Annotated in this window: 55 protein-coding genes, 4 tRNA genes, 1 other RNA gene and 1 riboswitch (1 of these 61 only partly in view); of the genes, 18 read left to right on the top strand and 42 right to left on the bottom strand. The window is 59.3% G+C overall.

What is annotated here, in order from left to right; genetic code table 11:
- The 7 genes from ugpA to livK all read right to left on the bottom strand — a co-directional run.
- Positions 1–571 carry the 5' portion of a sn-glycerol-3-phosphate ABC transporter permease UgpA gene (gene ugpA / locus ENGE1_RS17870; protein WP_045289441.1) on the bottom strand. It extends 326 nt beyond the left edge of the window, so the window shows 571 of its 897 coding nt (coding positions 1–571); it begins with the start codon at positions 569–571; its stop codon lies off the left edge, out of view.
- A gap of 53 nt (positions 572–624) precedes the next feature.
- A complete protein-coding gene (gene ugpB, locus ENGE1_RS17865) occupies positions 625–1,941 on the bottom strand; it encodes a sn-glycerol-3-phosphate ABC transporter substrate-binding protein UgpB (protein WP_048254905.1) in 1,317 nt (438 codons plus the stop codon).
- Between the two features lie 223 nt (positions 1,942–2,164).
- Entirely contained in the window at positions 2,165–2,878 is a 714-nt protein-coding gene (gene livF, locus ENGE1_RS17860) for a high-affinity branched-chain amino acid ABC transporter ATP-binding protein LivF (RefSeq protein ID WP_043080971.1), read from the bottom strand.
- Between the two features lies 1 nt (position 2,879).
- The gene (livG, locus tag ENGE1_RS17855) at positions 2,880–3,647 is read right to left on the bottom strand and encodes a high-affinity branched-chain amino acid ABC transporter ATP-binding protein LivG (RefSeq protein WP_048254904.1); all 768 of its coding nucleotides are present in this window, start codon (positions 3,645–3,647) and stop codon (positions 2,880–2,882) included.
- Positions 3,644–4,921 (bottom strand): high-affinity branched-chain amino acid ABC transporter permease LivM, encoded by a 1,278-nt coding sequence (locus tag ENGE1_RS17850; protein WP_043080973.1) that lies wholly within the window; start codon positions 4,919–4,921, stop codon positions 3,644–3,646. Before ENGE1_RS17850 ends, livG begins: the two co-directional genes overlap by 4 nt.
- On the bottom strand, positions 4,918–5,844 hold the full coding sequence (livH, locus tag ENGE1_RS17845) for a high-affinity branched-chain amino acid ABC transporter permease LivH (protein ID WP_045289437.1): 927 nt from the start codon (positions 5,842–5,844) through the stop codon (positions 4,918–4,920). The genes ENGE1_RS17850 and livH overlap by 4 nt, the downstream gene beginning before the upstream one ends.
- Positions 5,845–5,904: 60 nt before the next feature.
- Complete coding sequence (livK, locus tag ENGE1_RS17840; protein WP_043080975.1) at positions 5,905–7,014, bottom strand: high-affinity branched-chain amino acid ABC transporter substrate-binding protein LivK; 1,110 nt, start codon at positions 7,012–7,014, stop codon at positions 5,905–5,907.
- Between the two features lie 421 nt (positions 7,015–7,435).
- Between livK and panM the strand changes: the two genes are divergently transcribed.
- Positions 7,436–7,816 (top strand): aspartate 1-decarboxylase autocleavage activator PanM, encoded by a 381-nt coding sequence (panM, locus tag ENGE1_RS17835; RefSeq protein WP_048254902.1) that lies wholly within the window; start codon positions 7,436–7,438, stop codon positions 7,814–7,816.
- 37 nt (positions 7,817–7,853) lie between these two features.
- Here panM and ENGE1_RS17830 read toward each other — a convergent pair whose 3' ends face one another.
- The 3 genes from ENGE1_RS17830 to ENGE1_RS17820 form a co-directional block, all read right to left on the bottom strand.
- Positions 7,854–8,951: a branched-chain amino acid ABC transporter substrate-binding protein gene (locus ENGE1_RS17830; RefSeq protein ID WP_045289435.1), complete on the bottom strand. Its 1,098-nt coding sequence runs from the start codon at positions 8,949–8,951 to the stop codon at positions 7,854–7,856.
- Positions 8,952–9,166: 215 nt separating this feature from the next.
- Positions 9,167–10,411: an aromatic amino acid transport family protein gene (locus tag ENGE1_RS17825; RefSeq protein WP_048254901.1), complete on the bottom strand. Its 1,245-nt coding sequence runs from the start codon at positions 10,409–10,411 to the stop codon at positions 9,167–9,169.
- A 110-nt stretch (positions 10,412–10,521) separates the two neighbouring features.
- On the bottom strand, positions 10,522–11,787 hold the full coding sequence (locus tag ENGE1_RS17820) for a 4-aminobutyrate--2-oxoglutarate transaminase (protein ID WP_048254900.1): 1,266 nt from the start codon (positions 11,785–11,787) through the stop codon (positions 10,522–10,524).
- 116 nt (positions 11,788–11,903) lie between these two features.
- On the opposite strand from ENGE1_RS17820, the gene pdxR reads away from it, so the two are divergent.
- On the top strand, positions 11,904–13,382 hold the full coding sequence (gene pdxR / locus ENGE1_RS17815; protein ID WP_043080980.1) for a MocR-like pyridoxine biosynthesis transcription factor PdxR: 1,479 nt from the start codon (positions 11,904–11,906) through the stop codon (positions 13,380–13,382).
- 34 nt (positions 13,383–13,416) lie between these two features.
- Here the strand turns inward: pdxR and rpoH are convergent, their stop codons facing one another.
- The 4 genes from rpoH to ftsY form a co-directional block, all read right to left on the bottom strand.
- Positions 13,417–14,271, bottom strand: a complete 855-nt coding sequence (rpoH, locus tag ENGE1_RS17810; RefSeq protein ID WP_043080981.1) for an RNA polymerase sigma factor RpoH — start codon at positions 14,269–14,271, stop codon at positions 13,417–13,419.
- Positions 14,272–14,531: 260 nt separating this feature from the next.
- Entirely contained in the window at positions 14,532–15,587 is a 1,056-nt protein-coding gene (gene ftsX, locus ENGE1_RS17805; protein WP_045289428.1) for a permease-like cell division protein FtsX, read from the bottom strand.
- The gene (gene ftsE, locus ENGE1_RS17800; protein ID WP_043080983.1) at positions 15,580–16,245 is read right to left on the bottom strand and encodes a cell division ATP-binding protein FtsE; all 666 of its coding nucleotides are present in this window, start codon (positions 16,243–16,245) and stop codon (positions 15,580–15,582) included. Before ftsE ends, ftsX begins: the two co-directional genes overlap by 8 nt.
- A gap of 2 nt (positions 16,246–16,247) precedes the next feature.
- A complete protein-coding gene (gene ftsY, locus ENGE1_RS17795; RefSeq protein ID WP_048254899.1) occupies positions 16,248–17,687 on the bottom strand; it encodes a signal recognition particle-docking protein FtsY in 1,440 nt (479 codons plus the stop codon).
- A gap of 143 nt (positions 17,688–17,830) precedes the next feature.
- On the opposite strand from ftsY, the gene rsmD reads away from it, so the two are divergent.
- Together rsmD and ENGE1_RS17785 are read left to right on the top strand one after the other, a co-directional pair.
- Positions 17,831–18,427: a 16S rRNA (guanine(966)-N(2))-methyltransferase gene (rsmD, locus tag ENGE1_RS17790; protein WP_043080985.1), complete on the top strand. Its 597-nt coding sequence runs from the start codon at positions 17,831–17,833 to the stop codon at positions 18,425–18,427.
- The gene (locus tag ENGE1_RS17785) at positions 18,417–18,692 is read left to right on the top strand and encodes a DUF1145 family protein (protein ID WP_043080986.1); all 276 of its coding nucleotides are present in this window, start codon (positions 18,417–18,419) and stop codon (positions 18,690–18,692) included. The genes rsmD and ENGE1_RS17785 overlap by 11 nt, the downstream gene beginning before the upstream one ends.
- Positions 18,693–18,694: 2 nt before the next feature.
- On the opposite strand, the gene ENGE1_RS17780 is transcribed toward ENGE1_RS17785, so the two are convergent.
- On the bottom strand, positions 18,695–19,051 hold the full coding sequence (locus ENGE1_RS17780) for a DUF2500 domain-containing protein (protein WP_048254898.1): 357 nt from the start codon (positions 19,049–19,051) through the stop codon (positions 18,695–18,697).
- Between the two features lie 128 nt (positions 19,052–19,179).
- Here ENGE1_RS17780 and ENGE1_RS17775 point away from each other — a divergent pair, with 128 nt between their 5' ends.
- Both ENGE1_RS17775 and zntA read left to right on the top strand, forming a co-directional pair.
- Positions 19,180–19,806, top strand: coding sequence for a lysoplasmalogenase (locus ENGE1_RS17775; RefSeq protein WP_048254895.1), 627 nt, complete (start codon positions 19,180–19,182; stop codon positions 19,804–19,806).
- Between the two features lie 76 nt (positions 19,807–19,882).
- A complete protein-coding gene (gene zntA / locus ENGE1_RS17770) occupies positions 19,883–22,081 on the top strand; it encodes a Zn(II)/Cd(II)/Pb(II) translocating P-type ATPase ZntA (RefSeq protein WP_048254893.1) in 2,199 nt (732 codons plus the stop codon).
- A 3-nt stretch (positions 22,082–22,084) separates the two neighbouring features.
- Here zntA and tusA read toward each other — a convergent pair whose 3' ends face one another.
- Complete coding sequence (gene tusA / locus ENGE1_RS17765) at positions 22,085–22,330, bottom strand: sulfurtransferase TusA (RefSeq protein WP_043086303.1); 246 nt, start codon at positions 22,328–22,330, stop codon at positions 22,085–22,087.
- Between the two features lie 165 nt (positions 22,331–22,495).
- On the opposite strand from tusA, the gene ENGE1_RS17760 reads away from it, so the two are divergent.
- The gene (locus tag ENGE1_RS17760) at positions 22,496–23,161 is read left to right on the top strand and encodes a 7-cyano-7-deazaguanine/7-aminomethyl-7-deazaguanine transporter (protein ID WP_043080990.1); all 666 of its coding nucleotides are present in this window, start codon (positions 22,496–22,498) and stop codon (positions 23,159–23,161) included.
- Positions 23,162–23,234: 73 nt separating this feature from the next.
- Positions 23,235–23,792: a DcrB family lipoprotein gene (locus ENGE1_RS17755; RefSeq protein WP_043080991.1), complete on the top strand. Its 558-nt coding sequence runs from the start codon at positions 23,235–23,237 to the stop codon at positions 23,790–23,792.
- A gap of 2 nt (positions 23,793–23,794) precedes the next feature.
- Here ENGE1_RS17755 and ENGE1_RS17750 read toward each other — a convergent pair whose 3' ends face one another.
- From ENGE1_RS17750 to nudC, 7 genes are all read right to left on the bottom strand, one after another.
- Positions 23,795–25,015, bottom strand: a complete 1,221-nt coding sequence (locus ENGE1_RS17750; RefSeq protein ID WP_048254891.1) for an MFS transporter — start codon at positions 25,013–25,015, stop codon at positions 23,795–23,797.
- A gap of 74 nt (positions 25,016–25,089) precedes the next feature.
- Entirely contained in the window at positions 25,090–25,788 is a 699-nt protein-coding gene (locus tag ENGE1_RS17745; RefSeq protein ID WP_048254889.1) for a DUF1481 domain-containing protein, read from the bottom strand.
- A 6-nt stretch (positions 25,789–25,794) separates the two neighbouring features.
- Positions 25,795–26,067 (bottom strand): nucleoid-associated protein HU-alpha, encoded by a 273-nt coding sequence (hupA, locus tag ENGE1_RS17740; protein ID WP_002438605.1) that lies wholly within the window; start codon positions 26,065–26,067, stop codon positions 25,795–25,797.
- A gap of 186 nt (positions 26,068–26,253) precedes the next feature.
- Positions 26,254–26,844, bottom strand: coding sequence for a YjaG family protein (locus ENGE1_RS17735; protein WP_043080994.1), 591 nt, complete (start codon positions 26,842–26,844; stop codon positions 26,254–26,256).
- A 41-nt stretch (positions 26,845–26,885) separates the two neighbouring features.
- Positions 26,886–27,557, bottom strand: a complete 672-nt coding sequence (gene nfi / locus ENGE1_RS17730; RefSeq protein ID WP_048254887.1) for a deoxyribonuclease V — start codon at positions 27,555–27,557, stop codon at positions 26,886–26,888.
- A complete protein-coding gene (hemE, locus tag ENGE1_RS17725) occupies positions 27,557–28,621 on the bottom strand; it encodes a uroporphyrinogen decarboxylase (protein ID WP_048254885.1) in 1,065 nt (354 codons plus the stop codon). Before hemE ends, nfi begins: the two co-directional genes overlap by 1 nt.
- A 40-nt stretch (positions 28,622–28,661) precedes the next feature.
- On the bottom strand, positions 28,662–29,435 hold the full coding sequence (gene nudC / locus ENGE1_RS17720) for an NAD(+) diphosphatase (RefSeq protein ID WP_048254883.1): 774 nt from the start codon (positions 29,433–29,435) through the stop codon (positions 28,662–28,664).
- A gap of 91 nt (positions 29,436–29,526) precedes the next feature.
- Here nudC and ENGE1_RS17715 point away from each other — a divergent pair, with 91 nt between their 5' ends.
- The 9 genes from ENGE1_RS17715 to ENGE1_RS17675 all read left to right on the top strand — a co-directional run bounded on the left by ENGE1_RS17715 (position 29,527) and on the right by ENGE1_RS17675 (position 36,419).
- Positions 29,527–30,027: an Rsd/AlgQ family anti-sigma factor gene (locus ENGE1_RS17715; RefSeq protein WP_045289410.1), complete on the top strand. Its 501-nt coding sequence runs from the start codon at positions 29,527–29,529 to the stop codon at positions 30,025–30,027.
- Positions 30,028–30,081: 54 nt separating this feature from the next.
- A riboswitch (TPP riboswitch) is annotated at positions 30,082–30,183 on the top strand.
- Between the two features lie 78 nt (positions 30,184–30,261).
- Positions 30,262–32,157 (top strand): phosphomethylpyrimidine synthase ThiC, encoded by a 1,896-nt coding sequence (thiC, locus tag ENGE1_RS17710; protein WP_048254881.1) that lies wholly within the window; start codon positions 30,262–30,264, stop codon positions 32,155–32,157.
- The gene (gene thiE, locus ENGE1_RS17705; RefSeq protein WP_048254879.1) at positions 32,157–32,792 is read left to right on the top strand and encodes a thiamine phosphate synthase; all 636 of its coding nucleotides are present in this window, start codon (positions 32,157–32,159) and stop codon (positions 32,790–32,792) included. Before thiC ends, thiE begins: the two co-directional genes overlap by 1 nt.
- Positions 32,785–33,540 (top strand): HesA/MoeB/ThiF family protein, encoded by a 756-nt coding sequence (locus ENGE1_RS17700; RefSeq protein WP_048254878.1) that lies wholly within the window; start codon positions 32,785–32,787, stop codon positions 33,538–33,540. Before thiE ends, ENGE1_RS17700 begins: the two co-directional genes overlap by 8 nt.
- Positions 33,524–33,724 carry a sulfur carrier protein ThiS gene (thiS, locus tag ENGE1_RS17695; protein ID WP_048254877.1) on the top strand — a complete coding sequence of 67 codons (201 nt, stop codon included), beginning with the start codon at positions 33,524–33,526 and terminating at the stop codon, positions 33,722–33,724. Before ENGE1_RS17700 ends, thiS begins: the two co-directional genes overlap by 17 nt.
- A 2-nt stretch (positions 33,725–33,726) precedes the next feature.
- Positions 33,727–34,497 carry a thiazole synthase gene (gene thiG, locus ENGE1_RS17690; RefSeq protein ID WP_048254876.1) on the top strand — a complete coding sequence of 257 codons (771 nt, stop codon included), beginning with the start codon at positions 33,727–33,729 and terminating at the stop codon, positions 34,495–34,497.
- Positions 34,494–35,627, top strand: a complete 1,134-nt coding sequence (gene thiH, locus ENGE1_RS17685) for a 2-iminoacetate synthase ThiH (protein WP_048254874.1) — start codon at positions 34,494–34,496, stop codon at positions 35,625–35,627. Before thiG ends, thiH begins: the two co-directional genes overlap by 4 nt.
- A 165-nt stretch (positions 35,628–35,792) precedes the next feature.
- Positions 35,793–36,098, top strand: a complete 306-nt coding sequence (locus ENGE1_RS17680) for a PTS sugar transporter subunit IIB (RefSeq protein WP_043081005.1) — start codon at positions 35,793–35,795, stop codon at positions 36,096–36,098.
- Between the two features lie 3 nt (positions 36,099–36,101).
- On the top strand, positions 36,102–36,419 hold the full coding sequence (locus ENGE1_RS17675; RefSeq protein ID WP_048254872.1) for a PTS lactose/cellobiose transporter subunit IIA: 318 nt from the start codon (positions 36,102–36,104) through the stop codon (positions 36,417–36,419).
- A gap of 136 nt (positions 36,420–36,555) precedes the next feature.
- Here ENGE1_RS17675 and ENGE1_RS17670 read toward each other — a convergent pair whose 3' ends face one another.
- From ENGE1_RS17670 to ENGE1_RS17595, 17 genes are all read right to left on the bottom strand, one after another.
- On the bottom strand, positions 36,556–36,930 hold the full coding sequence (locus tag ENGE1_RS17670; protein ID WP_064360662.1) for a cell envelope integrity TolA C-terminal domain-containing protein: 375 nt from the start codon (positions 36,928–36,930) through the stop codon (positions 36,556–36,558).
- A 210-nt stretch (positions 36,931–37,140) separates the two neighbouring features.
- Complete coding sequence (locus ENGE1_RS17665) at positions 37,141–38,481, bottom strand: anaerobic C4-dicarboxylate transporter (protein WP_048254871.1); 1,341 nt, start codon at positions 38,479–38,481, stop codon at positions 37,141–37,143.
- Between the two features lie 252 nt (positions 38,482–38,733).
- On the bottom strand, positions 38,734–39,048 hold the full coding sequence (locus ENGE1_RS17660) for a DUF1493 family protein (protein WP_043081008.1): 315 nt from the start codon (positions 39,046–39,048) through the stop codon (positions 38,734–38,736).
- Complete coding sequence (locus ENGE1_RS27120; protein ID WP_072062265.1) at positions 39,048–39,509, bottom strand: STM2901 family protein; 462 nt, start codon at positions 39,507–39,509, stop codon at positions 39,048–39,050. Before ENGE1_RS27120 ends, ENGE1_RS17660 begins: the two co-directional genes overlap by 1 nt.
- 181 nt (positions 39,510–39,690) lie before the next feature.
- Positions 39,691–43,911 (bottom strand): DNA-directed RNA polymerase subunit beta', encoded by a 4,221-nt coding sequence (rpoC, locus tag ENGE1_RS17655; protein WP_043081009.1) that lies wholly within the window; start codon positions 43,909–43,911, stop codon positions 39,691–39,693.
- Between the two features lie 76 nt (positions 43,912–43,987).
- Positions 43,988–48,016: a DNA-directed RNA polymerase subunit beta gene (rpoB, locus tag ENGE1_RS17650; protein ID WP_045289400.1), complete on the bottom strand. Its 4,029-nt coding sequence runs from the start codon at positions 48,014–48,016 to the stop codon at positions 43,988–43,990.
- A gap of 324 nt (positions 48,017–48,340) precedes the next feature.
- Complete coding sequence (rplL, locus tag ENGE1_RS17645; RefSeq protein WP_002445276.1) at positions 48,341–48,706, bottom strand: 50S ribosomal protein L7/L12; 366 nt, start codon at positions 48,704–48,706, stop codon at positions 48,341–48,343.
- Between the two features lie 66 nt (positions 48,707–48,772).
- Positions 48,773–49,270: a 50S ribosomal protein L10 gene (rplJ, locus tag ENGE1_RS17640; protein WP_043081011.1), complete on the bottom strand. Its 498-nt coding sequence runs from the start codon at positions 49,268–49,270 to the stop codon at positions 48,773–48,775.
- A gap of 418 nt (positions 49,271–49,688) precedes the next feature.
- Positions 49,689–50,393 carry a 50S ribosomal protein L1 gene (gene rplA / locus ENGE1_RS17635; protein ID WP_043081012.1) on the bottom strand — a complete coding sequence of 235 codons (705 nt, stop codon included), beginning with the start codon at positions 50,391–50,393 and terminating at the stop codon, positions 49,689–49,691.
- 3 nt (positions 50,394–50,396) lie between these two features.
- Positions 50,397–50,825, bottom strand: a complete 429-nt coding sequence (rplK, locus tag ENGE1_RS17630) for a 50S ribosomal protein L11 (RefSeq protein WP_043081013.1) — start codon at positions 50,823–50,825, stop codon at positions 50,397–50,399.
- Positions 50,826–50,969: 144 nt separating this feature from the next.
- Positions 50,970–51,515 (bottom strand): transcription termination/antitermination protein NusG, encoded by a 546-nt coding sequence (nusG, locus tag ENGE1_RS17625; protein ID WP_001287521.1) that lies wholly within the window; start codon positions 51,513–51,515, stop codon positions 50,970–50,972.
- Between the two features lies 1 nt (position 51,516).
- Positions 51,517–51,900: a preprotein translocase subunit SecE gene (secE, locus tag ENGE1_RS17620; protein ID WP_043081014.1), complete on the bottom strand. Its 384-nt coding sequence runs from the start codon at positions 51,898–51,900 to the stop codon at positions 51,517–51,519.
- A gap of 230 nt (positions 51,901–52,130) precedes the next feature.
- Positions 52,131–53,315 (bottom strand): elongation factor Tu, encoded by a 1,185-nt coding sequence (gene tuf / locus ENGE1_RS17615; protein WP_043081015.1) that lies wholly within the window; start codon positions 53,313–53,315, stop codon positions 52,131–52,133.
- A 115-nt stretch (positions 53,316–53,430) separates the two neighbouring features.
- A tRNA-Thr gene (locus tag ENGE1_RS17610) sits at positions 53,431–53,506 on the bottom strand.
- 5 nt (positions 53,507–53,511) lie between these two features.
- Positions 53,512–53,586: transfer RNA gene (locus ENGE1_RS17605), tRNA-Gly, on the bottom strand.
- A gap of 113 nt (positions 53,587–53,699) precedes the next feature.
- Positions 53,700–53,784 (bottom strand) — tRNA-Tyr (locus ENGE1_RS17600).
- 8 nt (positions 53,785–53,792) lie between these two features.
- Positions 53,793–53,868, bottom strand: a tRNA-Thr gene (locus tag ENGE1_RS17595).
- A gap of 332 nt (positions 53,869–54,200) precedes the next feature.
- On the opposite strand from ENGE1_RS17595, the gene coaA reads away from it, so the two are divergent.
- A complete protein-coding gene (coaA, locus tag ENGE1_RS17590; RefSeq protein WP_043081016.1) occupies positions 54,201–55,151 on the top strand; it encodes a type I pantothenate kinase in 951 nt (316 codons plus the stop codon).
- A 72-nt stretch (positions 55,152–55,223) separates the two neighbouring features.
- Here the strand turns inward: coaA and ENGE1_RS28550 are convergent, their stop codons facing one another.
- Positions 55,224–55,370, bottom strand: coding sequence for a hypothetical protein (locus ENGE1_RS28550; RefSeq protein WP_155409083.1), 147 nt, complete (start codon positions 55,368–55,370; stop codon positions 55,224–55,226).
- A gap of 331 nt (positions 55,371–55,701) precedes the next feature.
- Positions 55,702–55,785: non-coding RNA, RtT sRNA (locus ENGE1_RS17585), on the bottom strand; the annotation flags it as partial.

Below are 55,785 nucleotides of genomic sequence, written 5' to 3'. Positions count from 1 at the left end.
GCGACGGCGGGATCGACTGCAGGGCGGCGAAGAAGAACAGGAAGTTATAGCTTATCTGCTTCCACACCGAGGCGAACACCACCAGGAACATCGCCTGGCCGCTGTTCTGGGCGTGGTTCCAGTCGTAGCCCACCTCCGCCAGCCAGTGGGCGATCAGCCCGCGGCCGGGGTTGAAGAGGAAGATCCACAGCACGGCGGCCACCGCCGGCGCCACCGCGTAGGGCAGCAGCAGCAGAGTCTGGTACAGGCGGCTGCCGCGAATGACGTAGTTGACCAGCGCGGCAAAGAACAGCGAGACGGCCAGGCCGCTGAAGGTCACCAGGGCGCTGAACTTGATGGTGGTCCAGAAGGCGTCCAGGTAGTAAGTGTCGTGCAGCAGGCCGCTAAAGTTGTCCAGCCCGACGAACTCGCTGGAGAGGCCGAAGGGATCGACGCTCTGCACCGAGTACCACAGGGCTTCGCCGGCGGGCCAGATAAAGAAAATAACCGTAATGATGAGCTGCGGCGTGACCAGTAGATAGGGCAGCCAGCGCGAGCGGAATACCGGTCTCGATTCGGACGATGATGACATAGGTCGACTCTGGTGTTAAAAACCCTCTCTCCGAAAGAGAGAGGGTAAAGACGTTAAGGTTTGGTGGCTTTCTCAAAGCGCCTCAGCAGCTGGTCCCCGCGCTCAACCGCGCTGTCCAGCGCCTGCTGCGGCGTCTTCTTGCCGGTCCACACCGACTCCAGCTCCTCGTCCACGATGGTGCGGATCTGCGGCATATTGCCCAGCCGCAGCCCTTTGGTGAACGCCAGCGGCGGCTTGTTCAGCATCTGGCGGGTGGCGATATCGGCGCCCGGATTTTTGTCGTAGAAGCCCTGCTGGCGGGTCAGGTCGTAGGCGGCGGTGGTGATCGGCAGATAGCCGGTCTTCTGGTGCCACTCGGCGGCGATTTCCGGTTTAGTCAGGAATTCGAGGAACTTCGCCACGCCGGTATAGGTCTCTTTATCCTTACCGCCCATCACCCACAGGCTGGCGCCGCCGATGATTGCATTCTGCGGCGCGCCCTTAATGTCGGCATCGTAAGGCATCATGCCGACGCCGTAGTTAAATTTGGCGTACTGGCGAATGTCCGCCAGCGAGCCGGAAGAGGCGGTGGTGATGGCGCAGTCGCCGCTGTAGAACTTCTCGGTGGATTCATCCTTGCGGCCGAAGTAGCTGAAGTCGCCCTTCTTGTTCATCGCCTCCAGCAGGGCGATGTGCTTCACCTGCTCCGGCTTATTAAATTCAAGCGTCGCGTCGGTCCCGTCAAAGCCGTTGTTTTTGCTGGCGAACGGCAGACCGTTCCAGGCGCTGAAGTTCTCCAGCTGGATCCAGCCCTGCCAGCCGCTGGCGTAGCCGCACTTCATCCCGGCGGCCTTGAGCTTCGCGGTGTCTGCTGCCAGTTCCTGCCAGGTTTTCGGCGGCTGCTCCGGATCGAGGCCCGCTTTCTTAAACGCGTCTTTGTTGTAGTAGAGCACCGGCGTGGAGCTGTTGAACGGCTGGCTCAGCAGGTGGCCGGTTTTGGCGTCGGTGTAGTAGCCGGAGACGGTCGGCACGAACTGCTTCTCATCGAAGGCAATCCCCGCGTCGCTGAACACCTGATACACCGGCTTGATCGCCTTCGAGGCCATCATGGTGGCGGTGCCCACTTCATACACCTGTAAAATCGCCGGCGCATTGCCGGTGCGGAAGGCGGCGATCCCGGCGGCCAGGTTCTGTTCGTAGTTGCCTTTATATACCGGAACAACTTTGTAATCCGGATTGGCGTCGTTGAAGCGCTGCGCCAGGGAATCAACTTCTTTACCCAGCTCGCCTTCCATAGAGTGCCAGAATGGGATGGTGGTGACGGCCAGCGCCTGGCCTGTAAAGGAGAGCGCCAGCGCAACGCCTAAAGCTGTATGTCGTAACGATATCATCGGTTATCTCTCTTGTTGTTCCGGATGAGCGATTTCACGCATTTTATGTTCGCGGGCTAACATGACATGTTCGAATTACAGAAAAATAACATTTTTGTTACAACAAAAAGATAGTAACGGGTCAGGGCGATGACAAGAGGATGACGATGCGGGGAGGGAGAAATGAGAGGTGCGGCACGGGAAAGGGAGAAACCGGCGGCAGGGCGCCGCCGGTAAAGCAAGATTAACCGCCCAGATAGGCGCTGCGCACCGCCTCATTGGCCAGAAGCCGCGCGCCGGTATCTTCCAGCACCACGCGGCCGTTTTCCAGCACGTAGCCGCGGTCGGCGAGCTTCAGCGCCTGGTTAGCGTTCTGCTCGACGAGGAAGATGGTCATCCCCTCTTTGCGCAGCTGTTCGATGGTGTCGAAGATCTGCTGGATGATGATCGGCGCCAGGCCGAGCGAAGGCTCATCCAGCAGCAGCAGGCGCGGCTGGCTCATCAGCGCGCGGCCGATCGCCAGCATCTGCTGCTCGCCGCCGGACATGGTGCCCGCCCGCTGCACGCGGCGCTCCCACAGGCGCGGGAACAGCTCGTAGACCCACTTAATGCGCGTCTGAAACTGGCTGCGGTCGGCAAAAAAGCCGCCCATCGCCAGGTTTTCGTCGACGGTCATGCGGGAGAAGACGCGGCGGCCCTCCGGCACGATCGCCACCGCCTCGCGCATGATTTTCGCGGTCTGCCAGTCGGTAATATCCTTGTCATCAAACACCACCCGCCCGCTGCTGGCGCGCGGATCGCCGCACAGCGTGCCGAGCAGCGTGGTTTTACCGGCGCCGTTGGCGCCGATCAGGGTAACTATCTCGCCCTGCTTGATGTGCAGGCTCACCTCGTGCAGCGCCTGAATTTTGCCGTAGTGCGCGCTGACCTTGTCAAAAGACAACATTACTTTTTCCATCTTATGCCTCTCCGAGATAGGCGCGAATGACGTCAGGATTGTTGCGGATCTCCTCCGGCGTGCCGTTTGCCAGCGGCGTGCCCTGGTTGACCACGTAGATGCGGTCGGAGATCCCCATTACCAGCTTCATATCGTGCTCGATCAGCAGGATGGTGGTGTTGTGGTGGCTGCGCAGTTCGGCGATCAGCTCGTCCAGCTCCTTGGTTTCCTTCGGGTTGAGACCGGCCGCCGGCTCGTCGAGCATCAGAATTTCCGGCTGAGTCACCATGCAGCGGGCGATCTCCAGCCTGCGCTGGTCGCCGTAGGCGAGGTTGCTGGCCTGCCGGTTGGCGTGCGCCAGCAGGCCGATGCGGTCCAGCCAGGTCGCGGCGCGGTCCAGCGCGTCGCTCTGGGCCTGACGAAACGCCGGGGTTTTCAGCAGCCCGGAGAAGACGCCGGTTTTCAGCTGCTGGTGCTGGGCGACCAGCAGGTTCTCGATCACCGTCATTTCGCGGAACAGCCGCACGTGCTGGAAGGTGCGCACCACGCCCATGCGGGCGATCTGCTGGCCCGACAGGCCCGCAAGCTGCTGATCGCGCAGCTGGATAGTGCCGCCGGTAGGCTTATAGAAGCCGGTCAGGCAGTTGAAGACCGTGGTTTTTCCCGCGCCGTTGGGGCCAATGAGGGAGACGATCTCCTGCGGGTGCAGCTCAAGATTGACGTTATTGACCGCCAGCAGGCCGCCAAAGCGCATCATCAGGCCGTTTACCGATAACAGTGGCTGACTCATGCCTGCTCTCCTTTCGCTTTGCCATTTTTCAGCTTCAGCTGCGGGCGGGTCATCGGCAGCAGCCCCTGCGGGCGCCAGATCATCATCAGCACCATCAGGGCGCCGAGCATCAGCATGCTGTATTCGTTAAAGTCGCGCATCATCTCGCGGGAGACCACCAGCAGAACCGCCGCCAGAATCACGGCGAACTGCGATCCCATGCCGCCCAGCACCACGATAGCCAGCACGAAGGCGGACTCGGCGAAGGTGAAGGACTCCGGGCTGACGAAGCCCTGGCGGGCGGCGAACAACGTGCCGGCAAAGCCGGCAAAGGCGGCGCTGATGGTAAAGGCGGTCAGCTTGATGCGCGTCGGGCTCAGGCCCAGCGAGCGGCAGGCGATTTCGTCTTCGCGCAGCGCTTCCCAGGCGCGGCCCAGCGGCATGCGCAGCAGGCGGTTAATCACGAACAGGGTCAGCACCACCAGCAGCAGCGCCACCAGGTAGAGGAAGATCACCCGGTCGGACGGATCGTACCTGACGTTAAAGAAGTTGCTGAAGGTATCCCAGCCCCCTTCCCGCGCCGAACGGCTGAACTCCAGGCCGAACAGCGTCGGCTTGGGGATCTGGCTGATGCCGTTCGGACCGCCGGTAATTTCGGTGTTGTTGAGCAGCAGGATACGCACGATCTCGCCGAAGCCGAGGGTCACAATCGCCAGATAGTCGCCGCGCAGGCGCAGCACCGGGAAGCCGAGCAGGAAGCCGGCGGCAGCGGCCACCAGCCCCGCCAGCGGCAGGCAGGTCCAGAAACCGAGGCCGTAGTAGTGGTTCAGCAGCGCGAAGGTGTAGGCGCCGATGGCGTAGAAGCCGCCGTAGCCCAGCACCAGCAGGCCGGAGAGCCCGACCACCACGTTAAGGCCGAGACCGAGAATAATGTAGATCATGGTCAGGGTGGCGATATCCACGGTGCCGCGCGAGACCATAAACGGCCACGCCACCGCAATCACCAGCAGGGCGACCAGGAACAGCTTCTGCTTGACCGTCGAGCCGTCGATGGCGGGCAGGATAAACTTCGGTCCGGAGATATTCTTCAGCCCGCGCTGAAAGGCGGGGCGCACCAGCTGGAAGAAGAAAACCACCGCGGTGCCGATAAAGATCCACTCCCAGCGAATGTCCGCCGCGCGGTTGACCACCAGCGTCGTGCCGCTGAGGCTGAGCTGGACGCCCATAAAGACGCCCGCCAGCACGAAGAACATGGCAGCAGAAAACAGCGCCATCGCAAAATGCATCGGTTTCATACTTTCTCTACCTCCGGACGGCCCAGAATGCCGGTCGGCATCACCAGCAGCACCACGATCAGCAGCGCGAAGGAGACCACGTCTTTATATTCGGTACTCAGGTAGGCGGAGGAGAGCGACTCGGCGATGCCGAGAATAAGCCCGCCGATCATCGCCCCCGGAATGCTGCCGATACCGCCAAGCACCGCGGCGGTGAAGGCCTTCATCCCGGCCATGAAGCCGATATAGGGGTTAATCACGCCGTACAGCTGGCCGAGCAGCACGCCCGCCACCGCCGCCATCGCCGCGCCGATCACAAAGGTCAGGGCAATAACGCGGTCGGTGTTGATGCCGAGCAGGCTCGCCATCTTCAGGTCTTCGGCGCAGGCGCGGCAGGCGCGGCCCATCCGCGAATAGCGGATAAACAGCGTCAGGGCCAGCATCGCGACAAAGGTCACCACCCAGATAACCAGCTGCATGGTGGTGATGCTGGCGGAGAAGTTCTCGCCCTGGCCGACCAGCCACTGGCCGTTAAACAGGCTCGGCAGCGCGATATCGCGGGAGCCTTCCGTCAGGCTGACGTAGTTTTGCAGGAAGATAGACATCCCGATGGCGGAGATCAGCGCAATCAGGCGCTTGGAGCTGCGCACCGGCCGGTAGGCCACCCGCTCGATGCTCCAGCCGTAGGCGCTGGCGATAACGATAGCGCCGACAAACCCGGCGGCCACCAGCAGCCAGCTGGTATCGATGCCCATCATCATCAGGGCGGCGATGATCATAAACGACACGTAGCTGCCGATCATGTACACCTCGCCGTGGGCGAAGTTGATCATGCCGATAATGCCGTACACCATGGTATAGCCGATGGCGATCAGCGCGTAGGTGCTGCCCAGCGTGACGCCGTTAAACATCTGCTGGAGAAAATAGAGGAACTGCTCAGACATAAGGTAACCTTTTCAAACCTGCCCGCGTCAGCGGCGCGGGCAGCGGGATAACGTGTCTTCTTACTGCGCAGCGGTGGATGAACCGTCCGCGTGCCACTGGAAGACGCCAAATTCAAATCCCTTCAGATCGCCTTTCTCATCCCAGTTCAGCGGCCCAATCACGGTTTTTGCCCCGTGTTCTTTTAAATCTTTAATTAACGCCAGCGGATCCGCGCTGCCGGTGCGGTCCATGGCGGTCGCCAGCGACTGCACGGCGGCGTAGGTGATCCACACGTAAGGCCCGCTCGGATCTTTTTTCTCTGCCTTCAGCGCATCAACGATGGCTTTGTTGGCCGGATCCTGGTCGTAGCGTTTCGGCATAGTTACCAGCATGCCTTCGGCGGCGGGGCCGGCGATATTGGAGAGGGAGGCATTGCCAACGCCCTCCGGGCCCATAAAGCGGGTTTTCAGGTTAACGGAGCGCGCCTGGCGCAGGATCTGCCCCATTTCCGGGTAGTAGCCGCCGTAGTAAACGAAGTCGATGTTCTCCTTCTTCAGACGCGCTACCAGCGCGGAGAAGTCTTTCTCCCCGGCGGTGATGCCGTCAAAGAACACCACGTTAGCGCCGCCCTGCTTGAGATTATCCATCACCGAGCGGGCCAGCCCCTCGCCGTACTGCTGCTTGTCGTGAATGATAGCGATGCGCTGCGGCTTGACGTGCTCAAGGATATACTTCGCGGCGGTAGGCCCCTGCGAGGAGTCGAGCCCGGCGGTGCGCATAATGTACTGATAGCCGCGCTGGGTCAGCTCCGGGTTGGTCGCCCCCGGCGAGATCATCAGAATGCCTTCGTCTTCATAGATGTCCGAGGCGGGCTGCGTGGAGGAGGAGCAGAGGTGGCCAATCACGTATTTAATGCCGGCGTTAACCACTTTGTTGGCCACGGCGACCGCCTGTTTCGGATCGCAGGCGTCGTCGTATTCGACCGCCACCAGCTTATCGCCCTTAATGCCGCCGGCGGCGTTAATGTCTTTAATGGCCTGACGGGCACCGTTGAATTCCATATCGCCCCACTGCGCTACCGGGCCAGACATCGCGCCGACGACCGCTACCTTGATGTCTTTAGCCACCGCGGCCTGCGACACTGCCAGTGCAATCATGCCCGCGATCAACGTCTTCGCGTTCCGTTTCATGTTGTAAATCCCCATTCGTGATGTCGTGTTGTTAATTTGTAGTTATATGATTAAAAATTGCGCTGTGCTTTTTGTGTACAATGCTATTTTTATCAGTCTCTTTAATGGTTTATAGAGTTTTTTCGCCAAAAACAAGACCAAAGTCTCTATTTTTCAGTCGATTAAGCAAAGATAATATTCTGGATCACGGTGGAGATAAACAAAAAAAAGCACACCTTTCAGCATAAAATAATGGTGCGATAAGCTAAATAGAAGGCCAGATCTCAGGTTAAAATTTTGTTTAATTTCCGTTCCGTGACGTATTGCGCCACTCTTTTACATACCTATAAACAAATCCCCTGTTCCCGGCGATAAAAATAGAAACCGGCGGGCGGCATTCTTCGGTACACTCCGGGCATCTTTTTTGACAAACGGGCTTCATATGAAACTGACGATTATCAGGCTGACGGCGCTCAGCGGGCAGGATCTCATTGACCTGGGTAAAATCTGGCCGCAGTGCGACGCGGCGGGCCTGCGGCTCAATGACGCGCATCGCCTCTACGCCGCGCGCTTTAATGAGCGGCTGCTCGGCGCGGTGCGGGTTACTTTCGAGGGCGATCGGGCCCGGCTAGACGATCTCTGCGTGCGGGAAGTCACCCGCCGCCGCGGCGTGGGGCAATATTTGCTGGAGGAGACGCTGCGGGACAACCCCGGGGTTAGCCGCTGGCGGATGAGCAGAGACGGCGTTGAGGACCTTGCGATCGCGGATGCGTTTATGCGCGCGCTGGGGTTTAGCGCAGCAGGCGATGGCTGGGAAAAATAACAGGTGCCGGGCGGCATACCGCCCGGCATGTGGAAGGTTACTTCGCGTCGGTGGCGGTGCCGTTGGCGTGCCAGGTAAAGACGCCGAACTCAAAGCCCTTCAGGTCGCCCTTGCTGTCCCAGGAGAGCGGGCCCATCACGGTATTGACGGTGTTGCCCTTCAGCCAGTCGGCAATTTTTGCCGGATCGTCAGACTGATTCAGACCCGCGGCCAGCGACTGCAGGGCCGCGTAGGTGGTCCACACGAAGGCGCCGCTCGGATCCTGCTTCTTCGCCTTGATGGCGTCGACAATCGGCTTGTTGGCCGGAACCTGATCGTAGTTCTTCAGCTTAGTGACCAGAATGCCTTCGGACGATTCGCCTGCGATGTTAGACAGGGAGACGTTGGCCACGCCTTCCGGCCCCATAAACTGGGTCTTCAGCCCGGCCGCGCGCGCCTGGCGCAGGATCTGCCCCAGCTCCGGGTGGTAGCCGCCGTAGTACACGAAGTCGATATTCTCTTTCTTCAGGCGCGCCACCAGGGTGGAGAAGTCTTTCTCGCCGGCGGTGATGCCGTCAAAGAACACCACGTTGGCTTTGCCCTTCAGGCCATCCTGCACCGAGCGGGCCAGGCCTTCGCCGTACTGCTGCTTATCGTGAATGATAGCGATGCGCTTCGGCTTCACGGTATTGATGATGTAGTTGGCGGCGGTCGGGCCCTGGTCGGAGTCGAGGCCGGTGGTGCGCAGGATCAGCTTATAGCCGCGGGAGGTCAGCTCCGGGGCGGTTGCCGCCGGGGTGATCATCAGAATACCTTCATCGTCGTAAATATCGGAAGCGGGCTGCGTCGATGAGGAGCAGAGGTGGCCGATAACGTACTTCACGCCGTCGTTCACCACTTTGTTAGCCACCGCCACGGCCTGTTTCGGGTCGCAGGCGTCATCATATTTCACGATCTGCAGCTTCTCGCCCTTGATGCCGCCCTTGGCGTTGATGTCGGCAACGGCCTGCTCGGCGCCGGTGAACTCCTGGTCGCCGTACTGCGCTACCGGACCGGACATGGCGCCCACCACTGCCACTTTAATATCGGCCTGGGCCATTGTGCTGAATGCCAGCGCAATACATCCTGCCAGTAACGCATTACCCTTCATTTTCATCCTGATATTCCCCATTATTATGGTTATTACGTTTGTTGTGATGTTGTTGTGTAGCGCATTATTTCAGTTTACGGTCTACCGCCCGCGCATAAGCAGCACACTCTGCTAAAAACATAACTGATTTTTGTTAACAATGAACGCGAATTTTCGCGATGGGGCGCGCAAAAAAAACCTGCGGCGGGGATCGATCGCCGCAGGGCACACCATAGCAGCCGCTACCATCCCGCGGGCAGATAGCCCAGCAGGGAAGCGATGGCATAGCCGGCGCTGGCAAGATACAACAACACAATGAAGCTCTGGATCAGAGGGTGGGTGATCAGCGCGCTGCAGGTCCAGCGCGGGGTGATATCGCCGCTGCGGCGCGCGCCGCGCAGCATCAGGATCGGCATAATCGACAGGATCACGCCGCTGAATACGCCCGCAAAATAGAGGGCGTTGACGAAGGAGACCATGCCGCTGTAGGCCAGCACGAACGGCGGCAGGGCCACGATAGCCAGCACGCCGAGGCGGCGCAGCGGCTGGGTATCCTCGCCGAGGCGAAATTTGTCGAAGATATTGGTCAGGAAGCTGCCGCCGAGGCCCCAGTAGGAGGTCAGCATCGCGCACAGCGCGAACAGGTTCGCCGAGAAGAAGGCCCACTCGCCGAGCGCCCTGCCCCAGGCAATGGTGGCGACATCAGAGATATTGTCCAGGCCGTTGATAATAATCACCGATAGCGGCACCACCGCCAGCAGCGTAAAGGTCAGGCCCATGCCGACGATAATCGCCTTCGGCAGCTTTTCCGGCTTATCGGCGAAGCCGCGGGCCATCTCCGGCACGATATACTGGGCCGAAAAGCAAAAGGCCACGACGTTGAAAATCGGCACCATGTACTGCCAGTCGCCGTCGAGCAGGTAGCGCACCTGGGTGCTCTCCTGCAGCAGGGTGGCGACCACCAGAACCGAAATCATCACCACCATACCGATGCTGATAAATTTCTCGCCGCGGCCGATGGCCTTCAGCCCCAGCCAGAGCACGCCCGCGGCGGGAATGAAAAACAGCAGGCTGCCAAGCGCGGGCGAAATGCCGAACAGAGAGTGCAGCAGCTTGCCGCTGCCGGTCATGTAGGCGGTCAGCGCGCCGACGCTGTTCACGCACACCGATAAAAACATCATCCACGCGCCGAAGCGGCCCACATAGCGCTGCGACAGGCCGCTGAGCTGAAGATGTTTACGGGTTCGCAGCGTGGATTCCGCGACGTAGAGCATGGTGACCGTGGTCAGGGTACCGACGACCATCAGCCAGAACAGCAGCGGCAGGAAGCCCGCCTTGCTGGAGGCGTAGGCGATGGAGAGCACGCCGGCGCCGATGTTGGTGCCGACGATCATCGCCACGCCTTCGAGGAAGCTCAGGGATTTTGCAGGGACAGCTTCGCGCTCCCGCCCTTTCCAGGCGGGGGCGAAGGTAGAGTTCTCGGACATACAGGTTTCCATATTGGCCGACGGCGAACCGCCGGAGGTCAGAACGGCAATCCGCGGCCTCCCTTTACGTTAAGTTGCGCTTCCCTGCGCCGCGGATTGTCAGGGCGGGATCAGCCCTTCAGTACGCGCGCCAGAATATCCAGCGCTTTGGTGAACTGCGCGTCGGGAATGGTCAGCGGATAGAGGAAGCGAATCACGTTGCCGTAGACGCCGCAGCTCAGCAGCAGCAGCCCTTCCTGCTTCGCTTTGTCCTGCACCTGCTTCATGAACTCCGCCGACGGCTTGCCGGTGGCCGGGTCGTTAAACTCCACCGCCACCATCGACCCCTGGCCGCGAATATCGGCAATCGCCGGGCAGGACTGGCGGGCGTGCTCCAGCACCTCTTTCAGATGCTGGCCCAGCTGGTTGGCGCGCTGGCACAGCTGCTCCTCTTCGATCACGTCCAGCACCGCGTGCGCCGCCGCCACCGCCAGCGGGTTACCGGCGTAGGTGCCGCCGAGACCGCCGGGCGCCGGGGCGTCCATCACCTCGGCGCGGCCGACCACGCCGGAGAGCGGCATCCCGCCGGCCAGGCTCTTGGCCATCGTCATCAGGTCCGGCTTGACGTCATAGTGCTGCATGGCAAACAGCTTGCCGGTGCGGGCAAAGCCGGTCTGCACTTCGTCGGCCACCAGCAGGATGCCGTGGGTATCGCACAGCGCGCGCAGGCCCTGCATAAACGCCGGCGGCGCAACGTTGAAGCCGCCCTCGCCCTGCACCGGCTCCACCACGATAGCCGCCACCTGATCCGGGGCGATATCGGCTTTGAAAATGCGCTCCAGGCTATTCAGCGCCTCGTCGGTGGTGACGCCGTGGGCCGCGTTCGGATAGATACCGTGATAGACCGAACCCGGGAACGGACCGAAGCCAATCTTGTACGGCGCCACTTTGCCGGTCAGCGCCATGGTCATGAAGGTGCGGCCGTGGAAGCCGCCGCCGAAGGTGATGATGCCGGGACGGCGGGTATAGGCGCGGGCAATCTTCACTGCGTTCTCTACGGCTTCGGCGCCGGTGGTGAAGAAGGTGGTTTTCGCCGGGCCGTCGATCGGCGCCAGGTCGTTGATGCGCTCGGCCAGGGTAACGTAGCTCTCGTAGGGAACAATCTGGTAGGCGGTGTGGGTGAAGGCCTTCAGCTGGGCCTCAATGGCCGCAATCACTTTCGGATGGCGGTGGCCGGTGTTGAGCACGGCGATCCCGGCGGCAAAATCAATTACCTCATTGCCTTCGATATCCCACAGCGTGGCGTTTTCCGCCTTCTGCGCATAGTAGTCGCACATCACCCCGACGCCGCGCGGGGTGGCCTGTAAACGGCGCTGGTTCAGTTCTGCATTGTTCACCGTGACTCTCCTGTGTGTTCTTTACGTTTTTGCAACAAGTACGAAACTATGTCGTTTATTTACACAGGTGTTGGCCCTATAATCGAGTGCCAGTTCAGAATATATGAGGGATCCAATTGCGATCGTTAGTGGGCGATTTGCTGCTGGTGCGGGTAGCAAGAGAGCAGGACAAACTGCTGCATAAGCGGCTGTACAACGCGATCCGCCACGCGATTCTTGACGGATCGCTGGCGCCGGAAAGCCGCCTGCCGGCTTCCCGCGATCTTGCCGCCGAACTTCACATTTCAAGAAACACGGTATTAACCGTTTATGAACAACTGCTGGCGGAAGGTTATATCGCCTCCCGCCGGGGCAGCGGCACCTTCGTCGCCCGCAGCGCGCCCGACGATTTTATTGCCTCCTTTTCGCCTGCCTCGCAGACAGATCCGCTGCCGGCGGAAAAGCAGATCTCCGGACGCGGTAATCGCCTGCTGAACCACGTCAGCGCCAGCCCGAAACAGTGGGGCGCCTTTATTCCCGGCGTGCCCGACGTCACCGCCTTTCCCCACCGGCTGTTTAATAAGATCCAGTCGCGCATCCGGCGGCGGCCCGCCCCCGCACACCTCAGCTACGGCTGCAACGGCGGCACGCCGGAGCTTAAGCAGGCGCTGCAGGAGTACCTGCGGGTGGCCCGCGGCGTGCGCTGCGAAACGGCGCAAATACTGATTACGGAGGGTATTCACCAGGCCATCGATCTGGTGACCCGGATGCTGTGCGATGCGGGGGAAAAGGCGTGGGTAGAGGAGCCCTCCTACTGGGGCATTCGCCACGTGCTGCAGATGAACGACGTGCAGCCGGTGCCGGTGCCGGTAGACAGCAACGGAATGGATCCCCCCGAGCAGCCGGACGAACCGCCGCGGCTTATCTTTGTTACGCCCTCCCACCAGTATCCGCTTGGGGCGGTGATGAGCCTGGAGCGCCGCCAGCGCCTGCTGGCCCTGGCGCGCCGCTGCGGCTGCTGGATAGTTGAGGACGACTACGACAGCGAGTTTCGCTTCTCCGGCCAGCCGATACCCGCCCTGCAGGGGCTGGTCGCCGACGCGCCGGTCGTCTATATCGGCACGTTCAGCAAAACGCTCTATCCCGGGCTGAGGCTGGGCTACGTCGTGCTTCCTCCGCCGCTGGCGGCCGACCTGACGGTTGCTCACGCCGAACTGTACCGCGGCGGTCACGCCATCACCCAGCTGACGCTGGCGGAGTTTATTCGCGACGGCCACTACACGGCGCATATCCGCAGAATGCGGCTGCTGTACGGCCGCCGCCGGCAGCGGCTGATGGCGCTGATCGATAGCGTGCCGGGGCTGGAGGCCAGCGAGTTCAGCGATAACGCCGGGCTGCATCTGGTCCTGAAGCTTAACGCCGGCTGCGATGACGTGGCGATCGCCCGCGCCGCCAACGCCCGCAATATTCTGGTGCGGCCGCTGTCGCGCTACTATCTGGGTGAGGACAAGTCCCGGGGGCTGCTGCTGGGGTTTGCGGCGATGCCGGAAGAGGAGATGGAGGGGGCTTTTACTGTACTACTGGCGTGCATAAAATGCGAAAGCCCGACGGATTAACTCGCCGGGCTTCGGTTCCGTGCGCTAGCGCGGATCAGGCTTCAATCGCGATACGCAGTTTCTTCATCGCGTTCTTTTCAAGCTGACGCACGCGCTCTGCGGACACGCCGTAGCGGTCGGCCAGCTCCTGCAGCGTGGACTTGTTATCTTCGTCCAGCCAGCGGGCGCGGATGATGTCCTGACTACGCTCGTCAAGACCCTGCATGGCGTCGGTCAGCTTGTTGGCCGCCTGCTCTTCCCAGTTATCGTCCTCAATGCCGTCGGCAAAGTTTGAGGTCTTATCCTGCAGAAACAGCACCGGCGCCATCGGCTGGCTGTCGCCGTCGTCGTCAGAGGACAGGTCAAAGGTCATGTCCTGGGCCGCCATGCGCGACTCCATTTCACGCACGTCTTTGCTGGATACACCCAGCTCGCGCGCCACCATTTCGACCTCGTCCTGATTAAACCAGCCCAGACGCTGCTTGGTTTTACGCAGGTTAAAGAACAGCTTACGCTGTGCTTTGGTGGTTGCGACCTTCACGATGCGCCAGTTACGCAGCACATACTCGTGAATTTCAGCCTTGATCCAGTGCACGGCGAAAGAGACCAGGCGCACGCCCACTTCCGGATTGAAGCGGCGCACGGCTTTCATCAGGCCGATGTTACCTTCCTGAATCAGATCCGCCTGCGGCAGGCCATAGCCCGAGTAGTTACGAGCAACGTGAACAACAAAGCGCAGGTGAGACAGGATCAGCGTCTTAGCTGCTTCCAGATCGCCCTGGTAATGCAGCTTTTCAGCCAGCGCCCGCTCTTCATCGGCCGATAACATCGGCCATGCGTTTGCAGCCCGGACGTAAGACTCCAGGTTACCAACAGGGGCTAAAGCTAAATTTTGCATTTCTTTGGTCATTCAATTCCTCTCAAATTTCGTCCTGGCCGCGCTGTCCCCGTCAGGCAACACGGCGGCCAGATCTATGAGCAACGAGATTATCATCCACTCTTGTATCAGACAGTGATTTTATCCACAAGTTCAATGCAACGGTGTGAATAAATTGCACACAAAATGTGAAGTCTGATGATAGTTGAGGCAGGGAAAAAGCAGAATGGGAAAGTGCTTTCCCTGCTGGCGCGAGACTCACTGCAGCAGGGAAAGAGTATACCAGAAATTTTTTATTCCGGGGTAAAGTGACGTAAATGTTGCACGGTTGCCAGCCAGGCGGCGATCCAGCCAATCATCGAGCACACCAGCAGCATCAGCAGACATTCGTCAAACCCGAGGCCGGTCAGCTCAAACTGGGTGCCGAAGACTTTCGCCACCTCGGTGACCGCCGAGGAGAGGCGCATCACCAGGATTTCCGAGAGGATCAGCGACAGGAAAGCGCCGGAGAAACCGAGCAGCGCGCCGCCGTAGAGGAACGGGCGCAGGATAAAACCGTCGGTGGCGCCAATCACTTTCTGCACGTTGATGGTATCGCGGCGGGCAAAGATGCTCAGGCGCACGCTGTTGCCGATAACGAGGAACACTGCCGCCACCATCAGCACGCCAATCATCGCCGACACGCGGCCCACCAGCCCGGTGATCGAGGCCAGGCGGGCGAACCAGCTGTCGTCCATCCGCACTTCATCAACGCCCTGAATGCGGGAGATGCGGTCGCGCAGGGTATTGAGCGAATCGGTGCCCTGGAAATCGAGCTTCGGCACCACCACCGCTACCGCCGGCAGCGGATTCTCTTCCAGCATATCCAGCGCGCCGCCGAAACCGGACCAGTTGCGGAACTCGCCCAGCGCCTCATCCCGCGACAGATAGTTGACCTTATCCACGCCCTGCTCGGCCTGCAGTTGGCCGACCACTCTCGCCGCCGCGTCGTCGTCGAGGGTTTTCTCAAGATAGACGGTGATCTGCGGCGACGGATAGTACTGAGAGGCCGCGGTGTTGACGTTCTTGTAGACCATGTAGCAGACGCTCGGCAGCGTCAGGGAGATGGCAATCACCATCACCGTCAGGAAGGTCGCCAGCGGTTTGCTTTTCAGATCCTGCAGCGCGCCGTGGAACGCGTAGCGCACCTGCTCGTTGAAAACGTTGGTTTTGCGGGAGTTTGGCTTCGGCGGCGACTTCTGACGCCGGGGCGCCCCGCCGCCGCTGCCCTTGCCGCTCGCCGTATTGCGCAGCCGGTCAAAGCGGTTGCCGAACCGGCGGATGTGGTTCATCGCCTCGCGTTTATTCACCGTGGCCTCCGTGCAGATGTCCGTCGCTGAGGGTCAGGATGCGGTAGTTGCGGCTGTGGATAAGCCCCATATCATGGGTGGCCATCAGTACCGTCACGCCAACCCGGTTAAATTCTTCAAACAGGCGCAGAATACCTTCCGACAGCGCCTCGTCGAGGTTGCCGGTCGGTTCATCCGCCAGCAGCACCGCCGGCTTATTCACCACCGCCCGGGCGATGCCCACGCGCTGCTGCTCACCGCCGGAGAGCTGAATAGGAAAACTTCTCGCTTTGTCCAGCAGCCCCACCTTATCCAGCGCCGCCGACACGCGGCGGCGGATATCGTCGCCGCTGGCGCCGGCGATGATCAGCGGAATAGCGACGTTGTCGTAGACGGTCCTGTCCATCAGCAGGTGGTGATCCTGAAAAATCATGCCGATCTGGCGACGCAGAAACGGCACTTCGCGGTTTTTCAGACGGCTGATCTCATGACCGCTGAACCAGATCTTTCCGGCGCTCGGACGTTCAATCCCGCAGATAAGCTTCAGCAGGGTACTTTTACCCGCGCCGGAATGGCCGGTCAGAAATGCCATCTCGCCCGGCTGCAGGCGAAAATTAATGCCCTGCAGCGCTTGTCTCCCACCGAGATAGGCTTTGCTGACGTGTTCAAAGCGAATCATTGTTAATCCTCTCGGGCAAAAAGTGCCTCTATAAAATCGTCCGATTTAAATGGACGCAGGTCTTCGATACGTTCCCCGACGCCAATATAGCGGATCGGAATGCCGAACTGATCGGCTACCGAGAAGATCACCCCGCCTTTCGCGGTGCCGTCCAGCTTGGTCAGCGTGATCCCGGTCAGACCAACCGCCTCATGGAACAGCTTCGCCTGGCTAATCGCGTTCTGGCCGGTGCTGGCGTCAATGGTCAGCATCACTTCATGCGGCGCATCTTCATCGAGCTTTTTCATCACCCTGACGATTTTCTTCAGCTCTTCCATCAGGTGCGATTTGTTCTGCAGACGACCCGCCGTATCGGCAATCAGCACGTCAACGTGGCGCGCCTTCGCGGCCTGGATGGCGTCGAAAATCACCGAGGCCGAATCGGCGCCGGTGTGCTGGGCAATCACCGGAATATTATTGCGCTGGCCCCACACCTGCAGCTGTTCAACCGCCGCCGCGCGGAAGGTGTCGCCCGCCGCCAGCATCACCGATTTACCCTGCTGCTCAAACTGGCGCGCCAGTTTGCCGATGGTGGTGGTTTTACCCACGCCGTTGACGCCGACCATCAGAATAACAAACGGCATTTTGCCTTCAATATTCAGCGGCTCATCCACTTTAGCGAGGATTTCGCTCATCTCTTCTTTCAGCAGGCCGTACAGCGCCTCGGCGTCGCGCAGCTGCCTGCGGCTGGCCCCTTCGGTCAGGTTGGCGATGATTTTACGCGTGGTATCAACGCCGACGTCGGCAATCAGCAGCTGCTCTTCCAGCTCTTCAAAGAGATCGTCGTCGATTTTCTTGCCGCGGAAAAGACTGATAAATCCGGAACCGAGATTTTCTTTGGTTTTCAGCAGGCTGCGCTTGAGGCGGGCGAAGAAACCCTCTTTGGTCGGTTTCTCCTGCTCCTGCTGCGTCTCCTGAACGTCGTCTTCCGCCTGCTCTGACTCATCGGCCGCGGCCAGCGCCAGGGCCTCAAGCTCTTCGTCGCTCAGGGCCGGTTCGTCGGCCGTCTCTTCAACGATGTCGGCGTCTTGCAGCGGCGCGGCGGGGATCGCCCCGGCAACAGGTTCAGGCGCAACGATAACCTCCGCTTCCGCGACAGGTTCAGGCTCCACGGTCGGCGCCGGCTCTGCCGCCGCTTTCGGCAGCGCAACGCTCTCCTGCTGGACCACCTCCTGCGTCACCTCGACGACCTCATCGGCAAACGCCTGCGTCTCTTCTTCGCTGTGCGCCGCAGGTTCAGCTTCCGGCTCTGCTATGTGCTCAGCAACCTCCGCAACCGCTGGCTCCGCGGGCGCTTGCCCGTCGTCCGCTAACTGCTCTTCGGCTTCCGGCTGCTGCGGCTCCTGCTCTTTGTTGCCAAAACCCAGCCACGAAAAAAAGCCTTTCTTTTTGTTCTTTGCCATCGGCGACCACACTCTTCGCTGTTGACTCCCGCGACCGCGTTACCGCTATGTACATGGAAGCTAAAAAAATGATGAAATAGTCTATCACTTAACTGAACGCGCATCACCGCTGGAAAAACAATCCAGCCCGGGCTAAATACACCATGAAGAAACCAAATCACAGCGGCAGCGGTCAGATCCGCATTATAGGCGGACAATGGCGGGGGCGTAAGCTGCCGGTGCCGGACAGCCCCGGCCTGCGGCCGACGACCGACCGGGTCCGCGAAACCCTGTTTAACTGGCTGGCGCCGTCGATGGTCGATGCCCGCTGCCTGGACTGCTTTGCCGGCAGCGGCGCGCTGGGCCTGGAGGCGCTGTCGCGCTATGCCGGAAGCGCCACGCTGCTGGAGATGGAGCGCGGCGTCGCCGCCCAGCTGCAGAAGAATCTGGCAACCCTGAAGGCCGCCAGCGGACAGGTGATCAATACGAATACCCTGACGCATCTCGCCCAGCCCGGCACGCCGCATGACGTGGTCTTTATCGATCCGCCCTTTCGCAAAGGGCTGCTGGATGAGACGCTGCGCCTGCTGGAAGCGAACGGCTGGCTGGCCGACGAGGCGCTGATCTACGTGGAGAGCGAAGTGGAAAACGGCCTGCCGCCGGTGCCCGGCCACTGGCATTTATATCGCGAGAAGGTGGCCGGCCAGGTCGCCTATCGCCTTTACCAGCGCGAAGCGCAGGGGGAAAATCATGCTGATTAATCTGGGCCGTCTGCTGATGCTGTTCGTCTGGGCCTTTTTGATACTGAACCTTTTTCATCCCTTCCCGCGGCCGCTGAATATCTTCGTCAACGTGGCGCTGGTATTTATGGTGCTGATGCACGGGATGCAGGCGGCGCTGATGAAATCGACGCTGCCGAAGGACGGCCCGCAGATGACCAAACTCGAAGAGGCGCGCATCGTACTGTTCGGCGTTTTCGAACTGCTGGTGTGGCAGAAGAAGCTCAAGGCGCAGCTGAAAAAGTAGGCTTACTCGCCGGCAAAGTTTACAAACTGGCTCCCCCTGTAGCTCAGCGTGCCCCGGTCGCCCACCGTTAGCCGATGGTACTGCGCCTCGCTGAGCCGAAAGGTCATCGCTGCGCCGCCGGAGAGCGGCCTGAAGCTCGCCTCATAGCGCACCGTACTGCCCGCTGGCGTCGTCATCTGCTGGCGGGATCGCCTGTCGTTAAGCACTTTCTCGCGCTTATTGCTCACCTTAACCCGCGTTTCGAGCTGCGGCGCGGCCCGGTTCTCCGCTCGTTCGCGGCGCTGCTGGACGAAGCGGTACGAAGCGGCAACGGCGATAATCACGACGATGATGAGCAGAAACGGCGGTACTTTACCCACGAAAACCTCAATCAGATTTAGCGGAAATCAGCATACTCTGCGCGCGGCGGCATTGCTATTCTGCTGCCCGCGCCACTACACTGGATGCAGTGTAGTTCGTGAAAAATAACAGATACAGGGACTTAAATATGCTTTGGTCATTTATTGCTGTCTGTCTGTCCGGCTGGCTCTACGTGGATGCCTCCTATCGCGGCCCGGTGTGGCAGCGCTGGGTGTTCAAGCCCGTCACCCTCATCCTGCTGCTGCTGCTCGCCTGGCAGGCGCCGGTGTTTACCGCCGTCAGCTACCTGGTGCTCGCGGGCCTCTGCGCCTCGTTGGTCGGCGATGCGCTGCTGATGCTGCCCAGCCAGCGCCGCCTGTACGCCATCGGCGCCTTCTTCCTCTCGCACCTGCTGTACACTATCTGGTTTGCCAGCCAGATGACGATGTCCTTCTTCTGGCCGCTGCCGCTGGCGCTGCTGATCGTTGGCGCGGCGCTGATCGCCGCCCTGTGGACGCGGCTCGGCGAACTGCGGATGCCGGTATCGACATTCATCGGCATGACGCTGGTGATGGTCTGGCTGGCGGGTGAACTGTGGTTCTTCCGCCCCATCGCCACGGCGCTGTCCGGCTTTCTCGGCGCCGCGCTGCTGCTGATCGGCCACGCGATCTGGCTGTTCAGCCACTACCGCTGCCGCTTCCGCGCCGATACCGCCCTCTCTTCCGGCTGCTACTTCGCCGGGCACTTCCTGATCGTCCGCGCACTTTATCTCTAAATGTCTTGACTCTGGAGTCGACTCCAGAGTGTACGCTTCCGGTTAATGAGAAAATTATCATTAACCGGAAGAGACTATGTCGACCCCTGATAACACCCGCAAACCTACCCCGCAATTCGCCTCGCTGCGCTTTACGCCTGCGGATGAACCGGCGCACGACTGCTGCTGCGACGACGCCTGCACCGCCGCGGAGCCGGTGCCGGAGATTACCGAAGGCACGCGCTACAGCTGGCGCGTTAGCGGCATGGACTGCGCCGCCTGCGCCCGCAAAGTCGAGAACGCGGCCCGCCAGGTAAACGGCGTCAATCACGTACAGGTGCTGTTCGCCTCTGAAAAGCTGGTGGTCGATGCCGGGGCCGACGTGCGTCAGCAGGTTGAGCAGGCGGTAAGCGCCGCAGGCTACAGCCTGCGCGATGAAGACGCGCCGCAGGAGGCGCCGGTCTCCCGCCTCAAAGAGAATCTGCCGATCCTCATTCTGCTGGTGCTGATGGCCCTGAGCTGGGGTCTTGAGCATCTTAATCATCCGGCTGGCCAGGCCGCCTTTGTCATTACCACACTGGTGGCCCTTGTTCCTATTGCCCGCCAGGCGCTGCGCCTGATCAAAAGTGGCAGCTGGTTCGCCATTGAGACGCTGATGAGCGTCGCCGCCATCGGCGCGCTGGTCATTGGCGCCACCGCTGAGGCGGCGATGGTGCTGCTGCTGTTTATGATTGGCGAACGCCTTGAAGGCTGGGCCGCCGGGCGCGCCCGCCAGGGCGTCAGCGCGCTGATGGCCCTCAAGCCCGATACCGCCGTCCGCCTGCAGGACGGCAGACGCGAAACCGTTGCCCAGCGCGACCTGCGCCCCGGCGACGTTATTGAGGTGGCGGCGGGAGGCCGCCTCCCGGCGGACGCAACCCTGGCCTCTGAGTTTGCCAGCTTCGATGAGAGCGCCCTCACCGGCGAATCCGTGCCGGTAGAACGCCGCCGCGGCGAGCGCGTCGCGGCAGGCTCCACCAGCGTCGATCGCCTGGTGCAGCTGACGGTGGTATCAGAGCCGGGCGACAGCGCCATCGACCGCATCCTGCGCCTGATGGAGGAGTCCGAGGAGCGCCGGGCGCCGGTTGAGCGCTTTATCGACCGCTTCAGCCGCATTTACACTCCCGCCATCATGGCGATAGCCCTGCTGGTCGCGGTCATCCCGCCCCTGCTGTTCGGCGGCGCGTGGATGGCGTGGATCTACAAAGGGCTGGCGCTGCTGCTGATCGGCTGTCCGTGCGCGCTGGTGATCTCCACGCCTGCGGCCATCACCTCCGGGCTGGCGGCGGCGGCGCGGCGCGGGGCGCTGATTAAGGGCGGCGCGGCGCTGGAGCGGCTGGGGCAGGTGCGCCAGGTCGCCTTCGACAAAACCGGCACCCTGACGGTCGGCAAACCACAGGTCACCGCCATCGTTGCCCGCAGCGGCGCAGATGAAAATACGCTGCTGGCGCTGGCCGCCTCCGTCGAGCAGGGCTCCAGCCATCCGCTGGCGCAGGCTATCGTTCAGGAGGCGCAGCGGCGCGGCCTGACGCTCCCGCAGGCCAACGGCCAGCGGGCGCTGGCGGGATCGGGCATTGAAGCGATTGTGGACGGTCAGCCGGTGCAGATCTGCGCCGCCAGCAAATTCCCGGCGGCAGGCTACGAGGCGCAGATCGGCGAGCTGGAGAGCGCCGGGCAGACCGTTATCGTCGTCATACAGAACGACGCCCCGCTCGGCCTGCTGGCGCTGCGCGATACGCTGCGGGACGATGCCCGGGAGGCGATAGCCGCCCTGCGCCAGCTCGGGGTGCAGGGTACGATCCTCACCGGCGACAACCCGCGCGCGGCGGCGGCCATCGCCGGCGATCTGGGGCTCGACTATCGGGCCGGGATGCTGCCTGAGGATAAGGTCAACGAGGTGGCGCGCCTGAACGCCATCGCGCCGCTGGCGATGGTCGGTGACGGCATCAACGACGCCCCGGCGATGAAGGCCGCCACCCTCGGCATTGCGATGGGCAGCGGCACCGACGTGGCGCTGGAGGCCGCCGACGCCGCGCTGACCACCAACCGCCTGACCGGCCTGGCCAGGATGATTGACGTGGCCCGCGCCACCCATGCCAACATCCGCCAGAACATCGGCATCGCGCTGGGGCTGAAGGCCATTTTTCTGGTGACGACGCTGCTGGGCATGACGGGACTCTGGCTGGCGGTGATGGCAGACACCGGCGCAACGGTGCTGGTAACGGCGAATGCGCTGCGGCTGCTGCGCCGCCGGTAGCGATCAGCGGCCCTTGCGGATCAGGTAGCGGTACGGCAGTTCGTCGGTCTGCGCCTCAACCAGCTGGTGCTCCATAAAATGGCAAAAGCCGGGAATATCGCGCGTAGTGGCGGGATCGTCGGCGATAATCAACAGCGTCTCCCCCTCCTGCATGGTGCGCACGGTTTTGCGCACCATCATTACCGGCTCCGGGCAGCGGAGCCCGAGGGCATCAAGGGTATGGTCCGGGCTGGAGATACTTTCGGTCATGGTCTTCTCGTCGGCAAAAAAACGGCTGTAGTTTACGCCGCCCCGCCGGCAAAGCAAACCAGGTTAACGATTGCGCGAAAAACAGCCATTGCAAAGCATGCGCAACGCGGTATCATGCGGCGGTTTTATTGGGTTCCCTCACCCCATCATTAAAAAGGTCACACTATGACGCAGTATCCTCAATTACAGCACAAGAAGGTGCTGTTCTGGCTTTCGCTTTTTCATCTGCTGGTGATCACCTCCAGCAACTATCTGGTGCAGCTGCCGGTCGCTATTTTTGGTTTCCACACCACCTGGGGCGCCTTTAGCTTTCCGTTTATTTTCCTGGCAACCGATCTGACGGTGCGGATTTTCGGCGCCCCGCTGGCGCGCAGAATCATCTTTGCGGTGATGGTCCCGGCGCTGGTTATTTCCTACGGCATTTCGTCGCTGTTCTACATGGGCCAGTGGCAGGGCCTGGCGGCGCTGACCCACTTTAATCTGTTCGTCGCCCGCATCGCCGCCGCCAGCTTTATGGCCTATGCGCTGGGGCAGATCCTCGACGTCCACGTCTTTAACCGCCTGCGCCAGAGCCGCCGCTGGTGGCTGGCGCCGACCGCCTCGACGCTGTTCGGCAACATCAGCGATACGCTGGCGTTCTTCTTTATCGCCTTCTGGCGCAGCCCGGATCCGTTTATGGCCGACCACTGGGTGGAGATAGCGCTGGTTGACTACAGTTTTAAGGTGCTTATCAGTATCGTGTTCTTCCTGCCAATGTATGGCGTGCTGCTCAATATGCTGTTGAAAAGGCTGGCGGATAAATCTGAAATCCGCACTTTTCAACCGGGGTAAGAGCGCCCGGAGCGGGTTGTGATAAGATAATGCGATCTGCCGTGAACGGCTGTTTATTGAAAGGAAGAAGTCGATGCGCAATTTGGTGAAATACGTCGGTATTGGCCTGCTGGTAGTAGGACTTGCCGCCTGCGATAACAGCGACAGCAAAACGCCTGCCCAGGGCGCTGCCGCCGAGAGCAACGCCGCCGGCCAGCCCGTCAGCCTGCTGGACGGCAAGCTGAGCTTCGCTCTCCCGGCCGGGATGACCGATCAGAGCGGCAAACTCGGAACTCAGGCCAACAATATGCACGTCTACTCTGACGCCACCGGCCAGAAAGCGGTGATCGTCATCGTCGGCGATAACACCAGTGAAGACCTCGGCCTGCTCGCTTCGCGCCTGGAAGCCCAGCAGCGCGCCCGCGATCCGCAGCTCCAGGTAGTGACCAATAAATCCATTGAGCTGAAGGGCCACAGCCTGCAGCAGCTCGACAGCATCATCTCCGCCAAGGGCCAGACCGCCTACTCCTCCGTGGTGCTGGGTAAAGTGGACGACAAGCTGCTGACCCTGCAGATCACCCTGCCTGCCGACGATCAGCAGAAGGCGCAGACCGAAGCGGAAAACATCATCAATACCATCGTCATCAAGTAATACTACTCAACTGACGATGCGGCCTCCGGCTCTGCAGCCGGGGGCCGTTTTTTCAGGCGCCAGCCGAGCAGCAGCGCCAGCGCCGCCAGCCCCGCCGCCGCCAGATAAATCGACGAGACGCCCGCCCGGGCTATCAGCAGTCCGGCCAGCGGTCCGGTTATTCCCAGCGACATATCCATAAATACCGTGTAGGTCGCCAGCGCCGCTCCCTGGTTGTGCGCCGGCACCGACTTCACCGCCACCACGCCCAGCGCCGGAAAGACCAGCGAGAAACCGGCGCCGGTCAGCAGGGTGCCGATTTTCGCCAACAGCGGCGCGTCGGCAATGCCCACCAGCACCAGCCCCGCCATCTCAATGGCGAAACAGATCATCGCCACGTTGAGGCCGCCGAGGCGGTTAATGCCGTTCGGAAACAGCAGCCGGGTACCGACGAAGGCGACGCTGAACAGCGTCAGGGCAAAGGCGGCGCCGTCCCAGCCCTTAGCCGCATAAAACAGCGTGATAAACGTGGCGATGACGCCAAATCCCGCCGAACCCAGCGCCAGCGCGGCGCCGTAGGGCCAGACTCGCCCCAGGACGGCGCGAAACGACATCACCTTGCCCCGCGCCGCCTTCACCGCCGCGCGCGGCAGGGCGCAGAGGACAGCGGTCAGCGCCACCGCGATAATGGTCCACGCCAGCCCCTGCAGGCCGCCGTACCGGTAGCAGAGCACGCCCAGCGGCGCGCCCAGGGCCATCGCGCCGTAGGTGACGATACCGTTCCAGGAGATCACCCGCCCGATGTGCAGGGAGCCGACCACGCCGACGCCCCACAGCGTGGAGCCGGTGCCCGCGAAGCTCTGGCCGACGCCGAGAATAATCCTTCCCAGACACAGCACGACCAGGCTGGCCAGCGGCCAACCGCTGCCGACGGCGGCCAGCAGGTAACAGATGCCGCTCAGCAAGCAGCCGCACAGCCCGAAGATAACGACTTTCTTCGGCCCCAGCAGATCGGCGTAGCGCCCGGCGTGCGGCCGGCTCAGCAGGGTCGCCAGATACTGGAGACTAATCACCAGCCCTGCCCAGAAGGCGCTGAAGCCCATCACATCGTGCACGTAGCCCGGCAGCACCGCCAGCGGCAGGCCGATAGTCAGGTAGCTGGCGAAATTAAAGATAACCACCGACACAATACGCAGATTGAGGCGCAGCCCGCTGAGGGCCGTACTGGCAAGGGGTTCAGGCATGATATTTACCGGGGGAGTATGACAGTTGTCACATTATTACATCATTGCGTCACTGAATTCACGGCCGAAAAGGATCAGAAATCTTTTTTTGTCGGCTGCCAGCGGCAGAAATCTTCATTGGCGACCAGCAGCAGCTGGGCCCCTTCTGGCGCCTCCAGCCAGGCAATGCTGACGTCCGTTGAGGAGCGGCTCTGGCGGCGTTCGATAAAGGCCAGATCGTCCGCCTCAAGGTCCGGCTTCACGGTCTGACCTTCGCAGGTGGTCACCGTCCGCCCGGCGTGCCAACTCCCCTGGCGCAGCACCACGTGCCCCTGACGCAGGGCATCGCTGGTCTGGCGGATCTGCTGGGCCTTGTAGCGGTAGAGGGCAATCTGATCGGTGGAGAGCTGCTGCTTCTGGCCGTTAGCCTCGCGCTGCATAAAGTTCAGCTCGCCGCGCGCGTCGAAGCGCACCCGCACCTGTTCAGGCGCTTTGCCGTAGACCTTAAGATCGATAAGCGAGAGCGAGTCGCCCTGCCAGCGGTATTCGCTGGTGGTGGTGTTGTCCCCGCGCCACGGGCTGAAGGCGACCAGCAGATGCGTGTCGCTGTCGGCGTCTTTGCGCCAGATGCGCACCGCGCCCTGATTGTCGGCGTAGCCGCTGGAGGTAAACGGAGGAAGCGCGTCGTGGTGGCTGCAGGATGACAGCAAGACGGCGCCCGCCAGCAGCGGCAGGCGGCGCCAGATAGACAAAAGGGGCGAAACCGCCCCTTCGTTAAAACTGTGTCCTGCCACGCGGTCTTACTTAACTGCGTCTTTCAGTGCTTTGCCAGAGACAAACGCTGGCACGTTAGCTGCAGCGATTTTGATCTCTTTACCGGTCTGCGGGTTGCGGCCAGTACGCTCAGCGCGGTGGTTCACTTTGAAGGTACCGAAACCGACCAGTTGAACAGCATCACCTTCTTTCAGAGACTCGGTAATTGCAGCCAGAGTGGATTCCAGAGCTGCTTTAGCCTGGGTTTTAGACAGGTCAGCTTTGTCCGCAATTACATCAATCAGTTGAGTCTTGTTCATATGTTATCCTTACAATGTGTTTATCGCTTGCTAAGCACCGAGTGCGATGGAAATGCCAGAAAAGCACTCTCCTGCATACACGCACCGATAGCCACTTTTTTTCGCCCCCCAAATGTAGACCAGACGGGGGGCAGATGTGAAGCCTCCAGGCATGACAATTCAGACTGAATGTCACGTTTTGCGGTCTTATTGCTGAAAATTTATACCGATATTGCTTTCACCCGCTTCCCGCAGGTCGGCGCGCAGGCCTTTTATCAGCTCTACGTCGCGCTCTTCGCAGTCGGCCAGCAGGCGGAAAATCTCCCACTGGATGTCCCACTCCTGCTCCACGGCGGGGTTTTCTTTCAGCTCTTCATCGCTCATTTCGCGCCCGGCCTGGGACATTTCCAGCATTGCCACGGTGGTAATCGAGGCCTTACTGACCTCCACCGCATGCTCCAGGGTTTCACCGCTGAGGCGCGAGTGCAAAAGTTCGCTCAGGGCCACGCAGGCGTCGATGGCCGGATAAACACCGTACATATCGAAATCATCTGCCGCCGGGATCGCCTCTTCCAGCTTCTCCAGCTGGCTGTCGAAGTTCACCTTCGCGTCTTTTACGGTCAGCGTCTCCCAGACCAGATCGAGGATCCGGCGATAGAGCATGCCGTCGGCGAACTCGGTCTGCTTGCAGAACATGGCGTAGTTGGGATACATGCGCTCGCACAGGCAGGCCATGAAGGTCACATGCTGCCAGCTCTCAAGCTTCTCCAGCCGCAGATGAATCGGGTTTTGTAACATGATGAAGTCTCGAATCGTGAAGTAGCGAAAGTTTACCTGAATCAGGGCTGAATTGCTTGCCAGCGCTGAAACGCCGGACGATTAGAGGCGACCGCATCCGCCCAGCGCGTCGGCTCCGGCAGCCGATAGCCGCGGGTACAGCGCTGCACCCACGCCAGGGCGCTGTCGAGGCTGATGCGGTGGCCGGTGGCGATAAACAGCGGATTGCAGCGCGCCTTGCTGCGCCACACCCACGCCAACTGCTCGCCCTTGTCCATCAGCGGCGCCAGCGCGCCCGGCTCGGGTCCGAGCGGTTCAAACTTGCCGCACAGCCGCTTCTTCGCCACGCCGATGGTCGGGACGTCCACCAGCAGGCTGAAGTGGCTGGCCACCCCGAGCCGCCGGGGATGCGAGATACCGTGGCCGTCGACGAACAGCAGATCGGGCTTGCGCGACAGCTTCTCCCACGCCGCCAGCAGCGCGGGATATTCGCGAAACGATAGAAATCCGGGAATGTAGGGCATGGTTGTGGGAATACGGGCTATCTGATACTCCACCAGCTCAAGCTCAGGGTAGCTCAGCAGCACCATCGCCGCGCGGGTGACCTCTCCGCCCTGCTCAAAGCCGACGTCGGCCCCGCCGATCAGGTGGGGCGGATCGGCGATAAAGCGATCTTCGCGGATCGTCGACGAAGCCAGAGCGAGCTGCTGCTGACGCAGATCGGCGAGATCCATCAGCGGTGATACGCCGCAGAGAGGCGGTGCACGGCGTCGACGAAAGCGCCCGCGTGCGCCGGCGGCACGTCCTGGTGAATGCCGTGTCCGAGGTTAAAGACGTGCCCCTCCCCCTCGCCGAAACCGGCAAGAATAGTGGCAACCTCCTCCTCAATGCGCGCGGGCTGAGCGTAGAGCATGGACGGATCCATGTTGCCCTGCAGCGCCACTTTATCGCCGACCCGGCGGCGGGCGTCGGCAATGTCGGTGGTCCAGTCGAGGCCCAGCGCATCGCAGCCGGTGGCGGCCATCGCCTCCAGCCACTGGCCGCCGCCCTTAGTAAAGAGCGTCACCGGCACCCGGCGTCCCTTGTTTTCGCGCAGCAGGCCGTCAACGATTTTGTGCATGTAGTAGAGGGAGAACTGCTGGTAATCGCGGCCGGTGAGCACCCCGCCCCAGGTGTCGAAAATCATTACCGACTGGGCGCCGGCTTTAATTTGCGCGTTCAGATAGAGCGTCACGCTGCGCGCCAGCTTGTCCAGCAGCAGATGCAGCGCCTTCGGGTCGGCGTACATCATCTTCTTGATGACCGTAAAGGCTTTGCTGCTGCCGCCTTCGACCATGTAGGTCGCCAGAGTCCACGGGCTGCCGGAGAAGCCGATCAGCGGCACTTCGCCCTTCAGCTCGCGGCGAATGGTGCGCACGGCGTTCATCACGTAGCCCAGCTCCTGCTCCGGATCGGGCACCGGCAGCTTTTCCACATCCGCCATGCTGCGTACCGGAGAGGTAAAGCGCGGGCCTTCTCCGGTCTCAAAATAGAGCCCGAGGCCCATCGCGTCCGGCACGGTGAGAATATCGGAAAACAGGATAGCGGCATCAAGCGGGAAGCGGCGCAGCGGCTGGAGCGTCACTTCGCAGGCCAGCTCGGCGTTTTTACACAGCGACATAAAATCGCCCGCCTCGGCGCGGGTGGCCTTGTACTCCGGTAAATAGCGGCCTGCCTGCCTCATCATCCAGACGGGGGTAATATCAACAGGCTGGCGCAGCAGCGCCCGCAGGTAGCGATCGTTTTTCAGTTCGGTCATTTTCATATTCCCTGATCTTCGTTGCCGCCAGTGTAGCACGTCACTGCGCGTCCGCCCGACACATCGCCACCGTGTCTTCAATCAGCCTGCGCGCCACGGTACCCGGCGGCGGCAGCAGCGGCAGGCGGTCATAGCGGTACCAGTCCGCCTGAATCAGCTCTTTCGGATCGATGGCGATGTCGCCGCTGTCGTAGTCGGCCATAAAGGCGGTCATCAGCGACTGCGGGAAGGGCCACGGCTGGGAGGTGACGTAGCGCAGATTCTTCACCTTAATGCCGCTCTCCTCCATCACCTCGCGGGCCACCGCCTGCTCAAGAGTTTCGCCCACTTCAACAAAACCGGCCAGCACCGTGTGGATGCCGTTGCGGTGGCGGACGTGCTGGGCCAGCAGAATGGCATCATCGCGGCGGATGGCGACGATAATGCAGGGCGCTATCTGCGGGTAGTAGCGCTCCCGGCAGTGGCCGCAGAGCATCGCCCATTCGGTTTTGCTCGGGTGCATCTCGTGTCCGCAGTAGCCGCAGAATTTATGGGATCGGTAAAATTCGGCCAGCTGTACGCCGCGCCCCGCCAGCTGAAGCAGGCCCACATCGGCATCCAGCAGCTGGCGCAGCGAGCCCATCTCCTGGCGCCGGGCCTGCTGCACCAGCCAGACGGGCTCGCCCTGCCACTCGCCGATTTGCATTGCGCGCTGGCCCGCAAGATCGAACTTTGCCGCCGTACCCAGTGGCAATTCTCCACCCGGCAGCCATAATTTGTGTTCACGGCTGACTATCCACCAGCCGCTATCTGATTTTTCAATTATACGATCCATATCTATTGCACTACCTTTGCTTCGCTGGCACTGTTATTAACAGTTTTTTTACATTTGGTGAGCCGTTAATCTCTTAACAATGGAGTCAATCATGCTGAACCAGTTAGAACATCTGACAGAGCGCGTAGGCGGCAGCCATCAGCTCGTCGATAGCTGGCTCCAGGTCCGCAAGCAGCTGCTGGTTGCCTACTACAACCTGGTGGGTATCAAGCCCGGCAAAGGTTCATATACGCGCCTGAATGAAAAAGCGCTGGATGACTTTTGCCACCGCCTCGTGGACTACCTTTCTGCCTGCCACTTTAATCTTTATGAACGCATTGTCGCGAAATTAAAAGATGAAAACCTCTGTTTAGCCGTTTCCCGCATCTATCCGCAGCTTAAAACCAATACCCAGCAAATCATGGCGATTTATGACTCAAACCTTGAGCAGGCCATTGATGACGACAATTATATGGAGTTCCAGCAAGCGCTTTCCGCTCTCGGTGAAGCGCTTGAGGGCCGATTTACCCTGGAGGATAAGCTTATCACCCTCGCGCTGGACAGCGCCTTTGGCAGCGCCAACGATGAAAATCATATCGCACACCCCGCTTGAGTTCTTAAACATTAACGCGTAGTTTACAACTGTTGCCCCGCATGCTGGTGGGGCTTTATCTTGTCGGAGTGCCCTTCCGGGCTGAGACCGTTAATTCGGGATCCGCGGAACCTGATCAGGCTAATACCTGCGTAAGGGAACAAGAGTCACCTGTTTTACATCGCGCAAGCGATCCTCTCTTGCTTCTATCCGTCGTCTGACAAGCTATCTCCTTACTTCAATCCGGAGTGTGCTATGTCTACAGTAAAACCGACCCGCCGCGAGCAGCGCGCCGAAGCCCAGCGCTTCATTGACACGCTCGAAGGCACCGCTTTCCCCAACTCGAAACGTATCTACCTGACCGGCTCGCGCGACGATATCCGCGTGCCGATGCGTGAAATCCAGCTCAGTCCGACGCTTATCGGCGGCAATAGCGACAATCCGCAGTACGAAGCCAACGAGCCGGTGCCGGTCTACGATACCTCCGGCCCCTACGGCGATCCGGCGATAGCCATCGACGTTCGCGAGGGCATCGCGAAGCTGCGCCAGCCGTGGATCGACGCCCGCCGCGACTGCGCGCCCCTGAGCGAGCGCAGCTCCCGCTATACCCGCGAGCGGCTGGCGGACGACGGCCTGGACGATCTGCGCTTTCGCGGCCCGCTGGCGCCGAAGCGCGCGCTGCCCGGCCGCTGCGTGACCCAGCTGCACTACGCCCGCCGGGGCATCATCACCCCGGAAATGGAGTTTATCGCCCTGCGCGAGAACATGGGCCGGGAGCGCATTCGCGCCGATGTCCTGCGCCAGCAGCATCCCGGCCAGGGCTTCGGCGCCCGGCTGCCGGAGAACATTACGCCCGAGTTCGTGCGCGATGAGGTGGCCGCCGGCCGGGCGATTATTCCGGCCAACATTAACCATCCCGAATCCGAGCCGATGATCATCGGCCGCAACTTTCTGGTGAAGGTTAACGCCAACATCGGCAATTCGGCGGTGACCTCCTCCATTGAAGAGGAGGTGGAGAAGCTGGTGTGGTCCACCCGCTGGGGCGCGGATACGGTGATGGATCTCTCCACCGGGCGCTATATCCACGAGACCCGGGAGTGGATCCTGCGCAACAGCCCGGTGCCGATCGGCACGGTGCCTATTTATCAGGCGCTGGAGAAGGTCAACGGCATTGCCGAGAACCTCACCTGGGAGGCGTTTCGCGACACCCTGCTGGAGCAGGCCGAGCAGGGCGTGGACTACTTCACCATCCACGCCGGGGTGCTGCTGCGCTACGTGCCGATGACCGCGAAGCGCCTGACCGGCATCGTCTCGCGCGGCGGATCGATCATGGCGAAATGGTGCCTCTCCCATCACCGGGAGAGCTTTCTCTACCAGCACTTCCGCGAGATCTGCGAAATCTGCGCCGCCTATGATGTCTCGCTGTCGCTCGGCGACGGCCTGCGCCCCGGCTCTATTCAGGACGCCAACGACGAGGCGCAGTTCGCCGAGCTGCGCACCCTCGGCGAGCTGACCAAAATCGCCTGGGAGTACGACGTGCAGGTGATGATCGAAGGCCCCGGCCACGTGCCGATGCAGATGATCCGCACCAACATGACCGAGGAGCTGGAGAAGTGCCACGAAGCGCCTTTCTATACCCTCGGACCGCTGACCACCGATATCGCACCGGGCTACGATCACTTCACCTCCGGCATCGGCGCGGCGATGATCGGCTGGTTCGGCTGCGCGATGCTCTGCTACGTGACGCCGAAAGAGCACCTCGGCCTGCCGAACAAAGAGGACGTCAAGCAGGGGCTTATCACCTACAAAATTGCCGCCCACGCCGCCGACCTGGCGAAGGGGCACCCCGGCGCGCAGATCCGCGATAACGCGATGTCGAAAGCGCGCTTCGAATTCCGCTGGGAAGACCAGTTCAACCTCGCCCTCGATCCCTTTACCGCCCGCGCCTATCACGACGAGACCCTGCCCCAAGAGTCCGGCAAGGTGGCGCACTTCTGCTCGATGTGCGGGCCGAAGTTCTGCTCGATGAAAATCTCCCAGGAGGTGCGCGACTACGCGGCGGCGCAGGCGATTGAAGTGGGCATGGCGGAGATGTCCAACAGCTTCCGCGCCAGAGGCGGGGAAATTTATCTAAAGAGAGAGGAAGCCTGATGTATCAGCCTGATTTTCCGCCGGTACCGCGCCGGCTCGGACTCTACCCGGTGGTTGACAGCGTCGAGTGGATAGCCCGCCTGCTGGACGCCGGGGCGCGCACCCTGCAGCTGCGCATCAAGGATAAGCGCGATGAGGAGGTAGAGGCGGACGTTATACGCGCCATCACCCTCGGGCGTCAGTACCGCGCCCGGCTGTTTATTAACGACTACTGGCGGCTGGCGGTGAAGCACGGCGCCTACGGCGTGCACCTCGGGCAGGAGGATCTGCAGACCACCGACCTGAACGCCATCCGCGAGGCCGGGCTGCGGCTCGGCGTTTCGACCCACGACGATATGGAGATGGACGTGGCGCTGGCGGCGAAGCCCTCCTACATCGCGCTGGGCCACGTCTTCCCGACGCAGACCAAGCAGATGCCCTCCGCGCCACAGGGCGTGCAGCAGCTCGCCGCCCACGTCGCGCGGCTGGGCGACTATCCGACGGTGGCGATCGGCGGTATCAGCATCGCCCGCGCCCCGGAGGTGCTGGCGACCGGCGTCGGCAGCATTGCGGTGGTCAGCGCTATTACCCAGGCGCCGGACTGGCAGCTTGCCACCGCCCAGCTGCTGGAGATGGCGGGAGCCGGCGATGAATGACCGCGACTTTATGCGCTACAGCCGCCAGCTGCTGCTGGAGGATATCGCCATCGACGGCCAGCAGCGGCTGCTGGCGAGCCGGGTGCTGATTGTCGGCCTCGGCGGCCTCGGCTCCCCGGCGGCGCTCTATCTGGCGGGCGCCGGCGTCGGCACCCTGGCGCTGGCGGACGACGACAGCGTGCACATCAGCAACCTGCAGCGGCAGATCCTGTTTAGCGTTGACGACCTCGACCTGCCGAAGGCGGAGCGCGCCACCAGGCGGCTGGCGCAGCTTAATCCGGATATCCGGCTGCTGGCCCTGCGCCAGCGGCTCAGCGGCGACGCGCTGCGCCAGCAGGTGGTGGCGGCGGATCTGGTGCTCGACTGCAGCGACAATATCGCCACCCGCCAGGCGGTAAACGCCGCCTGCGTGGCGGCCGACACGCCGCTGATCACCGCCAGCGCCGTCGGCTTCGGCGGCCAGCTGATGGTACTGACCCCGCCGTGGGCCCACGGCTGCTACCGCTGCCTGTGGCCGGACGACAGCGAGCCGGCGCGCAGCTGCCGCACTGCCGGCATCGTCGGCCCGGTGGTCGGCATGATGGGCACGATGCAGGCGCTGGAGGCCATCAAACTGCTCTCCGGCATGCCGGTTGCGGATAATGCCCTGCGCCTGTTCGACGCCCGGACGGGCAGCTGGCGGCAGCTGGCGCTGACGCGCGCGGCAAGCTGTCCGGTATGCGGAGGGCAGCATGCAAATCTTCATTAACGATGAGGCGTACCAGTGCGAGGCGGGAACCGATGTTGCCGCCCTGCTCGCTGCGCTTGCGCAGGATAAGCCCGGCGTCGCGCTGGCGCTCAACCAGCAGATCCTGCCCCGCGCCCGGTGGGTGGAGCAGACATTACAGGAGGGCGACGCCCTGCTGATTTTTCAGGTAATTGCCGGAGGCTAACCATGTTACGCATTGCCGATAAAGTTTTTGATTCCCATCTGTTCACCGGCACCGGCAAGTTCGCCACCGCCGATCTGATGGTTGACGCCATTCGCGCCTCCGGCAGCCAGTTGGTGACCCTGGCGATGAAGCGGGTCAATCTGCGCCGGGATAACGACGCTATTCTGCAGCCGCTGATTGACGCGGGCGTGTCGCTGCTGCCCAACACCTCCGGAGCGAAAACCGCCGAAGAGGCCGTGTTTGCCGCACGCTTGGCGCGGGAAGCGCTCGGTACCCGCTGGCTGAAGCTCGAAATCCACCCGGACGCCCGCTGGCTGCTGCCGGATCCGATTGAGACCCTGAAGGCCGCCGAACTGCTGGTCAAAGAGGGCTTTGTGGTGCTGCCCTACTGCGGCGCCGATCCGGTGCTGTGCCGCCGTCTTGAAGAGGTCGGCTGCGCGGCGGTGATGCCGCTCGGCGCGCCGATTGGCTCCAACCAGGGGCTGGAGACCCGGGCGATGCTGGAGATCATCATCGCCCAGTCCTCGGTGCCGGTGGTAGTTGATGCCGGGATCGGCGTCCCCAGCCACGCCGCACAGGCGCTGGAGATGGGCGCCGACGCGGTGCTGGTCAACACCGCCATCGCGGTGGCGGATTCGCCGGTAGAGATGGCCACCGCCTTCCGCCTGGCGGTAGAGGCCGGGCTGCTGGCGCACGCCGCCGGACCCGGGGCAAAAAGCCGCGAGGCACAGGCCACCAGCCCGCTGACCGGCTTCCTGGAGACGCTGCCATGAACAACACCTTCACCGATCGCTGGCGACAGCTGGACTGGGACGATATCCGCCTGCGCATCAACAGCAAAACGGCCGCCGACGTCGAACGCGCCCTGCACGCCCGGCAGGTGGGCCGCGATGACCTGATGGCGCTGCTGTCGCCCGCTGCCGAAGCCTTCCTTGAACCGCTGGCCCAGCGGGCGCAGCAGCTGACCCGCCAGCGCTTCGGCAACACCGTCGGCTTCTACGTCCCGCTCTACCTCTCCAACCTGTGCGCCAACGACTGCACCTACTGCGGCTTCTCGATGAGCAACCGCATCAAGCGCAAGACGCTGGACGACGAAGAGATCGCCCGCGAATGCGCGGCGATCCGCGAGATGGGCTTCGAGCACCTGCTGCTGGTCACCGGCGAACACCAGGGCAAGGTCGGCATGGACTATTTCCGCCGCCACCTGCCCGCCATTCGCCGCCAGTTCGCCTCCCTGCAGATGGAGGTCCAGCCGCTGGCCGAGGCGGAGTACGCCGAGCTGAAGGGGCTGGGACTGGACGGCGTGATGGTCTATCAGGAGACCTACCACGAGGCGACATACGCCCGCCACCACCTGAAGGGTAACAAGCAGGATTTCTTCTGGCGGCTGGAGACGCCGGACCGCCTGGGCCGCGCCGGGATCGATAAAATTGGCCTCGGGGCGCTGATCGGCCTGTCCGACAGCTGGCGGGTGGACTGCTTTATGGTCGCCGAACACCTGCTGTGGCTACAGCAGAAGTACTGGAAGAGCCGCTACTCGCTCTCCTTCCCGCGCCTGCGCCCCTGCGCGGGCGGCGTCGAGCCCGCCTCGCTGATGAGCGAAAAGCAGCTGGTGCAGACCATCTGCGCCTTCCGTCTGCTGGCGCCGGAGGTGGAGCTGTCGCTCTCTACCCGTGAATCGCCGTACTTCCGCGACCGCGTGGTGCCCATCGCCATCAACAACGTCAGCGCCTTCTCGAAAACCCAGCCCGGCGGCTACGCCGACGGCGATCGGCCCGAGCTGGAGCAGTTCGAACCCCACGACGGCCGCCGTCCGGAGGAGGTCGCCAGAGCGCTGACCGATCGCGGACTGCAGCCGGTATGGAAAGAGTGGGACAGCTGGCTGGGGCGCAGCGCGCCCTGAGCCCCCTGCCGCCGGCGAAAAACATCGTCGGCGGCCTCATTCTGTAACCGGTTTCAGGTTTCTGCGCCTTTCTTTGTGATGGTTTACACACAATCGCCGCAAAGCGGTTGTTGCCGCCCGGGCCGCGCGCTAAACATGATTGACCAAGGATCATGAGGGCGAGTTATGAAAAACATTGTTTTATGCTGCGCGGCGGGAATGTCCACCAGCATGCTGGTGCAGCGCATGAAAGAGGCGGCGCAGAAGAAAGGGGTTGAGGTCTCCATCAAGGCCGTGCCGGTCGCCGAATTTAAAGACAATATTGCCACCGCAGACATCGTACTGCTGGGCCCGCAGGTGAAATACGAGCAGGCCAAGCTGCAGGCCGAAGCCGAGCCGCTGGGCAAGAAGGTCGCGGTGATCGACATGATGGATTACGGCATGATGAAAGGCGACGTCGTGCTGGAAAAAGCCCTCAAGCTAATGGAGTAAGGCGTGGAAGATTTAGAAACCACCATTATGGAGCTGCTGGTTAACGCCGGCGCCGCCCGCAGTTCGGCGCTGACCGCTCTGCAGATGGCGCGCAAAGGCGACTTCGCCGCCGCCGAACAGGCGATGGCCGAGTCCCGCGAGTTTGTGAAGCACGCCCACACCATCCAGACCCTGCTTATCGGCCTGGACGAAGGCACCGGCAAGCTGCCGGTGAACCTGATCACCGTCCACTCCCAGGACCACCTGATGAACGCGATGGTGATCCAGGATCTGGCGGGGGATATGATTGAGCTGTATCGGCGGCTGCCGGCGGTGGGTTGAGGGTTCATGCAGCGTGCCCGCTACCGGCGGGCATTTTTGTTTTTGGTGGGCTCTGCCCTCGACAGATTACGACACATCATTCATTTTGACGGTTTCTTTTGAGCAAAGAGCGGGCATTCAGATGGCTATTACGCCGCTAGCCGCGCATATCGAAGCCGGATTTTTGAAAATCTCTATAAACGTCCGGATTGTTGAAGGCCGGGAATTTGGCTTTATGGGCCGCTGACGCTATCGCTTCGCAATAGGCTTTGTTGCCATTGCTGGTTGATATGCTTAACGCCGTGCCGTCCTGTGCAAATTCAATATGCAGTCTGCATTTTTTTCCTTTCCAGTTTTGCGGTTCATCAAGTTTGCTATTTACTGCCGCCCTGATGGCCCGCGCTTGCGCACCCCATTCATCCCGATCGTCCCAGCGTCCTGAGCCGCAACTCCCCAGCGCCGTGGTCTTATGGCAGCCGGAGGGATGTAGCGGCGCACATCCTGCGGCCATGCCGGCCACAAAAGTTAGCATAACGATTTTCTTTACCGTTTCGGATAATCCCACTTTTGCCCCTCAATCCATTTAAACCTCAAACCGTAATAGCGGCAGACCCAATCGATGAGATCCCGTCTACCGCTCCTCGCTTAGCCCTGCCGCATAATCATCATCTTAAACGCTGTCCGCAATATACAGGAAGGTCGTGCAGCTAAATCCATCCCAGGCAAAGCAATATCGTTATCCTCACAAAAACCCATACACCCCCGCCAGCACCCAGCCAAACACGCACGACACGCTAACGCCAATCAGCCCCGGCAGGATAAAGCTGTGGTTGATGACAAAGCGGCCGATGCGGGTGGTGCCGGAGCGGTCGAACTGGATCGCCGCCAGGTCGCTGGGATAGGTCGGCAGAATATAGTAGCCGTAGCAGGCCGGCGCAGAGGCCACAATGTAGGCGGGATCGACGCCAATCGCCAGCGCTACCGGGACAATGGCCGCCAGCGCCGCCGCCTGGGAGTTCACGAACTTCGACACCAGCAGCAGGACGATGGCGTAGGCCCAGGGAAACTCCTTCACCATCGCCCCCAGCGTTCCCTCGATCTCCTTCAGATGCGCGCCGAACATGGTCTCGGCCATCCATGCGATGCCGTATACCGCGACGATGGCGATCATCCCGGAGCGGAACACTTCGTTTTTGGAAATTGAGGCCGGGTTGGTTTTGGTGGCGATCACAATCACCGCCCCGGCGAACAGCATAAACATCTGGATCACCAGCACCATCGACAGCGGCTTGCCGTCAAAGGCCGGTCTCAGCTCAGAGAAGGCGCCGAGCAGGGCTACGACCGCGATGGCGGCGAGGAAGATCCACATCGCTATCCAGTTGCTCGTCGGCAGCTTGCGGTCGAGCAGCGTTGCCGTGTCGCCATAGACATAGTGGCGATTCTCCGGCGTGGCGATAAACGCCTGGAATTCCGGGTCCTTGTCGAGATCTTTGCCGCGAAACCAGCTGAAGATGCCGATAGCCAGGATGCCGAGCAGGGTTGACGGGATGGTGATGGAGAGCAGGTCGAGAAATTCGAGGTGCTTACCGTTAAAGGTGAAGTTGCCGAGCATCGCCACCAGTGAGACCACCGCTACCGAGACGGGGCTGGCGATAATGCCCATCTGCGCGCCGATGGTGCTGGCCGCCATCGGCCGCTCCGGGCGGATGTTATTCTTGATAGCCACGTCATAAATAATCGGCAGGATGGTGTACACCACGTGGCCGGTCCCACAGAGGATGGTCAGGGTGCAGGTGACGAAGGGCGCGACGATAGAGACGTACTTCGGATTGCGCCGCAGCAGTTTCTCGGCGATCTGCAGCATCACGTCGAGGCCGCCGGAGGCCTGCAGCGTGGCCGATGCCGCCACCACGGCGATAATCACCAGCATCACGTCAACCGGCGGCTTGCCCGGCTTAAGGTGAAAAACAAAGACCAGAATAACCAGGCCAATGCCGCCCAGCAGGCCCAGCGCGATGCCGCCCTTGCGGGCGCCGTAAAACAGGCAAATTAAAATGATGATGAGCTGTAGCGCAAATTCCATATCTCCCCCGGAGGCTGTCCATAACGTGGGGTCAGGCTTAGCTGAATACCCACACTTTTAGTATAACTTTGGGGAATATATCGCTTTTAGGCTGCGCATTATTTGACGCGCACAGGGTTTCCGGGCATCGGGCGGTGGGGGCCACGGTCGGAATGATGCGCGGTAAAAAGTTTTTGCACACAAGTTCGGGGAGGGGGATGACGCCGGACGCCAAATGGTGCGAACTATCGGATAAGGCGCGTCATCTCAGTGTCAGTCATACAACCACTTCCCTGCCCTCGCGGACGCCGCCAGCATTCTCAACGTCAATGGTTTATGCGGATCGGGCTCTCGCGATCCCAAAAACTCTGGGTTAAAGTAGTTAAGGATATTAAAACCCCCACGCTCAACGCGCCAGCGCTGGAAATAGCTATCCATCATTTCAACATTATCTTCATATACGAGTTTAAGATCATCTCTAATATTGGTATCCAGGGTGATGCTCTTCCTGGGACCAAAGAGGAAGTATTTTTTGGTGTTGTAGCTTCGATCGATAAAATCGACGATCTCTTTCTCGACGTCTGTCATCAGAAGTAAGTCCACTGAATTCGATGCTCAGGCCGGGCAATCTTATTATAGGTCTGACGAATATCAGTATTAATCTGGTATATCGTCGTAAAAGTCAGGACCCAGCCTAGCCAGGGAACATTACGGCCAACAAAGCGGCCAAGGTTATTTGTGCTTGTCCATTTTAGTGTAGCAATAGACTTACCCGTTAGCGTAGGAAGTCGGAAACCGTGTGGCAATCTGTAATTTAACCAGTTACTCATATACTTAGATGCTAAAGAGGTTCCGGGTGTTGCCGTTCCAGGCTTTACTCTCGTACCAATAATAGGCTGACCAGAAATGATTAGAGCGGCATCAACGGCTGAAATCCCTAAATAGCCGCTCACGACAGACGTCGTAATCGCCCACCAGAGCTGCTGCGGAGAAAGATTAGATAACCCGCCGTAGAAATAGGTTCCATTAAGTGTTTCAGTCGTATCCATGACAACCCCTCACCGCACAATATTTAGCCAATGCTATTGAGTGTTAAACGAAATTGCAAACCGACTTCTTTGAAAAATACGCAAAAGTCTGGATTCAGTAATACGGGTACAACGAAATGCATTGCCCATAAAAAAAGCCAGTCAGGAACCCTGACTGGCTTTTTCAGCAGTGCGTCAACGATTAATCGTCAGAACCGCCCAGGCCTGCGTTCAGCAGCTCTGCAAGGCTTGCAGAAGCTTCTTCCGCGCTCACCTGCGGTGCAGCGGTCGGCTCGCCAGCGGCGCGACGACGGATGCGGTCCTGGTGGTACGCGTAACCGGTACCGGCCGGGATCAGGCGACCCACGATAACGTTCTCTTTCAGACCGCGCAGTTCGTCGCGTTTGCCCGCAACGGCTGCTTCGGTCAGCACGCGAGTGGTCTCCTGGAACGAGGCCGCGGAGATGAAGGACTCGGTTGCCAGAGACGCTTTGGTGATACCCAGCAGATCGCGCGCGAAGGTTGCGCCGATTTTGCCGTCCGCTTCCAGCTCGCGGTTGGCGATCTTGATGCGGGAGTATTCAGCCTGCTCGCCTTCCAGGAACTCGGAGCTGCCTGCATTCACGATGGTCGCTTTACGCAGCATCTGACGAACGATAACTTCGATGTGCTTATCGTTAATCTTAACGCCCTGCAGACGGTATACGTCCTGCACTTCGTTAGTGATGTAGCGGGTCACCGCGTGAACGCCGCGCAGACGCAGAATGTCGTGCGGCGCTTCCGGACCGTCGGAAACCACGTCACCGCGTTCTACGCGTTCGCCTTCAAACACGTTGAGCTGACGCCATTTCGGGATCATCTCTTCGTACGGATCGCTACCGTCAACCGGAGTGATCACCAGACGGCGCTTACCTTTGGTCTCTTTACCGAAGGAGATAATGCCGCTGATTTCAGCCAGGATTGCCGGCTCTTTCGGACGACGCGCTTCGAACAGGTCGGCAACGCGCGGCAGACCACCGGTGATATCTTTCGTACCACTGGATTCCTGCGGAATACGCGCCAGGGCGTCACCCGCACCGATCTGTACGCCATCGTCCAGCTGAACGATCGCTTTACCCGGCAGGAAGTACTGAGCCGGCATGTCGGTGCCCGGGATCAGAACGTCGTTGCCCTGGGCGTCGACGATTTTCAGCGCCGGACGCAGGTCTTTACCACCGGTAGTACGTTCTGCGGAATCCAGAACCACCAGGGAAGAGAGGCCGGTCAGTTCGTCGGTCTGACGAGTGATGGTCTGGCCGTCGATCATGTCGGTGAAGCGGATGAAACCGCTCACTTCGGTGATAACCGGCATGGTGTGCGGATCCCAGTTGGCAACGGTTTCGCCGCCGGCAACCTGCTCGCCATCGCCCTTCGCCATAACCGCACCGTAAGGCACTTTATAGCTCTCTTTGGTACGACCGAATTCGTCGATCAGCTTCAGCTCGGTGTTACGGGAGGTCACCACCAGCTTACCGCTGGAGTTGACAACCGACTTGGCGTTGAACAGCTTGATGCTACCTTTGTTCTTCACCTGAATGCTGGATTCAGCAGCCGCACGCGATGCCGCACCACCGATGTGGAACGTACGCATGGTCAGCTGAGTACCCGGCTCACCGATGGACTGTGCCGCGATAACGCCGATGGCCTCACCTTTGTTGATGATGTGGCCACGCGCCAGGTCACGACCGTAGCAGTGGGCACACACGCCGAAGTCAGTTTCGCAGGATACAACGGAGCGAACTTTCACCGAGTCAACGGAGTTGGCTTCCAGCAGGTCACACCACTGTTCGTGCAGCAGCGTGTTACGCGGGACAAGAATATCCGCAGTACCCGGCTTCAGCACGTCTTCTGCCGTCACACGACCCAGAACGCGATCGCGCAGCGGCTCTTTAACGTCGCCACCTTCGATAACCGGGGTCATCACCAGGCCTTCCAGCGTGCCGCAGTCGTCCTCGGTAACCACCAGATCCTGCGCCACGTCAACCAGACGACGGGTCAGGTAACCGGAGTTCGCGGTTTTCAGCGCGGTATCCGCCAGACCTTTACGCGCACCGTGCGTGGAGATGAAGTACTGGAGTACGTTCAGACCTTCACGGAAGTTCGCGGTGATCGGCGTTTCGATGATGGAGCCATCCGGCTTCGCCATCAGACCACGCATACCGGCCAGCTGACGGATCTGGGCAGCAGAACCACGCGCACCGGAGTCGGCCATCATGTAGATGCTGTTGAACGAAACCTGCTGCTCTTCTTTACCTTCACGGTTAATGACGGTTTCGGTCTGCAGGTTGTCCATCATCGCTTTGGATACGCGATCGTTCGCCGCGGCCCAGATATCGATGACTTTGTTGTAACGTTCGCCAGCGGTCACCAGACCGGACTGGAACTGTTCCTGAATCTCGGCCACTTCGGCTTCGGCTTCAGAAATGATTTCGTATTTCTTCTGCGGAATAACCATGTCGTCGATACCGACGGAGGCACCTGAACGGGCCGCGTAGGCAAAGCCGGTGTACATGGTCTGGTCAGCGAAGATAACGGTCGGCTTCAGGCCCAGAATGCGGTAACAGGTGTTCAGCATTTTGGAGATAGCTTTCTTACCCAGCGCCTGGTTGACGATGGAGAAAGGCAGACCTTTCGGCACGATCATCCACAGAATGGCGCGACCGACGGTCGTGTCTTTCAGGCTGGTGGTCGCAACGAATTCGCCGTTAGCGTCTTTTTCATATTCGGTGATACGCACTTTAACGCGCGCATGCAGAGAGGCCTGGCCAGAGCGGTAGAGACGCTCGGCTTCTTTCGGGCCAGTCAGCACCATGCCTTCGCCTTTGGCGTTAACACAGTCGCGGGTCATGTAGTACAGACCCAGTACCACGTCCTGGGACGGAACGATGATTGGTTCGCCGTTCGCCGGGGACAGGATGTTGTTGGTGGACATCATCAGCGCACGCGCTTCCAGCTGGGCTTCCAGCGTCAGCGGTACGTGAACAGCCATCTGGTCACCATCGAAGTCGGCGTTGTACGCGGCACAAACCAGCGGGTGCAGCTGAATCGCTTTACCTTCGATCAGTACCGGTTCAAAGGCCTGGATACCCAGACGGTGCAGAGTCGGCGCACGGTTCAGCAGCACCGGGTGTTCGCGGATAACTTCGTCGAGGATATCCCAGACGACAGCTTCTTCACGCTCAACCATTTTCTTGGCGGCTTTGATGGTGGTGGCCAGACCGCGCAGCTCAAGCTTGCCGTAGATGAACGGTTTGAACAGCTCCAGGGCCATTTTCTTCGGCAGACCGCACTGGTGCAGACGCAGGTATGGACCTACGGTGATAACCGAACGACCGGAGTAGTCAACGCGCTTACCGAGCAGGTTCTGACGGAAACGACCCTGCTTACCTTTGATCATGTCGGCCAGCGATTTCAGCGGACGCTTGTTGGAACCGGTGATCGCGCGACCGCGACGGCCGTTATCCAGCAGGGCATCTACCGCTTCCTGCAGCATACGCTTTTCGTTGCGCACGATGATATCCGGCGCGGCCAGATCCAGCAGACGCTTCAGACGGTTGTTACGGTTAATGACGCGACGATACAGATCGTTCAGGTCAGAAGTCGCAAAACGACCGCCGTCCAGCGGTACCAGCGGACGCAGATCTGGCGGCAGAACCGGCAGAACGGTCAGGATCATCCACTCCGGCTTGTTACCGGACTGAACGAACGCTTCCAGCAGCTTGATACGCTTGGTCAGCTTCTTACGCTTGGTTTCAGAGTTGGTTTCGTTCAGCTCTTCACGCAGGGTTTCACACTCCTGCTCCAGGTCCATGTTTTTCAGCAGGGCCTGAATAGCTTCCGCACCCATCTTGGCGTCGAATTCGTCACCGAACTCTTCCAGCGCGTCGAGGTACTGCTCTTCGGTCAGGATCTGGTTACGTTCCAGGTTAGTCATCCCGCCTTCGATTACCACGTAGGATTCGAAGTACAGTACGCGTTCGATATCGCGCAGCGGCATATCCAGCAGCAGGCCGATACGGGACGGCAGGGATTTCAGGAACCAGATGTGGGCGGTCGGAGACGCCAGCTCGATGTGGCCCATGCGCTCACGACGCACTTTAGTCTGGGTCACTTCAACGCCGCACTTCTCACAGATAACGCCGCGGTGCTTCAGGCGCTTGTACTTACCGCACAGGCACTCATAGTCTTTCACTGGCCCAAAGATACGGGCGCAGAACAGACCGTCACGCTCAGGCTTGAACGTACGGTAGTTAATGGTTTCCGGCTTTTTAACTTCACCAAAAGACCATGAACGGATCATGTCTGGCGAGGCCAGAGCAATTTTGATCGCATCAAACTCTTCGGTTTTAGTTTGCGCTTTCAGAAACTTTAATAAGTCTTTCACGGATTTGCTCCCGTCGGAGTTAGCACATTCCGCTGCCGGGCGTTAACCCGGCAGCGGTGACCTGTTTGAGCGAGAATTACTCGTCTTCCAGTTCGATGTTGATACCCAGCGAACGAATCTCTTTCAACAGTACGTTGAAGGATTCCGGCATGCCTGGTTCCATCTGATGGTTGCCGTCCACGATGTTCTTATACATCTTGGTACGACCGTTCACGTCATCAGACTTAACGGTAAGCATTTCCTGCAGGGTGTAGGCGGCGCCGTATGCTTCCAGCGCCCACACTTCCATCTCACCGAAGCGCTGACCACCGAACTGCGCCTTACCACCCAGCGGCTGCTGAGTAACCAGGCTGTAGGAACCGGTGGAACGCGCGTGCATCTTGTCGTCGACCAGGTGGTTCAGTTTCAGCATGTACATGTAACCCACGGTTACCGGACGCTCGAACTGCTCGCCGGTGCGGCCATCGTACAGGGTGATCTGACCGGAAGTCGGCAGGCCGCCGAGCTGCAGCAGCTCTTTGATTTCCGCTTCTTTCGCACCGTCGAATACCGGCGTGGCGATTGGCATACCCTTACGCAGGTTCTCTGCCAGGCGCAGCACTTCGTCATCGCTGAAGGTGTTGAGGTCAACTTTCTGACGCACGTCAGTACCCAGATCGTAAGCACGCTGGATGAACTCGCGCAGTTTGGCAACTTCCTGCTGCTGCTTGAGCATGGCGTTGATCTTATCGCCGATGCCTTTCGCCGCCATACCCAGGTGAGTTTCCAGGATCTGACCGATGTTCATACGGGACGGTACGCCCAGCGGGTTCAGAACGATGTCGACCGGCGTACCGTTCGCATCGTGCGGCATATCTTCGATCGGGTTGATCTTGGAGATAACACCCTTGTTACCGTGGCGGCCCGCCATTTTATCACCAGGCTGGATCTGACGTTTAACGGCCAGATACACCTTAACAATCTTCAGCACGCCCGGTGCCAGATCGTCGCCCTGGGTGATTTTGCGGCGTTTCGCTTCGAGTTTCTTCTCAAACTCGTGCTTCAGCTCGTCGTACTGCTCGGCCAGCTGCTCCAGCTGATTCTGCTTCTCTTCGTCGGTCAGACCGAGTTCGAGCCAGCGATCGCGCGGCAGAGCGTCGAGTTTGGACGCTTCAATACCACCGGCAACCAGTACCGCGTAGATACGGCTGAACAGGCCAGCTTCGAGGATCTGCAGTTCTTCAGACAGGTCTTTCTTGGCCTGCTTGAGCTGCATCTCTTCGATTTCCAGCGCACGCTTGTCTTTTTCCACGCCATCGCGGGTAAAGACCTGCACGTCGATAACGGTACCGGAAACGCTGTTCGGCACGCGCAGAGAAGAGTCTTTAACGTCAGACGCTTTCTCACCGAAGATCGCACGCAGCAGCTTCTCTTCCGGGGTCAGCTGGGTTTCGCCTTTCGGCGTCACTTTACCGACCAGGATGTCGCCGCCCTTCACTTCCGCACCGATATAGACGATACCGGACTCATCCAGCTTGGAGAGCGCGGCCTCACCCACGTTCGGGATATCGGCAGTGATCTCTTCCGGCCCCAGCTTGGTGTCGCGGGACACGCACGCCAGTTCCTGGATGTGGATAGTGGTGAAGCGGTCTTCCTGAACCACGCGCTCGGAGACGAGGATGGAGTCTTCGAAGTTGTAGCCGTTCCACGGCATGAACGCGACGCGCATGTTCTGGCCCAGCGCCAGTTCACCGAGGTCGGTGGACGGGCCGTCTGCCAGCACGTCGCCGCGCTCAATCGGCTCACCCAGAGAGACGCACGGCATCTGGTTGATGCAGGTGTTCTGGTTAGAGCGGGTGTACTTGGTCAGGTTATAGATGTCGATACCTGCTTCGCCCGGGTACATCTCGTCTTCGTTAACTTTGATAACGATACGGGAGGCATCCACGTACTGCACCACGCCGCCGCGCTTGGCAACGGAGGTTACGCCGGAGTCGACGGCAACAGCACGTTCCATACCGGTACCTACCAGCGGCTTATCAGCGCGCAGGGTCGGAACCGCCTGACGTTGCATGTTCGCACCCATCAATGCACGGTTGGCGTCATCGTGTTCCAGGAACGGGATCAGGGACGCACCGACGGAAACCACCTGCTGGGTGGATACGTCCATGTAGTCAACCTGGTCGCGGCTGAACAGGCTCGATTCGCCTTTGCTACGGCAGGTAACCAGATCGTCTACGAAACGGCCTTCGTCGCTCAGGTTGGAGTTCGCCTGGGCAATAACGAAGTTACCCTCTTCAATAGCAGACAGGTAATGAATTTCGTCGGTCACCACGCCGTCGGTCACTTTACGATACGGGGTTTCGAGGAAGCCGTATTCGTTAGTCTGTGCGTACACGGACAGGGAGTTGATCAGACCGATGTTCGGACCTTCCGGGGTTTCGATTGGGCAGACGCGACCGTAGTGAGTCGGGTGTACGTCTCGCACTTCGAAGCCCGCACGTTCACGGGTCAGACCACCCGGGCCGAGTGCCGAGATACGACGCTTGTGCGTGATCTCAGACAGCGGGTTGTTCTGGTCCATAAACTGGGACAGCTGGCTGGAGCCAAAGAACTCTTTCACCGCCGCCGAAATCGGCTTGGCGTTGATCATGTCCTGCGGCATCAGGGTGTCGAGGTCGCCCAGAGAGAGACGCTCTTTCACCGCACGCTCTACGCGCACCAGGCCAACGCGGAACTGGTTTTCCGCCATTTCGCCCACGGAACGGATACGACGGTTGCCGAGGTGGTCGATATCATCCACTTCGCCTTTACCGTTACGGATATCAATGAGCTTCTTCATAACGTCAATGATGTCGTCTTTGCTCAGGATACCGGAACCTTCGATCTCGTCACGCAGCAGAGAGCGGTTGAACTTCATGCGGCCTACCGCAGAGAGGTCGTAGCGGTCTTCAGAGAAGAACAGGTTCTCAAACAGGCTTTCGGCCGCTTCGCGGGTCGGCGGCTCACCCGGGCGCATCATGCGGTAGATTTCTACCAGCGCGCTCAGGCGATCGTTAGTCGGATCGACGCGGACGGTCTCAGAGATGTACGGGCCGTGGTCCAGATCGTTGGTGAACAGCGTTTCGATACGCTTGTGGCCAGACTGGCTCAGCTTGGCCAGCAGATCCAGGCTCAGCTCCATGTTCGCCGCGCAGATCAGTTCGCCGGTGTTGGTATCAACGTAGTCCTTCGCAGCCACTTTGCCCGCGATGTACTCAACCGGCACTTCGATGTGTTTAACATCGTCTTTTTCCAGCTGGCGGATGTGGCGCGCGGTAATGCGGCGGCCTTTCTCAACGTACACTTTACCGTCGGCTTCGATATCGAAGGAGGCGGTTTCACCGCGCAGGCGCTCAGGAATCAGCTCCATCTGCAGCTTGTTGTCGCGAATTTCAAACACCACTTTTTCAAAGAACAGGTCGAGGATCTGCTCAGTGGTGTAGTTCAGCGCGCGCAGGATAATGGTCGCCGGCAGCTTACGACGACGGTCGATACGGACAAACAGGTTGTCCTTCGGATCGAACTCGAAGTCCAGCCAGGAACCGCGGTAAGGGATGATGCGTGCGTTATACAGCACTTTACCCGACGAGTGGGTTTTACCCTTATCGCTGTCAAAGAAGACGCCCGGGCTACGGTGCAGCTGAGAAACGATAACGCGCTCGGTACCGTTGATGACAAAGGTACCGTTGTCGGTCATGAGCGGAATTTCGCCCATGTACACTTCTTGTTCTTTGATGTCTTTGACGGTGCCTTCCGGCGCTTCACGCTCATAAATCACCAGGCGCAGCTTAACGCGCAGGGGAGCGGAATAGGTCACGCCGCGGATCTGACACTCTTTAACGTCAAATACCGGTTCGCCAAGGCGGTAGCTGACGTACTGCAGCTCGGAATTACCGCTGTAGCTTGCGATCGGGAACACGGAACGGAATGCCGCTTCCAGACCATACTGACCTTCAGGATCTTGCTCGATAAACTTCTGGAACGAGTCAAGCTGGATAGAAAGGAGATATGGGACATCCAGCACCTGCGGACGTTTACCAAAATCCTTACGAATACGTTTTTTCTCGGTATAGGAGTAAACCATTAGGGTTCCTCAGCTCGCTGACAAGTCTTCGACCCACTCTGCCCACTGGACGGGCAGTTTATGCAACACCATTTTGTTGACCGGAAAATGGAACACTTTCCGCAATACTTGTTGCTATCACGCTTAAACCATTTCATCGCGATTTACACAGGAGTCGAAGCCTGTCGCGGTATATTAAGACGTCGATAGAAACAAGTATTGTCAAGGCAGCCCGCAGTCAAACAGTGTGAAATGCTGCTGGCGCCCTACAGCGCAAAAAGGCTGGTGACTAAAAAGTCACCAGCCATCAGCCTAATCGCTTAGGCTGCAACCGGAAGGGTTGGCTTATTTAACTTCAACTTCAGCGCCAGCTTCTTCCAGAGATTTTTTCAGAGCTTCAGCGTCATCTTTGCTCACGCCTTCTTTCAGAGCGGCCGGAGCAGATTCTACCAGGTCTTTAGCTTCTTTCAGACCCAGGCCAGTTGCGCCACGTACTGCTTTGATAACAGCAACTTTGTTAGCGCCAGCGGCTTTCAGGATAACGTCGAACTCGGTTTTCTCTTCAGCAGCTTCAGCCGGGCCAGCAGCAACAGCTACAGCAGCGGCAGCAGAAACGCCGAATTTTTCTTCCATTGCAGATACCAGTTCAACAACGTCCATTACGGACATAGCGGCAACTGCTTCGATGATTTGATCTTTAGTGATAGACATTTAAATTGTTCCTGAATATCAGAATAAGTTTATACGTAGGCGAATGCTTTACAAAGAAAACGGCAATTAAGCAGCTTCTTTCGCATCGCGTACAGCAGCCAGAGTGCGGACCAGCTTGCCGGCAGCGGCTTCTTTCATGGTCGACATCAGACGTGCCAGTGCTTCTTCGTAGGTCGGCAGAGTTGCCAGGCGGTCGATCTGAGACGCCGGGATAACCTCACCTTCAAAGGCTGCAGCTTTGACCTCAAAGTTTGCATTCGCTTTCGCGAACTCTTTGAACAGACGAGCAGCAGCGCCCGGGTGTTCCATAGAGTATGCAATCAGGGTCGGACCAACAAACGTGTCTTTCAGGCACTCAAAAGCAGTACCTTCAACAGAGCGACGCAGCAGGGTGTTACGAACAACACGCATGTATACGCCGGCTTCACGACCTGCTTTACGCAGTTCAGTCATTTTGTCTACGGTTACGCCACGGGAATCCGCAACGACTGCAGACAGCGCGCCTTTGGCTACTTCGCTGACTTCAGCAACAATCGCTTGTTTGTCTTGAAGATTTAAAGCCATTAGCTTTGCTCCTGGATGTTTGCCAGAGTCGAACTCTGGAACTCACTTCATCCATCTCAACGAGATGAACGTCTTAAATACGGTGAGCAGAAACAAGCCAAAAGTATCAAAAAATAATCTTAGCGTTCTGTCACCGTCTACGCAGGAAATTAAGGCCCTGACGGGACACCTGCGGTCTTCGACGGAGGCCTGGATAGGCCAGGCTCCAACGAACAAATCTGTTCTATGACTTCGTCCTTCAAACCGCAGCCGCGTTGGCTGCGTTCGTTCGCACCAGTCACATAGTTACCTATGTGACTGGCGACTCACTCGCTTGCCGCCTTGCTGCAATTCGAATGACTCGCATAGAATTCTGCTTTAAGCAGAATACGTGGGGGTAAGATTGTAGACAAAATCACCGCCCACGTAAAGGCAAATCTTAAGCAGCAGACGCGCTCAGACCCGCCTGATCAACGGCAACGCCAGCACCCATGGTGGTGGAGATGCTGATTTTCTTGATGTACACGCCTTTCGCCTGAGTCGGTTTCGCTTTTTTCAGCGCAACCAGCAGAGCTTCCAGGTTTTCTTTCAGTTTGTCAGCGTCAAAATCCACTTTACCGATGGTGGTGTGGATGATGCCGTTTTTGTCGTTACGGTAGCGAACCTGACCGGCTTTAGCGTTCTTAACCGCTTCAGCAACGTTCGGAGTCACAGTACCCACTTTCGGGTTCGGCATCAGGCCACGCGGACCCAGTACCTGGCCCAGCTGGCCAACAACGCGCATTGCATCCGGGGAAGCAATAACAACGTCGAAGTTCATTTCGCCTTTCTTGATCTGGTCAGCCAGATCTTCCATACCTACCAGCTCAGCGCCAGCTGCTTTAGCAGCTTCAGCGTTCGGGCCCTGGGCAAATACGGCTACGCGAACAGAACGGCCAGTACCGTGCGGCAGTACAGTTGCACCACGTACGTTCTGGTCAGATTTACGCGCGTCGATGCCGAGGTTAACGGCAACGTCTACGCTTTCTACAAACTTGGCAGTTGCCAGTTCTTTCAGCAGAGAGATAGCTTCGTTGATGTCGTACTGTTTGGTCGCATCAACTTTCTCACGGATCACACGCATGCGCTTGGTCAGTTTAGCCATTTCTTAGTCCTCCACTACCAGGCCCATGGAACGTGCAGTACCTTCGATGGAGCGAGTCATCGCTTCAATGTCGGCACCAGTCATGTCGGCAGCTTTGGTCTGCGCGATTTCCTGCAGCTGAGCGCGGGAAATTTTACCTACTTTCTCTTTGTTCGGCTTACCGGAACCAGACTTGATGCCCGCTGCTTTTTTCAGCAGAACTGCTGCCGGCGGAGTCTTGGTAACGAAAGTGAAAGAACGGTCAGCGTAAACGGTGATAACTACCGGGATCGGCAGACCTTTTTCGATGGATTCAGTTTTGGCGTTGAACGCTTTGCAGAATTCCATGATGTTTACGCCCTGCTGACCCAGAGCCGGGCCTACCGGCGGGCTCGGGTTAGCCATACCAGCTGCAACCTGCAGCTTGACATAGGCTTGTACTTTCTTAGCCATGCTTAATTTCCTCTAGTTGGGTTATAGCGCCTCGGAAGAGGCTCCCCGTGATAAAAATCGTTCTACGGACAAGGTCCATAAAAACAAAAGGCGCGAAATTGTAGTCCAATTTCGCGCCCTGTGCAACGGTTGCTCGCGGCTTAGTTAGGCTTTTTCAACCTGGCTGAAGTCCAGCTCTACCGGCGTTGCGCGGCCGAAGATAGAAACGGAGACTTTCAGGCGGGACTTCTCGTAGTCCACCTCTTCCACCACGCCGTTAAAGTCGGCAAACGGGCCGTCGTTAACGCGGACCATTTCGCCCGGCTCAAACAGCGTTTTCGGACGCGGCTTATCGCCAACCTGCTGCAGGCGGTTCATGATCGCATCGACTTCTTTGTCGCTGATCGGCGCCGGACGGTCAGAGGTACCGCCGATAAAGCCCATCACGCGCGGAACGCTGCGTACCAGGTGCCAGCTGGCGTCGTTCATCACCATCTGGACCAGTACATAGCCCGGGAAGAATTTGCGCTCGCTTTTGCGACGCTGGCCGCCACGGATCTCAACCACCTCTTCAGTGGGGACCATGACTTCACCAAACAACTCTTCCATATTGTGTAATTTGATATGCTCGCGCAGCGATGTGGCTACGCGGCCTTCAAAACCGGAAAACGCCTGAACGACGTACCAGCGCTTCTTAGGAGCTTCAGACATCTCAGAACCTCAGGCCAGTGATAAAGGATACCAGGCGAACCAGAATACCATCCAGTCCCCACAGGAGCAGTGACATTACCGCCGTAACTGCAGCAACGATAAGCGTGGTATGCAGCGTTTCCTGACGCGTCGGCCAGATGACCTTACGCATTTCGATACGCGCTTCACGGGCAAACGCCACGGTCGCCTTGCCTTTCGTCGTCAACAGCGCAACACCACCTGCTGCAGCAATCAGAATCACTACGGCCAGCGCACGCAGTGGCAGCGTAATGTCACGGTAAAGGTAGTTGCCTACTACCGCGACCAGCAGCAGTGCCACAACGACAACCCACTTCATCGCTTCCAGGCCGCGCCCGCTCCCTTGAGCTTCGGTATTCGCACTCATAAACCAACCTGTACAAGAATTCGACAAACATCTTTGCCCCGCGTGAGCGAGGCAACCAAACCGAAAATGCTCTGCTGTGCTTTTCGGACTTAACGCCCTCTACAGAGCCTGTCTCAGCAATGATTATGACAAAAAAAATCACTGATGAGCCAGGTTCTGGTTCGAAAGCGTGCAAAAAGGGCATCAGATGATGCCCTTTTATTGCGCATTGCGTCAAATGTTATCAGCGATTAGCCAAGAACTTTAGCAACAACGCCCGCACCAACGGTACGGCCACCTTCACGGATTGCGAAACGCAGACCGTCGTCCATCGCGATCGGGTGGATCAGGGTAACAACCATCTTGATGTTGTCGCCCGGCATTACCATCTCTACGCCTTCCGGCAGTTCGATGGTGCCAGTCACGTCAGTAGTACGGAAGTAGAACTGCGGACGGTAGCCTTTGAAGAACGGAGTGTGACGGCCGCCTTCGTCTTTGGACAGGATGTACACTTCAGATTCGAACTTGGTGTGCGGCTTGATGGAGCCCGGCTTAGCCAGTACCTGACCACGTTCGATTTCTTCACGCTTGATACCACGCAGCAGAACGCCGACGTTCTCACCAGCACGGCCTTCGTCCAGCAGTTTGCGGAACATTTCAACGCCAGTACAGGTGGTTTTCGCGGTGTCTTTGATACCAACGATTTCAACTTCTTCACCAACCTTGATGATACCGCGCTCTACACGACCGGTAACAACGGTACCACGACCGGAGATGGAGAATACGTCTTCGATCGGCAGCAGGAACGGCTTGTCAATCGCACGCTCTGGTTCCGGGATATAGGTATCCAGGTGGCCAGCCAGTTCGATGATTTTCGCTTCCCACTCTGCGTCGCCTTCCAGCGCTTTCAGCGCAGAACCGCGAACGATCGGGGTGTCGTCGCCCGGGAAATCGTACTGAGACAGCAGTTCACGAACTTCCATCTCTACCAGTTCCAGCAGCTCTTCGTCATCAACCATGTCGCACTTGTTCAGGAACACGATGATGTACGGAACGCCTACCTGACGACCCAGCAGGATGTGCTCACGGGTCTGCGGCATCGGGCCGTCAGTCGCAGCAACAACCAGGATCGCGCCGTCCATCTGCGCAGCACCGGTGATCATGTTTTTAACATAGTCGGCGTGGCCCGGGCAGTCTACGTGCGCGTAGTGGCGAGTCGGGGTGTCATATTCAACGTGAGAAGTGTTGATGGTGATACCACGAGCTTTTTCTTCCGGCGCGTTATCGATCTGGTCGAATGCGCGGGCAGCACCGCCGTAGGTTTTAGCCAGTACGGTAGTGATGGCAGCGGTCAGCGTTGTTTTACCATGGTCAACGTGGCCGATAGTACCGACGTTAACGTGCGGTTTTGTACGTTCAAACTTTTCTTTAGACATCGATTGTCCCTCTAAGACACGGATAAATCGGTGATATCACCACATCAACCAGGCGACATGCCTGACTTGTTGAATGCATGAGAAACAGAGAAAACAGGGAGGAGAGATAGTGAAGTGGTGCTGATACCCAGAGTCGAACTGGGGACCTCACCCTTACCAAGGGTGCGCTCTACCAACTGAGCCATATCAGCACGTCTGGAGCGGGCAGCGGGAATCGAACCCGCATCATCAGCTTGGAAGGCTGAGGTAATAGCCATTATACGATGCCCGCATCCTGAAACTCGGCTACCCAGTTCTTTCTGTCATCGAAAAGTAATTTCTTACTTTTCGTTGTGAGCCGGCTAACATTCTTACCAGCTCGTGCAGCAAAATGCTGCCAGAAAGTGGTGGTGGGGGAAGGATTCGAACCTTCGAAGTCTGTGACGGCAGATTTACAGTCTGCTCCCTTTGGCCGCTCGGGAACCCCACCGGACTTGATGGTGCCGACTACCGGAATCGAACTGGTGACCTACTGATTACAAGTCAGTTGCTCTACCTACTGAGCTAAGTCGGCATCAAGTAGCGCGCATTCTAGGGAGAGCTGGCAAACCATGCAACTAAAAATTTGCAGAAAATGTTCTGTTGCTTATATTTTGAGCGTGACAATGCAAAAAATATGCAAAGTGTGTGCAAATCCAGCAGTCAGCTTACCGATGGCGCGAAAATTCTGAACACCCGCCGCTATGCTTACGTGATGCCCGCAGAGGAATGCACCACATAATGGGATTTTTCCTTCTGGTTTCATTCCATCTGGTGTTAACCTCCTGCCCATTGTCCTTATTTACTGAATGTGATGCGCCATCACTTGCGACAAATAGCGCAGACCGTGGCCGACAGAGCATGCTTATGAGCAAAAAAGAGCAAACGTTAATGACGCCCTATTTACAGTTCAACCGCAGCCAGTGGGCTTCACTACGTGATTCCGTGCCGATGACCCTAACCGAAGGGGAAATCACGCGCTTAAAAGGCATTAACGAAGATCTCTCTCTCGAAGAGGTCGCGGAGATCTATCTCCCTCTCTCTCGTTTGCTTAACTTCTATATCAGCTCTAACCTTCGCCGCCAGGCGGTGCTGGAGCAGTTTCTCGGCACTAATGCGCCGCGCATTCCCTACGTTATCAGCATCGCTGGCAGCGTGGCGGTGGGTAAAAGCACCACTGCGCGCGTACTGCAGGCCCTGCTCAGCCGCTGGCCCGAACACCGCCGCGTCGAACTGATCACCACCGACGGCTTTTTACATCCGAACGAGGTGTTAAAAGAGCGCGGGCTGATGAAAAAGAAGGGGTTTCCGCAGTCCTACGACATGCGCCGGCTGGTTAAATTTGTCTCCGATATTAAGTCCGGCGCGGCGGATGCCACTGCACCGGTCTATTCGCACCTTATCTATGATGTGATCCCGGACGGCGATAAAACCGTTACTCACCCGGATATTCTGATCCTCGAAGGTCTGAACGTTCTGCAAAGCGGAATGGACTATCCTCACGATCCGCATCACGTCTTTGTTTCTGATTTTGTTGATTTCTCAATCTACGTTGACGCGCCGGAAACATTGCTGAAAAAGTGGTATATCAACCGCTTTCTGAAGTTTCGTGAAGGGGCATTCACCGATCCGGACTCCTACTTCCACAACTACGCAAAGCTCAGCCGCGACGAGGCGGTCAATATTGCGACGACGCTGTGGAATGAGATCAATTTGGTGAATCTGAAAGAGAATATCCTACCGACGCGCGAGCGCGCGAGCCTGATCCTCACCAAGAGCGAAAATCACTCTGTCGACCAGGTGCGGCTGCGCAAATAGAGGCTCTGCCGCGCAGTCCACAAAGAAAAGCCCCGCGTGAGCGGGGCTAATCTAAGGCGCAACATAACCTAATCAGCGATGGCCGTCGCCGGTTCCCTCCGCGCCGCCGTGCGTCTGGTTAACGCAGTGAGTCGGAAAGTTAGAATCCACATAGCGCACCACCAAAGGTGCGACGATATGGATAAGAACCGCGAGTAAAACGGCTTTCAGAAAGTCCATGCGAGAAGCCTGCTTGATTTGGCTAACGCTGGCGGCTATTCTTGCATTGCTGATGTACAAGATCACCCCCGTTAGTTGCCTGTTTAACATCGCAACGTGCGGGGGTTTTCTCTTTCTGGCGCAAGGAGCCGCGAGAGAAGAGATCCCCCGCGTCGCTGCACCTGCCGGTCAAAAAACCCGGCGCGGCTATCATGGAGGCGTTGAACGCCGGCCGTCAACTCTGCTACCGGACATATCAATAAGACTAAAGAGCTTTGTTCCTCTCCGGAGGTTCGACTCCTCCCTGCCGTGAACGCAAAAAAGCCTGCTCGATGAGCAGGCTTTTTAAAATTGGTCGGTGATAGAGGATGACTCGCCGCTTCGCGACTCGCCCTGCGGGCCGTTGCTAAAGCAACGTTTTCTCGCTCCGCTCGAA

The organism is Pluralibacter gergoviae ATCC 33028 = NBRC 105706 (genome assembly GCF_001598855.1).
GTDB lineage: Bacteria > Pseudomonadota > Gammaproteobacteria > Enterobacterales > Enterobacteriaceae > Pluralibacter > Pluralibacter gergoviae.
This window is presented reverse-complemented; position numbering and strand designations above follow the sequence as displayed.

Excerpts from the sequence above, each read along its gene's own strand:
- nfi (WP_048254887.1), bottom strand. The coding sequence starts at position 27,557 with ATGGATCTCGCCGATCTGCGTCAGCAGCAGCTCGCTCTGGCTTCGTCG.
- ENGE1_RS17715 (WP_045289410.1), top strand. The coding sequence starts at position 29,527 with ATGCTGAACCAGTTAGAACATCTGACAGAGCGCGTAGGCGGCAGCCAT.
- nusG (WP_001287521.1), bottom strand. The coding sequence starts at position 51,515 with ATGTCTGAAGCTCCTAAGAAGCGCTGGTACGTCGTTCAGGCGTTTTCC.
- rsmD (WP_043080985.1), top strand. The coding sequence starts at position 17,831 with ATGAAGAAACCAAATCACAGCGGCAGCGGTCAGATCCGCATTATAGGC.
- rplA (WP_043081012.1), bottom strand. The coding sequence starts at position 50,393 with ATGGCTAAACTGACCAAGCGCATGCGTGTGATCCGTGAGAAAGTTGAT.
- livH (WP_045289437.1), bottom strand. The coding sequence starts at position 5,844 with ATGTCTGAGCAGTTCCTCTATTTTCTCCAGCAGATGTTTAACGGCGTC.
- ENGE1_RS17660 (WP_043081008.1), bottom strand. The coding sequence starts at position 39,048 with ATGACAGACGTCGAGAAAGAGATCGTCGATTTTATCGATCGAAGCTAC.
- zntA (WP_048254893.1), top strand. The coding sequence starts at position 19,883 with ATGTCGACCCCTGATAACACCCGCAAACCTACCCCGCAATTCGCCTCG.
- livF (WP_043080971.1), bottom strand. The coding sequence starts at position 2,878 with ATGGAAAAAGTAATGTTGTCTTTTGACAAGGTCAGCGCGCACTACGGC.
- thiS (WP_048254877.1), top strand. The coding sequence starts at position 33,524 with ATGCAAATCTTCATTAACGATGAGGCGTACCAGTGCGAGGCGGGAACC.
- ENGE1_RS27120 (WP_072062265.1), bottom strand. The coding sequence starts at position 39,509 with ATGGATACGACTGAAACACTTAATGGAACCTATTTCTACGGCGGGTTA.
- ugpB (WP_048254905.1), bottom strand. The coding sequence starts at position 1,941 with ATGATATCGTTACGACATACAGCTTTAGGCGTTGCGCTGGCGCTCTCC.
- hemE (WP_048254885.1), bottom strand. The coding sequence starts at position 28,621 with ATGACCGAACTGAAAAACGATCGCTACCTGCGGGCGCTGCTGCGCCAG.
- tuf (WP_043081015.1), bottom strand. The coding sequence starts at position 53,315 with ATGTCTAAAGAAAAGTTTGAACGTACAAAACCGCACGTTAACGTCGGT.
- rpoH (WP_043080981.1), bottom strand. The coding sequence starts at position 14,271 with ATGACCAAAGAAATGCAAAATTTAGCTTTAGCCCCTGTTGGTAACCTG.
- ENGE1_RS17830 (WP_045289435.1), bottom strand. The coding sequence starts at position 8,951 with ATGAAAATGAAGGGTAATGCGTTACTGGCAGGATGTATTGCGCTGGCA.
- ENGE1_RS17760 (WP_043080990.1), top strand. The coding sequence starts at position 22,496 with ATGACGCAGTATCCTCAATTACAGCACAAGAAGGTGCTGTTCTGGCTT.
- panM (WP_048254902.1), top strand. The coding sequence starts at position 7,436 with ATGAAACTGACGATTATCAGGCTGACGGCGCTCAGCGGGCAGGATCTC.
- nudC (WP_048254883.1), bottom strand. The coding sequence starts at position 29,435 with ATGGATCGTATAATTGAAAAATCAGATAGCGGCTGGTGGATAGTCAGC.
- tusA (WP_043086303.1), bottom strand. The coding sequence starts at position 22,330 with ATGACCGAAAGTATCTCCAGCCCGGACCATACCCTTGATGCCCTCGGG.
- thiE (WP_048254879.1), top strand. The coding sequence starts at position 32,157 with ATGTATCAGCCTGATTTTCCGCCGGTACCGCGCCGGCTCGGACTCTAC.
- ftsE (WP_043080983.1), bottom strand. The coding sequence starts at position 16,245 with ATGATTCGCTTTGAACACGTCAGCAAAGCCTATCTCGGTGGGAGACAA.
- ENGE1_RS17750 (WP_048254891.1), bottom strand. The coding sequence starts at position 25,015 with ATGCCTGAACCCCTTGCCAGTACGGCCCTCAGCGGGCTGCGCCTCAAT.
- ENGE1_RS17775 (WP_048254895.1), top strand. The coding sequence starts at position 19,180 with ATGCTTTGGTCATTTATTGCTGTCTGTCTGTCCGGCTGGCTCTACGTG.
- rplL (WP_002445276.1), bottom strand. The coding sequence starts at position 48,706 with ATGTCTATCACTAAAGATCAAATCATCGAAGCAGTTGCCGCTATGTCC.
- thiH (WP_048254874.1), top strand. The coding sequence starts at position 34,494 with ATGAACAACACCTTCACCGATCGCTGGCGACAGCTGGACTGGGACGAT.
- thiC (WP_048254881.1), top strand. The coding sequence starts at position 30,262 with ATGTCTACAGTAAAACCGACCCGCCGCGAGCAGCGCGCCGAAGCCCAG.
- ftsY (WP_048254899.1), bottom strand. The coding sequence starts at position 17,687 with ATGGCAAAGAACAAAAAGAAAGGCTTTTTTTCGTGGCTGGGTTTTGGC.
- ENGE1_RS28550 (WP_155409083.1), bottom strand. The coding sequence starts at position 55,370 with ATGGACTTTCTGAAAGCCGTTTTACTCGCGGTTCTTATCCATATCGTC.
- secE (WP_043081014.1), bottom strand. The coding sequence starts at position 51,900 with ATGAGTGCGAATACCGAAGCTCAAGGGAGCGGGCGCGGCCTGGAAGCG.
- ENGE1_RS17825 (WP_048254901.1), bottom strand. The coding sequence starts at position 10,411 with ATGTCCGAGAACTCTACCTTCGCCCCCGCCTGGAAAGGGCGGGAGCGC.
- livG (WP_048254904.1), bottom strand. The coding sequence starts at position 3,647 with ATGAGTCAGCCACTGTTATCGGTAAACGGCCTGATGATGCGCTTTGGC.
- ENGE1_RS17850 (WP_043080973.1), bottom strand. The coding sequence starts at position 4,921 with ATGAAACCGATGCATTTTGCGATGGCGCTGTTTTCTGCTGCCATGTTC.
- ENGE1_RS17665 (WP_048254871.1), bottom strand. The coding sequence starts at position 38,481 with ATGGAATTTGCGCTACAGCTCATCATCATTTTAATTTGCCTGTTTTAC.
- rpoB (WP_045289400.1), bottom strand. The coding sequence starts at position 48,016 with ATGGTTTACTCCTATACCGAGAAAAAACGTATTCGTAAGGATTTTGGT.
- ENGE1_RS17670 (WP_064360662.1), bottom strand. The coding sequence starts at position 36,930 with ATGCTAACTTTTGTGGCCGGCATGGCCGCAGGATGTGCGCCGCTACAT.
- ENGE1_RS17680 (WP_043081005.1), top strand. The coding sequence starts at position 35,793 with ATGAAAAACATTGTTTTATGCTGCGCGGCGGGAATGTCCACCAGCATG.
- hupA (WP_002438605.1), bottom strand. The coding sequence starts at position 26,067 with ATGAACAAGACTCAACTGATTGATGTAATTGCGGACAAAGCTGACCTG.
- ENGE1_RS17755 (WP_043080991.1), top strand. The coding sequence starts at position 23,235 with ATGCGCAATTTGGTGAAATACGTCGGTATTGGCCTGCTGGTAGTAGGA.
- livK (WP_043080975.1), bottom strand. The coding sequence starts at position 7,014 with ATGAAACGGAACGCGAAGACGTTGATCGCGGGCATGATTGCACTGGCA.
- rplJ (WP_043081011.1), bottom strand. The coding sequence starts at position 49,270 with ATGGCTTTAAATCTTCAAGACAAACAAGCGATTGTTGCTGAAGTCAGC.
- ENGE1_RS17735 (WP_043080994.1), bottom strand. The coding sequence starts at position 26,844 with ATGTTACAAAACCCGATTCATCTGCGGCTGGAGAAGCTTGAGAGCTGG.
- coaA (WP_043081016.1), top strand. The coding sequence starts at position 54,201 with ATGAGCAAAAAAGAGCAAACGTTAATGACGCCCTATTTACAGTTCAAC.
- thiG (WP_048254876.1), top strand. The coding sequence starts at position 33,727 with ATGTTACGCATTGCCGATAAAGTTTTTGATTCCCATCTGTTCACCGGC.
- rplK (WP_043081013.1), bottom strand. The coding sequence starts at position 50,825 with ATGGCTAAGAAAGTACAAGCCTATGTCAAGCTGCAGGTTGCAGCTGGT.
- ENGE1_RS17785 (WP_043080986.1), top strand. The coding sequence starts at position 18,417 with ATGCTGATTAATCTGGGCCGTCTGCTGATGCTGTTCGTCTGGGCCTTT.
- ENGE1_RS17700 (WP_048254878.1), top strand. The coding sequence starts at position 32,785 with ATGAATGACCGCGACTTTATGCGCTACAGCCGCCAGCTGCTGCTGGAG.